Here is a 57,671-nt window from a genome sequence, read left to right as displayed (position 1 = left end):
GGTCCGTTCCGGCAGGACCGGCAACCACGCTTACCTTTACAATTAATATACTTAACCCTGCGGGTGGCTTGAACGTGAACGCCATCGATCCAAGTGGCTCGGCAAATAACGGCTATACACAAATCACCGTTATACCTGCGCTGGCTGAAGGACATAAGCTTTTTTATAAGAACTTTGGCGCTGGTAGCGTAGTCGTACCAAATGTGGGAGATGTCCTGACTGGATACATGCTTGTAGGCAGTGAGGGATTGGTTCCTGCGGCCAATGGGGATACGATTGGGATTGCAGAGGTAGATGCTGACGGCAAAGTGGTGAAATACGGTAGTGCAACAGCAGCTGTGGTGGCTGATCCCGTATCACCGGGTACTGATCCGGTCAGCCCAGGATCCGGAAGCAACTCGAATAGCGGAACAACCCCTGGTAATGCGAACACAGTTGTTACCGATGTGATCGTGCTTGTTAACGGTAAGGAAGAGAATGCGGGCAAAGCAACAACAACGACCATAGGAAACGTGGGAACGACTATTATCGTCGTTGACCCAGCTAAACTCCAAGCGAAGCTGGACGCGGAAGGTAATGGGGCGGTGGTGACCGTTCCTGTGACGCTGGATTCCAACATCATCGTCGCTGAGTTAAACGGTCAAATCATTAAGAACATGGAGAACGCATCGGCTACCCTAGTGTTTCAGACAAGTAAAGGTACTTATACTTTGCCAGCTGACGAAATCAACATCAGTGTGTTAGCTAAGAAACTTGGAAATGGCTTGAAGCTGGAAGATATCACACTGAAGATTACGATCAGTGAGACTTCGCCATCTATGAACCAGGTAGTGGCGGGTGCGGCAAGCAGTGGTGGCTTCACACTCGTTGCACCGTCACTAGATTTCACTGTTACCGCTACTTACGGTACATCGACAGTGGAAGTGAGTCAGTTCAATGCTTACGTAGAGCGGATAGTGGCACTTCCAGGTGGTATTGATCCGAATCGGATTACGACTGGAGTCGTTGTGGAGCCAGATGGCACAGTGCGCCATGTGCCGACCAGATTCATTCTGAAGGACGGCAAATACTACGCAGTTATTAAGAGTGTGACGAACAGCTCGTATTCGGTGATCTGGCATCCGCTGATGTTTGCGGATGTGGAGAATCATTGGGCGAAGGACGCAGTGAACGATATGGGATCTCGTCTAGTAATTAATGGAGTGAATAAAACGACGTTTAACCCGAACGCAGATATTACCCGGGCGGAGTTCGCGGCGATCATTGTACGCGGTCTGGGAATGAAACTTGGTGAAGGAAAGACAGCCTTTGCGGATGTACCAGCGAATAGCTGGTATGCAGGTGCGGTTGAAACGGCATCCGAGTACGGTCTGATCACTGGTTTTGAGGACGGGACATTCCAACCGAATGCTCCAATCACTCGCGAGCAAGCCATGAACATTATCGCTAAAGCGATGAAGTTAACAGGTCTTGCAGACCAGACAGGCACAGTGGATGTGACAAGCGTACTTGCTGCCTTTAAAGATGCAGGCAACATAGGCGTCTGGGCTAAGGACAGTCTGGCACTTGCCGCCAAAGCTGGCTTGATCAGTGGCCGTGGCGACAATAAGCTGGAGGCAAAAGCTAATGTAACCCGCGCGGAAGTGGCAGTTCTGATTCAGCGGTTGCTGCAGAAGTCGGGGCTTATTGATTAGAACATTATGAAAAATGGAAAGGCGGATTCAGCATAGGGCTGAATTCGCTTTTTTGTTGTTTGGCTGGGCCTATTCTCTGGTCTATCCTTGGAGAACGCTGTGTTTGAATAAGGGTAGTGTAAGTATGGGAATTTAGGTTCTTTGATTGAGGAGATAGGTGTATAATATAGGAAGTATAAACGAATAAAGAATGATTATGGAATAGAATGGAGCAAGATGGATGCTAACAGGAGAAGTTCGCAACAAGGTAGATAAAATACGGTCTGATATATGGGCAGGTGGTATTTTTATTGAATCTCAAATATTGTATACGGTCGTTGTAGTATTGTTACAGCCTCCGCTCGGGTCACCTTATCCGTTGGGCGGAACCTATCGACTGAACTAGTCATGATGTCGTTCTGGATCAAAGAGTAAAGATATACAGCCTTCATATTGGCTTCGTCTCCTGCATAACCTAAACCACTCGAATATTTTTCGGTAAGTATTACGGGGGAAATAAACCAGGATATTCAAAGCCGACTGCTGGCCGCAACTTAATATCTTTGAAGGTAACCAGCCTAGCTAAAACTTCGTCAGGCTCCACTATAGATTCCCCGTTTTCATACACTGTAGCATCTATTTCTTCAGTAAGCATTCCTACGAGCATAGCTCCGTCCCATCTTTTAAGCTGCTTATTAGGTATTAAATAAGCCTTTTTACCGCTGCTACTATACTGATAATGAGGTTCAAGGCGGGAGCCTGCAAGAACAACAAGGTATAATTAAAATGATTGATTTTCTCTTAGAGTGTAAAGATTAGAAATGAATAGAGAGCTACACTAATTAGGACGGTACCTAGGTAATAGGCAAGCGTCCTAATTTGTGTTCTATAAAAGTATTGTCTTCTTTGCTGAATTTTCACTAAGGTTCGTTACCTCACTTAAATCGAAAGACTGGTGCAAGGTGCCATAATAGGTGGGGTTAATCATAAAATAATATGAACAAATGGGTATCAATATACAAAAAGAGGCTGGGATATGATCGAATATGAAAAGCCCTCATTATGAAAGTCTTCCAATCCCCTCTGCCTATGAGCCATTGTGCAGGAAATCAATTTCCAGCATTGAATTATTAAATGATGGTACAATAGGCATAAAAGATGACAATTACGAACTTAATGATTACCATGATCTGTCGAATACTAGATCGTAAGAACTACCGATAATCATATACAAAGTAGGTGTTCATGATTGATAAAGCTTGAGGATGTAAAGAAAGATTCAGTCATTAACGGACTTCTTTCGAATGAAGTTGTAAGAATCTTAAGCGTGGAGACCGTTGGAACGGATGCCATAACAATCTACTTCAAATCATCAAGCGGTGTTCTGCAAGAACGGATGCTTTTTCGTAGTGATGAGATGAGCTTGTCGTTAGCCCAAGCAGGCCGTCCGTGGTCGTTTGACGCTGACGGAGACACATTCAAGTTGGCTGCTGAAGCGTACAGGATTAATCTGGCTCATTTATTCGACCCTATGATGGCGGTACATACATCGAACGTAGAGCCACTGCCACATCAAATAACAGCCGTATATGAGTCGATGCTTCCTCGCCAGCCGCTCAGATACGTACTTGCGGACGATCCAGGTGCAGGTAAAACAGTAATGGCAGGTTTACTGATGCGTGAATTGCTCATACGCGCTGACGCGAAGCGTATTCTTATTATCTCGCCAGGGAGTCTTGTAGAGCAGTGGCAGGATGAATTGTATGAGAAGTTCGACATGCAGTTTGAGCTGTTCTCACGTGAGATGGAGAATTCTAGCTTAATGGGCAATCCGTTTGAAGAACGAGACCTACTCCTTATACGTCTGGATCAACTAAGTCGTAGTGAAGAGTTGCAAGACAAGCTGAAAGCAACGAATTGGGATTTAATCGTCGTGGATGAGGCGCATAAGATGTCGGCTAATTGGTACGGTCAGAAGGTAAATGAAACGAGGAGGTTTAAGCTCGGGAAATTAGCAGGCAGTATTACACGACATTTTCTATTAATGACGGCAACTCCCCATAACGGGAAGGAAGAGGACTTCCAACTATTTCTATCTCTTCTTGATTCCGATCGATTCTATGGTAAGTTCAGAGATGGAGCACATCAGGTCGATGTTAGCGATATTATGCGTCGCATGGTTAAGGAAGATCTCTATAAGTTTGATGGCACAAAGTTATTTCCAGAAAGACGTGCCATAACGGTAAATTATCAGTTATCTGACTTGGAAGCAGCGTTGTATGCCCAAGTTACTACTTATGTTAAAGAAGAAATGGATAAGGCAGACCAACTGGAGGACAAGAAGCGTAAGGGAACAGTTGGTTTTGCTTTGACGTCTTTACAGCGGCGGCTGGCATCAAGCCCTGAGGCAATCTATCAGTCGCTCAAAAACCGCAAAGAGCGTCTACAGCGGCGTATTGAAGAGATGAAGTTACAGCAGCGCGGTCGAGTCGTTTGGAATAATGTGTATGACGTACCTGAAGACGTTTATGAGTCTGAAGATGAAATGAACAACGATCAATATGAAGACTTTGAAGAGGAAGTAGTGTCCCAAGCAACCGCCGCTCAGACGATTCAGGAACTAGAATACGAAATTGTAGCTTTGCAGCGTCTTGAGGAACTGGCAAGAGAAGTCGTTCAATCTAATCAAGATACTAAATGGGCAGAATTATCTACATTGTTGCTCGATGAGCCCAATATGCACGATTCTGCAGGTAACCGGCGCAAACTAATCATTTTTACAGAGCATCGAGACACACTGAATTACCTTCTAGTTAAAATCAATGGATTGTTGGGACGGTCAAATGCGGTAGTAACCATTCATGGTGGAGTTAAGCGCGAGGATCGCCGCAAAGTCCAAGAACTGTTCCGTCATGATCCCGACACGCTAATTCTGGTTGCTACTGATGCAGCGGGTGAAGGGGTCAACTTACAAAATGCCAATTTGATGGTCAACTACGACCTTCCATGGAATCCAAACCGCTTGGAGCAGCGCTTTGGTCGTATTCATCGGATTGGGCAGACGGAAGTTTGTCATTTGTGGAATCTCGTTGCATCTGAGACACGGGAGGGTGACGTGTATCAAAAACTCCTTAACAAGCTGGAAATCGAACGAGAAGCGCTTGGTGGACGTGTATTTGATATACTGGGCGAAGTTTTTGAACATAAATCTTTACGTGAGCTTCTTATCGAGGCCATTCGTTACGGCGACAATCCTGAGGTACGTGCACGATTGGAAATACAAGTCGAAGGGGCTTTGGATTCGGAGCACTTAAGGGGAATTATGGAACGCAACGCACTATGTGAAGAAGTCATGAACCCAGAACGGATTTTCAAGGTGAAGGAAGAAATGGAGAAGGCTCAAGCACGGAGACTACAGCCATACTTTATTCGAGCGTTTTTTCGGGAAGCTTTTGCACGCTTGGGGGGCGAGCTAAAGGAAAGAGAGCATGAACGATATGAAATATCCCACGTTCCAGCTGCGATTCGTGAGCGAGATCGCCAAATCAGTGGACGAGATCGAGGGAATCGTAAACCCGTGCTAACCAAGTATGAGCGCATTTGCTTTGAGAAACAACTCATCCGCGTTTCGAATAAGCCGATGGCCGGTTTGGTTCATACGGGTCATCCGCTTATGCAATCGGTAACGGATATGATCTTAGAACGTGAGCGTGCAAAGTTGAAACAAGGGGCGATCTTCATTGATAATAATGATGAGAGTACAACGCCTTACATGCTCTTCATGGTGGAGCACGCTGTGCGCGAGCAGCAGGTGACGAAAACGGCGCTAGAAGTATCAAAGCGCGTTCAGTTTGTAGCAATTGATGAGCAGGGCCAGACCTCAATGGCTGGGTATGCACCCCATTTGGACTTGCGTAAAGCATCTGCTGAAGAGCTAGTAATCGTTTCAGATATCATGGGCAGTCTATGGCTGGCAGGGGACTTAGAATCCTTTGCAACTCGTTATGCCGCTAAGTATATTGGAGCACCACATTACGAAGAAGTGCGTAATCGCCGCGAACATGAGGTGGAGAGAATACTTCAAGCGGTGCATGAACGGTTGGTCAAAGAAATTAATTTCTGGCAAGACCGCTATCTTAAGCTCCAGGAAGACATTGCAGCAGGGAAACAACCGCGTGTTCAACTCGAAAACGTTCGCCGTACCATTGACGATCTGACTGCCCGATTAGAACAACGACGCAATGAGCTGGAAGCTAAACGTCACGTCGTATCTGCGACACCAATTATTGTAGGAGGCTCTCTCGTTATTCCAGCAGGCTTATTGGCTCAAAGGCGAGGACAACAGCCATCTGTTGATGCCGCTAGTCGTAAACGTATTGAACTAATAGCGATGAAAGCTGTCATGGATATGGAGAGGCAACTGGGTCATGAAGTCATAGACGTTTCTGCTGATAAATGTGGATGGGATGTTACCGCTCGTGTACCTCTTGGTGGTGGGAAATATGGACTGGATCGTCACATTGAGGTTAAAGGCCGAGCCAAAGGTCAAGATACCCTAACCGTGACGCGAAATGAGATGTTATATGGATTGAACCAAGGAGATAAGTTCATTCTTGCTATCGTAATTGTCGATGGCGACACCGTTGACGGACCGTATTACATACGTAACCCATTTCAAGAGAAACCTGATTGGGCGGAGGTCAGCAAGAACTTGGATATTAAGCTACTGTTAGAGCGAGCAGAACGATAAACCAATACAACTGAAGTGAGTGAATAATAAACGTGGCTAACATTAAAACACCGAAAAAACTGATTGAAGTGGCACTGCCACTTGATGATATAAATGTAGCAGCTGCACGAGAGAAATCCATTCGCCACGGACATCCATCTACACTACATTTATGGTGGGCAAGACGGCCGTTAGCGGCAGCTCGTGCAGTCCTATTTGCTCAACTGGTTAATGATCCTGGTTATGAGCGGCACCTGGGACGAGGAGTAAACAAGGAAGCTGCGCAAAAAGAGCGAGAGCGTCTGTTCGGTATTATTCAACGTCTCGTTAAGTGGGAAAACATAAACAATGAAGAAGTATTAAATGAAGCACGGGAAGAAATCTGGAAGAGTTGGCGCGAGACTTGCGAACTGAATAAAGGTATTTCTGGTTTCGATCCAGAAAAGCTACCTGCATTCCATGATCCTTTCGCTGGAGGGGGGGCAATTCCGCTTGAGGCTCAGCGTCTTGGACTTGAGTCCTACGCCTCAGACCTCAATCCCGTAGCGGTAATGATTAATAAAGCAATGATCGAGATTCCTTCTAAATTTAATGGCTTGGTACCTGTTAACCCAATGGTTAAAGCTAATCTGGTTCAGACAGTTGATGATTGGAAAGGTGCTCGTGGTTTAGCGAATGATGTCCGATACTATGGTCAATGGGTTAAAGATGAAGCTTATAAGCGCATTGGTCAGTTGTATCCTGAAGTAGAATTGCCCGATGAACGTGGGGGGGGGAAAGGCACTGTTATTGCATGGATTTGGGCAAGAACTGTAAAAAGTCCGAATCCTGCTTATAGCCATGTTGAAGTACCATTGATATCATCATATTTATTGTCTACAAAAGTCGGTAGCGAAGCTTATATTGAGCCAGCTATTAAAGGCGATTCATATGACTTTATTGTAAAGTATGGTAAGCCAAAGAATTTAGAGATCGTAAAGGCAGGAACAAAAGTAGGTAGAGGTGGCCATTTTAAGTGTCTCGTTTCTGATGCCCCAATTAATGTGAATTACATCCGTGATGAAGGTAAAGCTGGTCGGATGGGTGCAAGACTAATGGCTATTGTTGTAGAAAGTAAAAATGGATTGTTTTTCGTCTCTCCGAGTGGGGAAGATGTAGATTTAAGTCATGTTGCTGATTCTTATTGGAAGCCAGATATTAAAATAAATCATAATCCTCGCGATATCAGAACCCAATTGTATGGTCTACTTACTTATACGGATCTTTTTACTCCCAGACAATTGGTCACACTAAATACTTTTGCAGATGTAGTTTTAGAAGCCCGAGAAAAGGTTTTGGAAGACACTCTTGCTGCAAATAGAGATCGTGATTTCACTTTGTACGATAATGGCGGAACTGGTGCACAAGCGTACGCTGATGCAATTACAGTTTACTTAGCATTCGCAATCAACAAAATGGCAGACAGGGGCTCCACGATCTGCTCCTGGGATTCTTCAAGAAACAGCTTGCGAAATACATTCGGCCGCCAAGCCATTCCAATGACTTGGGACTATGCCGAAGCAAATCCTTTTTCAAGTTCGACAGGAAACTTCCTCAGTGGAATTGATTGGGCCGAGCGAGTATTGGAGGGGCTTCCGATAAATAAAACCTCTGGAAGCGTGCTTCAAAGGAATGCTTCTAATCAAAACGTTAGTTTAGGGAAAGTAGTGTCAACTGATCCGCCTTACTATGATAACATTGGATATGCTGACTTATCGGACTACTTTTACATTTGGCTTCGTCGATCATTAAAAGATATATTTCCATCACTATTCGGAACAATGGTAGTTCCGAAGGCTGAAGAATTAGTTGCGACTCCATATCGTCATGGCAGCAAAGAGAGTGCTGATGAGTTTTTTATGGACGGTATGACAAGTGCTTTACGTAATTTATCTCAACAAGTTCAGCCTGCGTTCCCTGTAACTATTTACTATGCATTTAAACAATCTAAAACTGCTGATGATGGAACATCTTCGACTGGGTGGGTAACCTTCTTAGAGGCTGTTCTAAAGGCTGGATTTGCAATAACAGGTACATGGCCAATGAGAACTGAATTAGCAAATCGCATGGTTGGTTCTGGTGCAAATGCTCTAGCTTCGAGCATAGTTCTTGTATGTCGGCAACGTTCTTCAGAAGCTAAGACTATATCTCGTCGTGTTTTTATTAGAGAACTTAATGAAGCCGTGCCAGAAGCACTGGAGACAATGGTTGGTGGCAAAAGAGAATCTTCACCAGTGGCAGCTGTAGACTTGCAACAAGCTTCAATTGGTCCAGGAATGTCGGTGTATTCAAAGTATGCTGCTGTATTAGAGGCTGATGGTTCACAAATGACAGTTCGAACGGCATTACAACTTATCAATCGGGTAGTAGATTCTTATTTAAATGCATCAGATGGTGAGCTGGATGCAGATACGTTGTATTGTTTGAACTGGTTTGAACAGTATGGTTGGAGTCAAGGGAGTTTTGGTCAAGCGGAAGTCTTGGCTACAGCTAAGGGAACTACTGTAGAGGGGTTGAAGTCAGCTGGAGTCTTAGAATCTGGACAAGGTAAAGTGCGTTTGTTAAAGTGGCAGGAATATCCTAACCATTGGCAGCCAGAGCAAGATAACAGCACTCCAGTGTGGGAAGCATTACATCAAATGATTAGTGCTCTACAACAACTAGGTGAGCAGGCGGCAGGAAAGTTACTTGCAGGAATGCCAGCGCGCGCAGAAGTCGTTCGTAACCTTGCTTATCGTCTTTACACCTTGTGTGAACGTAAAGGGTGGTCGGAGGATGCCAGAGCTTACAACGAGCTAATAGCGAGCTGGGATGCAATTGACGCAGTTGCTCATGAAATTGGACACCACGGATCACAAATTGAATTATTTTAACTGAAGCACAGTTAATAAGGAGATAGACAGTTATGAGTATAAAACCTTGGCGTGAGATAGCTATACCGCATCAAGATGTGTTACAAGGAACATTTCAACAATCGGAGTTCGCTGCCGATTTAAGCCGTGTACATCAGGGGACGGCTTCAATGGAGTATGGCGATCCAAAGCTATTTTATTCGCGCACTTTCATTACAGAAGGTATGCGCTTGTTACTGGATTCTGTTATTAAGCGGCTAAGTGGACGTGGGGGAGATCCTGTAATCCAACTACAAACAGCATTTGGTGGCGGTAAAACGCATACTATGCTTGCTGTTTACCACTTGGCATCCGGTAAAGCTCCTGTAAGTGAACTGCAAGGGTTAGCGTCCATCGTTGACGCTGCTGGGATTATTGATGTACCAAAAGCTAGAGTGGTCGTTCTTGACGGAAATGAACTGTCACCGAATCAGATACGTAACAGAAACGGGACGTTAGTTCATACCATGTGGGGTGAACTCGCATGGCAACTTGGACAAGTTGAAGCATATAACATAGTTAGAGAAGCGGACATAAGCGGCACTTCGCCTGGTAAGGCTGTTTTGGCAGAATTATTAGACAGATACTCCCCTTGTGTTATTCTTATCGACGAGTTAGTAGCGTATCTACGTCAGTTTGAAGAGGGTAAATCATATGCTGGGGGCACATTCGATTCCAATTTGTCCTTTATTCAAGCTCTGACGGAAGCACTAAAGGCTGTGCCTCAAGCTATGATGCTTGCATCCCTTCCTGAATCATATGCTGAACTCGGCGGCATACGTGGACAGCAAGCTCTGGATGCACTGGAGAAGTATTTCGGACGTGTGCAGGCGCTTTGGAAGCCTGTAGCGACCGAGGAAGCATTCGAGATCGTTAGACGCAGGTTATTCACAAACATAACTGATGTGCACATGGTTGAAGAGGTTTGTCGTGCGTATGCTGAGCTTTATGTGCAAAATAGTACGGAATTCCCTACCGAGACGCAGGAGAGTCGTTATCTGGATCGACTAAAGCAATCATACCCTATTCATCCTGAAGTATTTGACCGACTATATGAGGATTGGTCGTCCCTTGATAAGTTTCAGCGAACACGTGGAGTGTTAAAACTTATGGCGAAGGTCATTCATCAGCTATGGACTGAAGGCAATGCCTCACCAATGATTCAGTGCAGTGACCTCCCCCTGAACGATCAGGATGTTCGGAATGAGATGGTGTATTACTTACCTCAAGGATGGGATCCAGTACTTGAACGTGATGTTGATGGACATCGCGCTGAAACAATTACAATTGATCGCGATTCTCGATTTGGTGCTTATCAAGCGGCGCGACGGGTAGCACGAACAATTTTCCTAGGTAGTGCGCCTAGTGTAACCCAACAATCACAGCGTGGAGTGGATCAAACTCGAATTCTCCTAGGATGCGTTCAGCCAGGACAAACTATCAGCGTTTATAAAGATGTATTACGCCGAATGAGCGACGTTTTGCACTATTTGAATAACGTCAACAACCGATTTTATTATGATACTAGGCCTAATTTGCGTCGCGAGATGGAAGATCGTAAGTCGCGCTTTAAAGAAACAGATCCAGAGATTCGTACTCGTCTTAGCAAGCTATTGGAATCAAGACGAGAGTTCACAGGTGTACACATTTTCACTCCATCTGGAGACGTTCCCGATGATGAAGAACTGCGTCTTGTTGTTCTGCCAACGAACGGTGCCTTCAGCCGTTCTGAACACAATCAAGCTGAAGTGTTTGCTAACGAGATCTTAACTAAGCGTGGTAGTCAGCCGCGTATCTATCAGAATCGTTTAATTTTCTTGGCGGCCGATTATGAGGCCATGCAACGGTTGCGTGAGAGTGTCCGCACGTATTTATCGTGGCAATCCATTGTCGTAGACATTAAAGATGCCAGGCTCAATCTAGATCGCGTTCAACAGAAGCAGGCGGAAGAGCAGCTTGCGCGTTCCCAAGAGGTTGTTATGCGGATCTTGCGAGAAGCATACAAATGGCTCTTGGTACCTTATCAAGAAGCGCGGCAAGGTCAAGGAGTTTTAGAAGTGGCGTGGGAGGCAATTTCTATTCAGCCCAATGCCGGTGATGCCATGTTAGAAATTGCAAAAAGGCTTAAAGAAAATGAGATGCTCATTACAATGTGGTCTCCTGTTCATCTTCACTCCATGTTGGATACATGGTTTTGGAAAGATGATTTGAAGGACGTATCTGCACTTGATGTCTGGAAAAAGACTTGCCAATACTTATATCTACCACGATTACACAATCAGGCTGTTTATCGGCAAGCTGTTGATACGGGTATACGTAGCCGCGACTTCTTCGGAGTGGCTTATGGTCGAGAAGGCGAGAAGTATCAAGGATTTGTACTGGAGCAAAGCGGAAGTGTCATTTTAGATGGATCAACACTACTAATTCATCCAACTATTGCTCAAGCCTATGATGCCGTACAAAAACAATTGAAAGCACTAAGAGAAGCAGAATTGCAAGGAGTGACTCCTGTGGTAACTCCTACGAACGGTAATCCACCTCTTAGTCTAGGGGGAGGTACGTATCATCCTATCGGTTCCATTAATCTTGTACCACCTGTTGTAACACCTCCAGTACAAATTGTTAAGCGTAGATTCTATGGTAAGGTAAACTTGCAATCAACTACTGCGAAGATGGACTTCGCGAAGATATACGATGAAGTGCTGAATCATTTTGCACTTAAACACGATGGGTCGGTTACCATCTCTATCGAGATCGAAGCAACGTCTTCGAGTGGTTTTGATGAGGTATTCCAACGGATCATCCGAGAGAACGGTGGGCAACTAAAATTTAGCACGACGGAGTTTGAAGAAGAATAATACGAGGGCCCGAGCAGCTTCTATGTCTCGGGCCCTTTATGGTTTTTTAGGAAATTACAATTGCTTTGTTGTATGAGTAAAAGAAATAAGGTGATGGCGCTAACGAGAGAAATAAAAATAAAAATCCTGAGAGCCTCAAAAATTCGGTAGTCAGGATTTTATTGTAGGTGCACATCGTATAGATTTTGTTTACACTGTATACACGACACACGTAGAATCGGTAGCTTTGAGGGATGGTACAGTGAAATGAAATCCTTTTATTTACTGGGGTTTTCCAGATTAAAAATGTTGGTGGTACAGTCGGCGTAGAACAGACTTGATGTAAATTTGATGTATAATCCACCGAATTTCAACCTAAATGACAGTAGGACACCAGGAAACTCCTGTGGGTCTTCTTTTTTTGTGTTTGTGCATATCGATTTAAGTGTAACTGTTCAAAGAAAATAAAGTATTAAGACTGGCTCCAATATAAAATTCGGTGGGAGTTTTGAACTGGAAAATAAATCCCTAGACAGGCATTGATTTATTAAACCTACGTTCTCCGTTAGTTGAATAAGCTACCTACTTTTGGTATGGTCAAATCAAAAGTAAATTTACCGAATTTTCATTTAAATGAAAAATGATCAATATGTTGGTTGTACAAGAGATGATTTAGAACTTTTTTTCCCTAACTGCAATTGGGAAAATATTATTGTTATAACGAAATAAAGGGTAACCTTTGTGTCGAAGTATGAAAGCGAGGGAATTATGTATTCTTTAAAAAAACAAATATTAGTAAAACACAATATAATAAATGACGTTTTTGATTATCGAGATTTGGATATTGACGAGGCTACATTACAGACTTATTCGTATTTTGAAAGTTCATTTATAAATTTATATGAAAGCTATGCAAATATTTTTAACATCAGGGATCACTGTTTCTACATTAATAATGAAATTAAATGCAATGCTTTTGCTACAAAACGCAAAGGTTATAACATTATGGGAATAACTAACGGTTATCCAATTCTTATTAGTAAGAAGATGGACAAAGAATACTTTAGGAGCATTGTTCTTGCTGGTCTTCCTAATGACAAAAATTATGCGAGAAGCATACAACGATTTATATGCTGATAAGTACTTTGACTTTAGTAAGTTCTTTATAGATTGTTCAATACACTTTACTTTTAGACATGAATTTCAACATATTATTCAGTTTAATTATTTCAAATCTTTGAATAATAGTCTTTTTATGCATGAGAATTTGGAAGATATAGATTTTAACTTAAGAAGACATGTCTGGGAATATGATGCTGATCGAATGGCAAGTTTTAATGTGTTAAAGTATGTATTTAGGATATACTCTAATTTTGAAGTGAAATCTGATGAAAAGTTAAAATGTTTAATGTATGTTGGCTGCTCAAGTATACTAATCACCAAATGTTTACATTATTTCGGAATAATGGATCAATTTGATTCCCCTTTATTAGCTGGAAGGTTGGAATTTTATAAAAAGAAATACTCCCACCCCCATCCTTTAGTTAGGTGTATAAATATCATTGGCTACTTTTTCGAAAATATTACCAATGATTTTCCGAGAATGAAAATAGATTACCAGGAGTTTTTTAACAATATTTTGATAGTTGCTAACTTATATTTTAAATCACTGATTCCCACACATGATATTATTAAAGATTTGTTTGAGGATTTGAGTAATCATATAGATACTATAAATGATTACAATATAGAGTTACATGATTGTGCAATTCAAGATGAAGCAGTTAGAGATCATTTGGTGGCACAGAATATTGAATTTGAAGATTTTTAATCCTAACAACTCATATATTAGGAACGGTATTTTTGGTGTTGTCTGTATATATTGATATAAAATCATTTTATTCAAATCTCATGGTTTACGTTATTCTGCTCGTTTAATGCCCTCGACAGTGTAGTACTTTATTTTTCAGCCTAAAACATTATTTTTCTCTGACAATGGAAGATGCAACTCTTGATTAAAGTGGTGTATTTTTGTTTTCGAGAAACAAATAAAAAACTCTCTCAGAATTAGTATATTCTAGGGCTAGCAATAATTCGCATTTATAAATAGATAGTTTCTTGCACTGCTTTGATTTGTATAGTTTATTTGACAATTTGTACAGAGTTATTCAAAGACTAATACTCCGTCTAAAGCCAGATTATAAGCAAGAATGGAACACAAAGCAGAAGGAAGTTTCTGAAGAACTCCCCTTTAGATTATTTTGTAATCTGTTAAATGGGGCAGAAGTCTTCCAGTCCATCTATCCTAGCAGTACAGGTAGGTCAGGAAAGAAGGAATGGTACGAAAACCAAATCCCCTCTACATAAAAAATTCGCAGATCAATGTAGTACCTATTTAAATGAAAATAACGATCTCTTCCAGAAACAGAGATATCCCCCACCATCACTTCACTAACCCTCCCCCAGCAACTCCCCAACAGAAACATCCAACGCTTTCGCTATTGCAACCACCTCATAATCCTGCACGAGTCTATATTGACCTTCCAATCGCGATAAACTGGTTGGGCTGATATCTAAGCCGAAGGTTTGTAACTTGGCGAGGAATTCTTTTTGCTTCATTCGCTTAGCTTTTCGAATGGTTACTACTCGGGTTCCTATGATATTTTTGTCACCTGGTGGCTCTTTACGATGCTTCATTTCGGTGTCACCTCACAATTTAACCAAATTGTATGCGAGGTAACGGTTGTTTTAATGCGAATATCGAATTAAAATAAAATAAACCGATAAACGCATTAAAATTTCTATACATCGTCTACAGACATAGCTTTTCCAGGAAGGTGGGGATGCAATGCAACATCTGATGCGCAAATATGAGGAGGAAAAGCGTAAGCTGAATGAAATCGGACAGAAATCACTGGAGCAGGGAATTCCGTTAAGCAGCAATGAAGCAGTTCAGGCTCAGAGTCGTAAGGTTGACGAACTCATTAATCGGATGTACCAAGAAAAAAACGGACATGCAGCATCATTTCGTTTGAGTTTTTATCTTGGAGGGGATATGTTGAGCTTTCCTGCATGGTTTTTACAGACGATTCAAGGTCGATTGGATGAGGTGACCGCACAGATTGAACATCAATCCGAGCCTAGATATGTTTTTGAAGAAGAGCGCAAAGCTTTTCAAGCGTTGTTTGACTCCATGGACATTGCACGTATGCCAGAGTTAGAGCACTGGGAGGATAAGCTTCAATCGAAGCAAGCCGTTCTTTATGAACGTCTATATCTTCAAGGACTAAAGGATTGGCATGCAGCTTGCAAATGCCCTTACTGCCCCTTCAGTTCTCTCGGACTAAGACATGCCCTGTGGGTAGCGGAAAAGCACATAGGTATCGGAACCAAAGGGGATATACGCATACTTTATTTTCGGACTGTCCATGCGACAGTCTTTTTTTCTTTATATATATTTGGAACTTTTGTTTTTTTAGATGCTGTTCATCCAAAAAGAGGGCAGAGCTCCATTCATGATTTGAATAAAGGGATATCTTCCCATATTGTCGAATAACCATACATATTGTAAATCTAGATCAGATGAGGTTTTGCTATGTTTAAAGCGCTATTGTCTATCTTTAAAAAATCCGACACTAAGCCACCACAGGCAGTGCGTAAGGCACAAACTCCCAAGTCGAAACCGAAGGTTGCTTCCACACGAATTGGAGAGTTAGGTGAGCATAAAATCAATATTCAACTCGACCAGCTACCTAAGGAGTGTAAATCGTTAAGCGATCTAATGCTCCCGAATCCTAAGTCTCGAACAGGTTACACCCAGATTGATCATGTTGTTATTTCCCAGTATTGCTTATTTGTCATTGAGACGAAAAACTATAATGGAGAAATTAAAGGTGGACGAACTGACCCACAATGGACAGTTAGCAACCGTTACAAGATGTATAATCCGCTAAAGCAAAACTATGGACATATAAAGGCTATCGAAAGTCTGATAAAAGGTGTAACTGCAGTGAAATTTATCTCTATGGTTTCATTCACGATGAGATGTCGGTTTAGTATTGACCCGGAGCTTCGGAAAATCCACTCGGACGAACTGGTTGTCTATGATGTGGAACTAAGGGAGTTTATCTCTAGGAAGCTGATTAGTTTAAAAACGGGAACCCCTGAACCTCCAATTTCTGCGGCGCAGGCCCAAACCATATACGATCATTTGGTTCAGGCTAATATAACCGATGCGGAGATTCGCAAGCTTCATGTACAGAGAATAAAGGGGAAGATCTAGAAATACCTGTGAGTTACCTATCATTGTACTAAGGGAGTTAACATAAATGATTAAACAACTACGAAGCTGGTGGAAGGATACAGAGATCCCTAACTTAATCGGTCGAAAAAAGGTGGACTTTTCCATTTTTCGTGACGGTACTCATATTCCTGTTGAGTTTCATCCGGATTTTTTGGAAGCTAACCAAGGTCAACAGCCTAGTTTAGGTGAAGGGCGAAAAGTTAAGCTGATCCATGAAGATCGGAACTATGAAGCCACATTATTTAAAATTGATCAAGTATCTGCTGGTCGGGAAGCTCTCCAACTCCGCTATAATGGAAATCAAACGTTGAAGAATTTGTTAATTGAAACCTTCTCGCATTCCTATTCCTACATTATGCAAGAGAGAACGAACCAACAAGCAGATGATGCGAAGAGACCTCAGGTTGTTGTTCCTGAAGATCAAGCTGAATACATAGATTTCTTTGCCACAGGAGTTCCTTTCGAATACCGTTTAGAGTTTATAACGTTTAAGTCGAAGCCTAATGTTTGGTGGGTGAATCAAGGAACGACTATTCAAGCGGAGAAGGAAGAGGGGATTCTATGGGCGCCCTTACTGAATTCGCAAGGCCGAAAGCTATATCATTGGGAGACGATGAAGGAAGTTAAACAAGGAGATATCATCCTCCATTATTCAAATAAAGCTATTCGTTATGTAAGCCAGGTAACAGATGCGGCGGTGGAAGCACCCAAACCAGGCTCTATGGCCAATACGAACTGGCAAGAGGAAGGTCGTTTGGTTCGAACAGAGTATGTGGAGCTCACCCCACCCATTATGCTACAACAGTTTAATCAGCAAATTATGCAAGTGAACTTAACCCAAGGTCCGCTTCATTCTGGAGGCGGAGTTAATCAAGGATATTTGTTTCGCTTTTCAAGTCAAGGACTTCAAGTGCTTCAATCGCTAACTGCAGAGGTCACTTGGCCTGATTTTAGCATTCTAGATCAAGATGAGGCCTCCAATACGGAGAGCCCGCATGAGGTGATTCCTATTCTACCGCCATCAGATTCTAGTATTACAACATTCCTCCACCAAATCCAATCCCATATCCGCCGCAAAGGCTTCTTCTTCCCCGAGCATCTCATTGAGAACTTTTACCTCTCTCTGAAGACTAAGCCTTTTGTCATTCTGGCGGGGATATCGGGCACGGGGAAGACTCGGTTGGTAAAGCTGTTTGCAGAAGCTCTTGGTGCAACGGGGAATAACGGCCAGTTTACCTTGATCCCAGTGCGGCCGGATTGGAGTGATCCTGCGGATCTGTTGGGGTACAAGGATCTTTCGGGCAGGTTCAAAACGGGTCCGCTCACGGAAGTATTAGTAGAGGCGCGGAAACCGGAGAATCAGCATAAGCCTTATTTTATCTGCATGGATGAGATGAATCTGGCGCGGGTAGAGCATTATTTCAGTGACCTGTTAAGTGTGCTGGAAACACAGGACTGGCAGGAGGGGAGGATCCACACACAGGATCTCATATCTTCTACTATGCTGGAAGCGCCTGAGGATCAAGTGAAGTTTGGTAGCCTGGGTATCCCGGAGAATGTGTTCTTAATCGGGACTGTGAACATGGACGAAACGACGCATCCTTTTAGCAAAAAGGTACTGGATCGAGCCAATACACTAGAATTCAATTATATTAATCTGCAGCAGTATCCAGATTTCAATGTGCAGGTAGAGACCAGTGATAGCTCTGACGTTGCCGAACTGAATCATCTTTTTCTGCGCTCCGATTATTTGCAGCTAGTGGATGCCTATGATACCAACAAAGAGCTTGTTGTACGGACGACAGAGAGATTGGTTAAGATCAATGCTTTGCTTGAGGATATCCACGCTCATGTAGGTTTTCGGGTGCGGGATGCGATTTGCTTCTATATGATCTATAACGAACGGTACAAGCTGATGAGTGAGGAAGAAGCTTTTGACTGGCAACTGCTGCAAAAGATACTGCCGCGTATTCAAGGGAGCCATTCTTCGGTTCGCCGGGTATTGTTGAACTTGATGAAAGGGGCTCTTGGTACCGGATCTGGTGTGACGGTAAATATTGAAGATCTTATGGACAATGATGCTTCTCCACTCTACCTGAGATGGGCTGCTGGACAAACTCCCCCTACAGCCAAACATCCACAAAGTGCGCGTAAATTGGCTTTTATGCTTAGGAGGCTGGAGGAAGATGGATTCACCTCATACTGGCTCTCTTAATCAGGCGGTAGAATTGCTCCGTGTAGAAACGGAGCTTTTTACGCTTTTTCTGCAAGGACGGCCTTATCATCCTACTGTGGAGACCTTGCAGCTTCATCGTTCTTCTAGTCAGGAGTGGGTGAATGCGCAGCTTGGGCTTGTTTGCTCCGAACGGCTTGGTAATGTTCAGATTAAAGTGTTTTCTCCTGAAGCTCACGGGATGGTGGACTGGCAGCCGGGGGAGTCTGTTTTTCCTTGTTTTTATGAGACACAGTCGTATGAGCTGGTGATCCAGAGGAAGACCGCTGCTAACCTCTCTTTTTATCATGACAATGTGCTGCTTCGGCAGGCAATTAAGCCCCTAGGTGAGTCTATTCTTGCGGGTGTGCTGAACTTTGGGAATGAGGTCGGTTTGACGGAATGGGAGATCCGCAGTTCGGGACAGGCTTTGCTGCGGGTAGAGATGGAGATCTTCCCCTCTAAAATGGATTACAAGCTGGATTACCAGAATATTTTAAATGAAGTGAATGAGCAGATTTATAACTTGGCTTTTGATTTTTTGCGCAAAACCTACCAACTAACAGGCTTGCGGGAGACGCAGCATCAGAGCCTGACGGAGTTTTTCACCATACTTCAGCATGTGTTTAGACAGCTCTTGGATGCCGTTGAGCGGATTAACAAGAATCCCAATTACGCTCTGCTTCAGGACCGCCGACTAGTGGATGCCAATCGGGTCAAAAAGGCAGGAAGAGAGAACATCCGCGAGCTCGCGAAGCATCCCGAACGATTAAGAGAAGACATGAACCATGGATTCTTGACCATCGGCAGCCGAAATTACACAGCCACACATTTAATGGAGACACGAAGACGCCTCGCCTATGATACTAATGAGAACCGGTTCATCCGCTGGATGCTGGAACGCATTCATGGAAAGCTGAAAGAGCTCAAGGGTCGCTGGAAGATTAAAAACCGAACCCCAGATCCATTACTTATAAAAAGGTTAGACAACATGCTCACTCAACTAGAGCGGGTGCTCAAGATGGATTTTTTGCGTGAGGTTGGAGTACTGAGGCAGATGTCCGTTACACTGGTGCTGCAGATGGCCCCTGGATACCGCGAGGTCTATCGCTGTTATCTAATGCTGCTCAAAGGCTTGTCGATCCAAGGTAATCTGCTGCGCCTGTCTATGAAGGATGTCGCGCAGCTCTATGAATACTGGTGCTTCCTCAAGTTGAATCAGCTTCTGGGTCAGAAGTATAAGCTGGTGAAGCAGGATATTATTAAGGTGAATCGGAATGGTATTTTTGTTACACTTGACCGCTCGCAGAGCGCTAAGATGGTGTACGAGAATCCAGTTAACGGAGAGCAGTTCATCCTGTATTATAATGCGATTCCTAGCTCGGATAAGGCACCGACGCTCAATCAGCGTCCGGATAATGTGCTGACACTGAAGAAGAAGGATGCTGGAAAAACCAAAGAGTATAAGTATGTTTTTGATGCGAAATACCGATTAAATCCGGCTTATGAAGGGACTTCCTATCACCGCACTTATAGGCAGCCTGGTCCTGAAGAGGATGACATCAACACCATGCACCGTTATCGGGATGCCATAGTGTATCAGGAGAAAGGCTCGAGGGAATACGAACGAAGCATGTTCGGCGCCTATGTGTTATTTCCCTATCCGGATGAGGAGCGGTATAAGACCCACCAATTCTACAAAAGCATCGAGCTATTGAATATTGGCGCTTTGCCGTTCCTACCGAATTCTAAAAGCCTGGTGGAGCAATTCTTGGAAGAGATTATTCAAGATAGTCCGGAAAAGGCTTATGAACGATCTACTCGTCCACGCGGTACGAAAGAATACTATGCCAACCAACTCGCGGGTAAAAATGTTCTTGTCGGCTCTGTTCGTGGCCCCAAACAAGTGGAGGTGGCCAGGCAGCATTCTTTTTACCATGTACCTGTGGAGAACCTTGCAAGCCAGAAGATAATAACCCAGATCGAATATGTAGCTATGTGTCAATCCAGAAGGAAATTCTTCGATCCTGCAAAGACAGGGATTCATTGGGTGGGTAAAGTGGTAGATTGGGAAGTGGTGAAACGAAAGGAAATAAAGGAGATTGTCCCTGAGCCTCATAAGGAAGAGAAAGATTATGTTAGATTCACTGTCGAGGAATGGATACCTTTAAAGCCTCACATTGCTTTAGGGGGACAGGGAATAAGTACAGTCCTTTACACAAGCAAATATGTCCTAGACCGAGCGCTGGAAATCGCGGAGCTTCGCTTAGAAACGGAGGAAGATCTTCGTGAATGGCGTGAGAAGCGTAGAAAGGGCAGAGTAAAAGTGAAGGTGGATCATGACCAGTATGTGGACTTAGGGAAGGTTGTTGAAGTTCGGAATATTTAAAGCTAGTGAAAATGAAGTAAGGTTATTGTCCTGCCATTTATCAAGCATCCCGCTGGATAATGGCAGGATTTTTAAATTGGGCAAATACAAAACATCCTGTTAATAAACGGTACTTGGAATGAACATGTTATGATAACAGTTATATAGAAAGAGATCACATGGAAAAGCTTATAGATGCACTGGATGTACAAGTGTTTTGTATAGATTCTGAAAATCTTGAAGTACATAATTATGAAATCATTGAATTGTAGCGCTGAGATTCTCCCCTTCTCTCCCACACATATATTCACCCCGCAACGCAAGTATCGCCGCTTTCGCAGATTGTAATCTTTCAGCCGTCTCTCACCATCCCACAATTATCAAAACATTTGTTAATGGTTTGGGCTTTTCTACGTATTAACTTATGTAAGTTTCTTCACAACAAATTGCGCAATTTGTTTAGCTTTTCGATGAAGGTGAGGTGGAAGGAGGGTGAAGATGGAAGTTATCCAGGGTACTGCGGACCGTTACAAGAATATCGAAAGATCACGTGGTGCCATGATGTCAAAAGAGGAATTTACCCGGATGTACGATACGTACTACAAACGTGTTTACAAATATATTAGTTATCGTATTAATAACCACCACGTGTCAGAGGACATCTGCAGTCAGGTGTTTGAGACGGTGATGTGTAAGTATTACAGCTTTTCAGAAGAAAAATCGAATTTTGAGGTTTGGCTGTTTGCCATTGTAAGGAACGCTGTGACGGATTACTTCCGAGGGCAGAAGAAAAGAAGCTACACCTCACTAGATTCTTTGCTGGAGCTCATATTTCCCAAGCCGTCTCCGGAGGAATTGGCGATTCGTGAGGATAATAATCAAGCACTGTTTAAGGCGCTCTCCAAGCTGCGTGAGAAGGAACGTAATATCATTGCAATGAAATATGGGGCTGGGCTGAAAAATTCCGAAGTCGCACAGATCATGGGCGTCAGTGAGTCCAATATTGGTGTCGTATTGCATAGAAGTCTGAAGAAACTGCATATTTCCTTAAAAGCAGGAGGATTCAACCATGAATAAGAAAAATGATGATCTCACAAAATTCAGCAAAACCATAGAGCTGCTTGAGAATGTTGAACAGGATAACACAGCCGCCAAAGAAAGAATTTATAACCGTTTAGTATACAAGCTGGACCATGGAGCTCTTGAACTCAAATCAGAGAAAAAGGACGGGATAACGATGAAAAAAAGTAGCTGGAGAAATGCAATAGTGATTGGTAGTGCAGTAATTTGTCTAGGTGGAGCATTCTCTGCAACCTCCTATGCACAGGATATGTTCCAATCAATCATGGCAAAGTTTGAAGTAGGAAATCTCGAAATCACGCAATACGATAAGGAAATCCCTTCGGCTGCACAGTCAATGACTCCATCTGAAGAGGGGAAAGGCGGGGAGAATGTTGCCATTGAATTGCCGGTTGCACCCAAGTTGACCCTGGATGAAGCACGTGCGGAGCTTGGAATGAACTTCCCGGCACCAACCTGGATGGCAGACTATGAGTTTGTGAATGTTGTTCTTCAGGGGACCAGCATGGTTGAAGTGCAGTATAACTCCGGGGATAAAGCTGTTAATTTCCTAATCTCCAAGGGCGGTGACAATGGGATCAGCACTACAGAAGAAGTGAAAACAGAAGTAATTAACGGGACTAAGGTTTATTTTGCAAATGGAATTGTGATTTGGGAAAAAGATGGCTTTACCATTGAACTTTACGCTCAAGAAGACTTTGACAAAGCTACACTTGGGAAGATCATCGGTAGTTTTAGCATCGGTGCTCCTGTACAGTCCTTAGGGACTGAAGAAGTGAAAGAGAATTTACAGAAGAATGAAGGAGTAGTTGCAGCTCCAGCTTCCGTTCCGGTTGTTGATTCAAAATAAGATGGTCTACTTAGGGTAGAAATGCCCATAGATACACACAAAGAAGACGCGAGGGGATTCCCCTGAGCGTCTTTTTTTTTACGAGGCTATATACTTCCAACCATTGCTAGCTTCCCAAAACAAAAGTATAATTGAGAATAATTATCAATCAGCGATTTTAATAAAATTCATCCAAGCAGTAAAGAGGTGACAGAATGCAAAAACAATCTCAAAAGACAGATTTAAGTGAGGTTAGAAAATACATAGAAAAGAATTTCACGAAGCCCTTATCTTTGGCTCATTTAGCTGATCTTACTGGTCTTAGTTCCAGTTATTTTTCCTCAGCGTTTAAACAGGAATATATACAAAGTCCAATGGAGTTCGTTACCCAGCTGCGGATTCAAAAGGCTAAACAGTTATTGCAAAAGGAAGACGTTCGCTTGAAGTTTATAGCAGAGGCTGTTGGATATAGTGATGAGTTTTATTTTAGCCGAGTGTTCAAAAAGGTCGAAGGGATATCCCCAACGATGTATTCCAGCCAGCAAAAATCAAATATCGGTGTTGTAACTGGGAACATGATGGGGTATTTACATGCGGCAGGAGTAGTTCCGTTTGCTGCACCCTTAAGTGCAAAATGGACACCGTACTACTATAATTTATGGTCGCAAGAAATCGAGCATAAGGTAACCTTGACCCAAAACAAAAATTATTGCAGCCCCAATGAGCTATTGCATTTGCCAATCGATCTGCTTATTTCTCCCAAAGATTTGTCGTCAGAGCTGGTAAAACAGATAGAGGATCATTTTCCAATCTATTGGTTGGATGATAAACAAGATTGCTTAATAGCGTTAACTGAACTTGCTGCCCGATTAAATAAACAAGAAGAAGCGAAACAATGGATCACGCAGTATAGGGCAAGATTGGAAGACGTTCGTCGCAAGTTAGGGTGGACCTCTACACCGCCTAAAGTTCTAGTTATACGTATTTATCAGCAGCAAATCTTTGCTTATTGCAATACAGGCATCGAGCATCTTTTGTTTCAGGATTTGGGAGCGGTATCTAGTTATGAGCAGCCTGGTCTATATAATACCGAGATTACTCTTGATGAGCTAGGTAAGTTGGAGGTAGATAAGCTGTTTACGATTATATGCCCCGATGATGAGTCACGCGCAACATGGCATCATTTGCAGAGAGACGCTGGATTCAAACAGTTAGAGGCTATTAAACAGCAACAAATCTATGTCATTCATTCAGATCCTTGGTTCGAATATTCGCCTGTAGCTTTAAAGCGGATGCTAGAAGAAGTTGCTGTGATGATGATACCTTGAAAATGTACATGAGGAATCATAAGATGTTACATGGTCAATGAGCCCTATCTCTTATACACTCAATACTGAGAATGATTATTATTGAGAAAATAGGAAAGAGGGAAGGTCAATCATGAAGGGGTTTAATACAAAGATAATAAGTTATGTTGTAATGGTTGGTTTATTATCCATTCTACTAACAGCTTGCGGCAGTAATAATGCAGCGAATCAGCAAGCAAAAGATACTCCAGCAACAACTAGCGAAGCGAGCGCAACGGAGGAACCAGCTGTAAAAGAAACGGAAGTAGCGGCTAGAGAAGCGTTTGTAGTAACTGACCAAGTAGGCAATACAGTAAACATTCCCGGAACTGTACAAAAAGTGTATGCGCCTGGTCTAGAGGACTACTTAGTAACGCTTGGTGTAACCCCGGTAGCGCAATGGTCCACGGGTGAAAGACCGCAGCAATATCTACAGGATACGTTAAGTGGTGTAGAAGAAATCAGCTTCGCTAATGGTATTCCCTCTCCAGAATCTGTAGTGGATTTGGAGCCGGAATTAATTATATTCCCAACTGCTTTTTATGCACAAAATGGTGTTTATGAAAACTACTCGCAAATTGCTCCAACTTACGTGTTTAAGAATGCACTTGGTAACGTAGTGGAAGCAACAGAAACGATTGCGAAATTGCTAGGATTAGAGGATAAAGCAACAGAAGCTATTGCTGCTTATAATACAAAGCTAGAAGAGACTAAAGCACAGCTAGCTAGCGTTTCTGCCGGTAAAAAAGCGATTTATATTAACGCGAATGCCCGTAAGATCTTTTTAGTGGGTAACTTCCATTACGGGGGATATGTGCTGAGTGAGCTAGGTTTTGCTCAAAGTACTCTTGTAGAAGGTGAGATGTCTGCGGATATTTCGCTGGAGATGCTGTCTGATTTAGACGCTGATTACATCTTTATTAACGATAATGATGGTCTCGGGGATGCCTTCCTGGCAGACATTAAAGCTAGTCCTTTATGGAAAGCGCTGCCTGCAGTCCAAGCGGGTAAAGTGTTCGAGGTGGATGGCGATCACTGGAGATCCAGCGGATTAATTGCTTATCAAAAGACGATGGACGATATCGTGAAGTTCCTAAAGCCATGATCATCAAACCGTATGTAAAGCCCAACTATGAAACGATGCTGATTACGAGTAAAGCTAATCATAAGGACTATGAAATCTTTATTGCCAAACCTTTAGATGAGCCTGCAAAAGATGGCTACGGCGTCATTTATGTGCTAGATGGTAATGGACTTTTTGAAACCGCTGCTGAAATCACCCGATTGCTGACGCGTAAGCCCAAAGGATATCCACCCGCGATTGTTGTCGGCATCGGCTATCCTGGGGGTGAAGCGTTTGATACAGTGCGTCGAACCTATGATTTAACCATGCCAGCCGAGCTTGCGAATTTACCGAAACGTCCTAACGGGGAGCCTTGGCCTGAATTTGGCGGGGCAGATGAGCTGCTTGCTTTTTTTGAAAAAGAGTTAATGCCAGCCATTGCCCAGCGGTTCGTTATAAATGAGCAGAAGCAAGCATTGTTTGGTCATTCCTTTGGCGGATTATTTGTTCTGCATGCCTTGTTTACACAACCTACCTTGTTTTCGCATTATATTGCAAGTAGTGCTTCCATCTGGTGGAATGATTATTCACTATTAAATGAGTATGAGAATTTTAAAGCTGATTTACACAGCAATACGTTAAGTCATTTACTTAAAACGCTTATGATTGCCGGTGGAGAAGAGCTGGATTATATGGTCAAGGATAGCTTGGATTTATGTAACAGTATGATGGCCTTACACATTCCAAGCTTTGAAGTAAGCTGGGCATTGCTTGAGCAAGAGGAGCATGTGAGCGTAATCTCGGGTGCGATTAGTCGGGCCGTCAAATTTATGCTTACCACATCCTCTGACTTGCGTTAGAAATCATATTCGTTTGCATCTGAGCTGGCCCTTGGCTGGCTCTTTTTGTAAAGTGAAGGGAAAGGGTTGGAAACATTGGCCGCGAATGTTCAGAAATCATCTCTAACAGGAGAAAAAAAGTTCTCCTTTTTATTATTGCTAATCTTCATGCTCCTCCTATTAATAGGCGTATTAGTGCTTGCTATGGCCCTTGGCGCGAAAAAAATACCCTTTGCAGATGTATTCATGTCGATCATTGCTTTTGATGATAAGGCGTCTACTCATCAGGTGATCCAGTCGATTCGTTTACCCCGAGTACTTGCCGCTATGGCAACGGGCGCTGGATTTGCCGTAAGTGGAGCGATTATTCAAGGAATTAGTCGCAATCCTTTAGCGGATTCGGGGATTCTTGGATTAAATGCTGGAGCAGGTGTCACGCTAGTTATTGCTATGGTTTTCCTGCCGACGCTTACATTTACAGGCACACTTTGGCTCTGTATTCTAGGGGCAGGATTGGGAGCAGGTTTAGTCTTTAGTGTTGGCTTATTAAGTAAACGAGGAATGACACCTATTCGCCTTGTACTGGCGGGTGCTGCCATATCTGCTATGCTAACTGCCCTAAGTGAAGGAATAAGTATCTTTTTTTCAGTGGCACAGCAGGTGGCTTTTTGGTATGGAGGAGGTTTAAGTGGCATTAGCATAGCCCATTTACAGCAAATGTTGCCTTGGATGCTCCTTGCGCTATTACTTGCCATCGTAATTTCAAAGTCGATTACCATATTATCTGTAGGGGATGAGACAGCGGAAGGGCTAGGCGTTAATATTAAGCTTATCAAGAACCTCGCGCTTTTATCCGCCTTTATGTTAGCTGGGATTTCATGTGCTTTGGCCGGCTCTGTAAGCTTTGTTGGCTTAATTGCTCCGCACTTGGTACGTTACATAGTGGGTGTAGATTATCGTTATATTATTCCATTATCCGCAGTTCTGGGGGCCATCCTTGTTGTGCTTGCTGATTTAGTGGCACGGATCGTAAATGCCCCTTATGAAATACCTGTAGGTGCTGTAATTGCAGTTATTGGAGTTCCGTTCTTTCTGTATTTGGCACGTAAAGAAAGGCGGGAACTATAGTGAAGCTAAAATGGAAAACTATAATCATAGCAATCATTTTACTGCTAGGCTTTATATATAGTGTATCTACTGGTCAAAGCAGCTTAAGCTTACAAGAGTTATGGCAGACCCTATTAGGAAATGGAACACCGAGGCAGGAGCTTGTACTTTTTCAGTTTCGTATTCCTCGTATGATCTTGGGTTTTCTAGTAGGTGGCGCGTTGGCAATAGCAGGAATGCTGCTACAAGCCATAAGCCGAAATGCTTTGGCCGACCCGGGCATCCTGGGGATAAATGCTGGTGCTGGATTATCCATGATGTTATTTTTACTCTTACAAAATAGCTCAACCGGCTTACATACTTATGTTCAGCCACTGTATGCTTTATTGGGCGGATTTATCGTTGTCGCTCTATTATTTATGCTTTCTTATGATCGCAATCAAGGCATTATTCCCATTCGATTAATTTATACTGGTATTGCTGTTGCGGCTGCGATTAGTGCATTTATGATTGTGTTAACCTTCGTACTAGATCCTTCGCAATATCAGATGATTAAGGTGTGGCTGGCAGGGAACATAGGGAATAGTAATTGGAGCCACGTGTATGCTATGCTGCCTTGGTTACTTCTTATTGTGCCTTTATTAATTCGGAATCATCTTATATTGGATGTACTAAGGCTTAACGATCCTGTAGTCATTAGTTTAGGGGTATCTCTAAATAAGTATCGCGTTTGGTTTTTAGTGTGTAGTGTATTATTGGCGGCACCAGCGGTTGCCGTTAGTGGGAGTATTGGATTTGTAGGTTTAGTGGTTCCACATTTAGTTAGACGACTCTTTCGTGGTCATAAAATAATGATTCCCGCATGCCTATTAATAGGTGGAGGATTAGTTGTTATTGCAGATGCGCTTGGTAAAATGGTAGTAGCCAATACTGAAATACCAGCAGGAGTGATCGTGGCTTTAATCGGTGCCCCATACTTTTTATATTTATTGATTAAAAGTGAATAATTGAAAAAAGCTTTGCGATTGGTGCTGGATATAAAAAAGAATGCCTTGATTATGCTATAATCCAAGGCATTCTTTTTTATATCGTTTTCGTTTTCAGCTTTTCTAAAAGAACTTTCCACCAGTGTATAGATTGCTCAAGTTGAGAAACGTAGTAGCTTTCCATGAAATCTACGACTTCACGAGAGGAGCTTTTCACATCTATTTGATGGTAAATTTGATTTAAATGATCTTTTTTTATCAGTGACTGTTCAATTTTCTTCTCGATAATCGGGATCACTTTATCAGTCTCTACAAAACGAAGATTCACAAGAGCGACAATCATATCTGAAATAGATTCTGCATTTTCTATTACCTGATAAATTTTGAGCGGGAGTTGCTTGCGCCCTTTATCAGTAATGGAAAACACCTGTTTGTCTGGGCGATGTTCTTCTTTTATAATCTCTACCTGTTCAACTAAGCCCTGTTTCGAAAGAGATTCAAAGTGATAATATAGTTTGCTTTCAGATAGATTGAGCAATTTATCAAATGGAATAGGGGTGGATAGTTCTTTTTTTAATTTATAAGGATAATTATTTTCATCCATTAACTTACTTAAGATATAAATTTGAATTGACATCACAGAACCCACTCCTAATTGTTGGCTAAACTCTATCTTACCAAACCTAGGCGGTTATTTCAGCTGTATTTTTAACTTCAACGGGCAGTATAGTTTCTTTAGTCAGAGGTACAGGTTTATGAACAAACCGGACGATTACAATGTTAATCATCATAGCCCCGGCAAATACGCCTGCTAATCCCCATAAGAAGGGTGCTGGACTGATGGAACCAAACATTTGTGCCAAATAAGCTTGTACAGAATAATACATCGGTGTAATGCGGCCGAACCAATCGTATGGTGTATACATCATATCACGAGGCATGGTAGCACCATTGGCGATGGTTTGCATGAGCAGGATTGGAATATTTAAGACCATACCGCCTTCGCCAACTAGGAAGACCATAATCGCACATACGTTAAATGCAGCCATATACATTAGAATTTGCTGAGCAGCAACTGGTAACAGTAAGGATAGGTCTACATCTGCAATAGAGAATGCAATGGCTAAAGCAACGACTGTTGATAATATAGCGATTAATAAAGCTGTTAATTGAACGAACATAAACAGTTTTGTCTTGCTTGCTTTCCCGCGGTTCGCTTTAAAAGAAGCAACTAATTGCATGGAGGCAATCATTGCCCCAACATAACCAGCCATAGTTAAGAACATAGGTAGCATGTTGTTATGCATGCCGTCTGGAACATCATTGATAACAACATAATTCCCGACATAACTATTTTCAATTTGTGTAGCCATTGCGGTAGCTTGTTCTTCTGGTACGTTAAAGTTCATTAACACACCTTTTGCGGTTTGCTCTGAGAAGTTCGCGCTTAATTGTTTGTTAATCTCTCCTACAACGGAAGACATGGCTGAAGATACCATGGTGGCAGAGGCTTCGTTGACTGTGAAATCAATACTTGCGGATACCTTACCGCTTTGAACGTTGGCGGAAAATTCTTCTGGAATATGGACAACTAGAGCTAACTTATTATGCTCTAATTCATCCATCGCCTTTTTATTCGACACATCGGTTTTTATCGTTTTGAATGGTAAGCTCTCCGAAAACTGACTCGAAATCTGAGCCCCATATTGACCTGCATCATCATTGACGATAGCAATTTTTAAATCATCCATGTTCCCTGGAAGTGCTGTATACCCTGGTAAGAAAATACCAAGCATCGCAATGGCATAGAACACACCCATAAAAATAGAACCAATGGCCCCTTTGGACTTCAAAAACTGTGAAAACTTCAACTGTATACCTTCTTTCTTCTGAACAACACTTTTATTTTAGTACTCTAATTAAAGTACTTTTAACTGAGTGAGATTTATAGTACGATAATTCATTATAAATGTCAAATTTAAGATATAACTGGTAAGTTGTGAATGAATCATCATTCGGGTTGTTACATTGAAATATAGTGGATGTGTTAATGTATTAATTAAAAGTGAATAACTGAAAGGACTTAGGACATGAACAAGGTTATTGTAATTGGTGCAGGGATATTAGGGGCTTCAGCAGCTTATCAGTTAAGCAAGTTAGGTGCTGAAGTCATAATAATAGATCGTAAAGATGTTGGACAAGCAACGGATGCAGCAGCAGGAATTATTTGTCCATGGTTGTCTCAACGCAGAAACAAAGCATGGTATCGTCTTGCTAAAGCGGGAGCAAGCTTTTATCCAGCACTTATTCAAGAGTTGGAAGAGGCAGGAGAAACCGAGACTGGATACGCAAAAGTTGGAGCGATATGTATCCATGATGATCTGAAAAAGTTACTCGCGATGAAAGAAAGAGCGGAGCTTCGCAGAGAGGACGCCCCTGAAATAGGTGAGCTTACGATGCTGACGGATCTTGAAGCACAAGAGAAGTTTCCATTATTATCAGAAGGTTATCATGCGCTGCATGTATCGGGTGCAGCAAGAGTGGACGGACGTGAATTACGTGATGCTTTGCTAAGAGCGGCACAGCGTAATGGTGCGCAGATGATTGAGGGAGATGCTATTCTTGAGCATGATGATCATGAAATTAAAGGGGTTAGCGTAGGAGAACAGACATTCACAGCGGATGAAGTGATTGTGTGTGCAGGGGCCTGGTCTAACGCTTTGCTTCATCCGCTTGGGATCATGCTCCAGGTGCGTTATCAGAAGGCTCAAATTATGCACTTGAAGCTTGCTCAACAAGCGAGTACCGAGCAATGGCCTGTGGTAATGCCGCCTACAGATCAATATATCCTTGCATTTGCGGATCAAAATATCGTGGTAGGTGCTACTCACGAAAATGATGTCGTAGGTTATGATACCTCTGTAACCGCAGGTGGAATGCAAGAAATTTTAAATAAAGGACTTCAAACGGCTTCCGGTCTTGCAGATTGTAGCCTAAATGAAATAAGAGTAGGGTTCCGTCCATTTACAGCAGATTTTCTTCCCGTGTTGGGTAGGGTTCAAGGATGGAATAAACTAATTGTTGCTAATGGACTAGGTTCATCGGGATTAACGATGGGACCCTTTCTTGGTGAGCAGCTAGCCAAGCTAGCCATGAATCAACAGGTTGATATTCCGCTTGAAGATTATGCATTAGAGCATGCGATTAATGAGTAGTAAAAAAGGAAGGTCAGCGATTCGATCCGCTAAAGTGCCACCATACGTATTCCTCAAAACGACAGAGATGTCGTTTTTTTCTAACTAAACATATATTCCTGCTTATTGTAAGACGCTCTTAATAAAGCTACTTCTCTGTAAACTCGGTGCTCTTCTGCTTGGCATTAGTCAACTTTAGATGCCTCTTCGAGAGAATGAATGAGAAATCTATGATCTATCGGTGAAGACATAACAATCAGGATCGTATAGGTTCCATACTTATCACATTGATTGCCAAACTCTTCAAGAGCATGTGTAGATTCGGTCACTACTTTTAATAAATAGCTGTGTTCTCCACTTATACGGTGGCACTCGGCAACTTGGGGAGATGCATGGACAAAATCAAGAAATGCCAGGCAGTCTCTAGTCCGAAACAACATATAGGCTGCCGCATTTTTTCCGATTTTTTCAGGGGAGATGATGGTGCGATATTCCTCAATGATTCCTTTCTCTTCCATTCTTCTAACTCGTTCCGTTACAGCAGGTTGGGACAGACCTACGCATTTCCCCAGTTCTGTCATTGAAATCCTCGCTTGATTTTGAAGATAGAAGAGAATTTGTTTGTCTACATGATCCACTTTGGATGCCCTCCTTTAGATTTAAGGTAATTCATTAAAACTCCTTTAATTACTTTGTTAGATCATCATAATTGATTGATTTTAATATGTAAAATGAATAATTTACATTATATAATATGACTCTCACCAAAATGATGATCTACACTTGAAAAGTTAGAGAGGATGGCTACCATTGAGAAAATTTGATTTAAATAAGGTAGGTACAGAAGATTTACAGGCATGTATTGATGAGTCTGGAGGAAACCCCCAATGAGCCTCTCCCACTCCCGCAAAAATATAATCACATTAGCTGCTATATGTTTGTCCGCATTGATGTTTGGCCTCGAAATTTCCAGTGTGCCTGTGATACTGCCTACCCTGGAAAAGGTATTGCACGGCAACCTCAAGGATATGCAATGGATTATGAACGCCTACACCATTGCCTGTGCGACAGTTCTGATGGCTGTTGGAACGCTGGCTGACCGGTATGGAAGGAGGCGTATTTTTATTATCAGCCTCATCTTGTTCGGTATTACATCTTTGATTTGTGGCTTGGCGCAAAGCACATCGGTTCTGATCGTCAGCCGGTTTCTTCAAGGCGTGGGTGCTGGCGCGATGCAGATTTGCCAGATAGCCATTCTTTCACATCGGTTTCAAGAAGGAGAAGTACGCAGTAAAGCCTTTAGCACATGGGGGATCGTGTTCGGTATCGGTCTCGGTTTTGGACCTATCATTGGCGGTATGATAGTGGCTGTATTGAACTGGCATTGGGTTTTTCTGGTCCATGTCCCACTGACCATTTTTACTTTGATCCTTGTCTTCAGCGGCGTGGAGGAGTCCAGCGATCCACAGGCGAAAAAGCTGGACATTATCGGCATCGTCACGCTTTCGTTGACGGTTTTTGGCCTGGTCTATTTTATCACACAAGGGTCGGAACTTGGCTTTACCAGTACAGCATCCATCAGCACCCTTGTTGCAGTGGCGATAAGTTTCATTGTATTTCTATTTGCGGAGAAGCACAGTGCCCATCCAATGTTCGACTTTTCCGTATTCAAGATACGTAATTTTTCTGGTGCTCTCCTTGGCTCCATCGGGATGAATTTCAGTTTTTGGCCATTCATGATCTATCTTCCGATTTATTTCCAGAGCGGGCTTGGTTACGGCATCGTAATCGCCGGGTTGTCTGTTCTGGCTTATGCACTGCCCACCCTGGTAATTCCGCCTCTGGCAGAGCGATTTTCGCTCCGCTATCAACCGCGCATAGTTATCCCATTGGGTCTATTCGTTATCGGCTTGGGCTTCATTTTGATGAAGTATGGCAGCGGCGGCGATCACGCCAGCTGGTTGACTATGCTCCCCGGCTCTCTGTTGGCTGGTATTGGGCTGGGATTAACCAACACGCCTGTGACCAACACGACTACCGGCTCGGTACCTAGTACCCGTGCAGGCATGGCTTCCGGCATAGACATGAGTGCCAGATTAATCAGCCTAGCCATCAACATCGCCGTAATGGGCTTCATTTTACAGGAAGGCATCTTTTCTTATTTGAAGAGGGCTCTCCCTGAGACTGTCGATGCATTACAATTGCGATCTTTGGCCGAAAAAACAGCTGCCGGAAACACTTCGTCTCTCCATCAGGGTTTTCCAGAACTATCCTCACTGGATGCATCCGGAGCTATCATCCATGCATCACTTGTACACGGCTTTGGTTTGGTGATGCTCTATGGCGGTATTGGTGTCTGGGTTTTGGCCGCGATCAGTTTTATTATTTTTGGATCCAAGAGAGCATTGTTGCATAAGTAGAGGGTCAAAACTATCGCGCCCACAGGCGATTCGTGAGTCTGAACTGATTAAACCGCCTAGTATTATGACGTAAAGTGCGTTGCATTGTTGCTTTGGAACGGTACTGAAAAGAAGTAACCTATAAAAACCCCTTCTAGCGAAGGTTTTTTTTATCCTTTATACTGAAAAGACCAATTTATCTTCCTAGGAGTTGTCTAACGAATCATGATAAAGAAAGAAGTCGCGCATATACGCAAGCAATTTAAGCTAGATCACGATTTAATGAGTATTTACGATATTCTCAACGTGTATATTATGAAGGAAAGCAATGAGATCTATCATTGGGAGCGCCTGCCGTTTGGAATGGTGGACAGAGAGAAGCAGGAGCTGTATATGGGCAATTTCAAAAAACTCTTGACCGGCGAACTGGATCAGAAATTGTTCGAGTTGAAGTTTCAGGCGGAAGCGGAGGAGCCAGCGCAGGTGATGCTTCACCAAGCTTTGGTGACAGGGGATCCAGATGAATGGCAGGACCTGATGCTGCTGTTGGTGGACAGAATGATGGCGGATACTCATTATGAACGTGATACGGTGATCACTTTTGTTCGCGGACAGTATTACCGCCCGACCAAAGATAGAAACGATGAAGCCGAGGAAAGTGAGAAAAACGAAATGTTCGCGCATCCGTTTATTCTATGCAGCGTGAATTCCACGGAGAAGCAACGGAAAGCTCTCTTATTTGATTATGTGGAAAGGGAATTTAAGTACAATGTCATTGTAGATCCGATCGTCAAGTTAAGTACGCCGGAGCAGGGCTTCTTTTACCCAAGCGTGACGGACAATTATTCCGATGTGAACCGCATTCTGTATTGTACGGGAAAATCGAATTTTCCAGATCCGCATTTCATCGAGCAGGTCTTGAACGCCGAAAGATCCGTGACGGCACTGGAAGAGAGAGCTATTTTCGAAGACATCGTGAAGGAAGTGGCGGGCGAACAACTTGACGCGACCACCATTGCTCAGCTGTACGAGGAAATCCACCAGGTCATTGAAACCAACCAAGATGAAGAAGAACCTCCTAAACTCGACTATAGAGATGTAGAACGTGTGCTGAAGGTAAGCGGTGTTGAAGACGTGACGATGGAAAAAGTGGAACGTGCGTTTGAAACCATCGTAGACAACAAGCACTATGAGATGAAGGCAAGTAGCGTGATGCCAAAATTCACTACAAAATCGATAAAGATCGAAACAAAGGTAGCTACGATTTCGGTCAGCCCACAGGATTTGAAATATGTGAAGCAAGTGAATTATCAAGGTAGACGCTGCATTTTGATTGAGGTTGACGAAGATGCTGTGATCGAAGGATTTACACTCACTACAGAAACGCTTTAGATTTTTTAATAGCGGGCTATCCTTAAAGTCTTTGATCAAGACTTGGGATAGCCCTTTTTGTATCAAATATGGTACTTAAAGATATAGTGGATATATTCTTTTGCACTAGTATTAATTTCTTCATCGCTGGCTTGAAAAGAAGCTCCAAAAACAGCAAAGTACGGTAATGCTTCTGCACCTACATGTTTGGCACTGGCTTTAAAGGGTGCAATTACTTCGTCTACGGTAAAAGAAACAGAGCCATCAGGTTGATAATTTTCTTTTTTATCGCCGATGGATATAGCAAGCCCTAACTTTTTCCCGTTAAGCTTGTCACCGTATGATCCATAAGCCCATCCGTAAGCGAGCACATCGTCAAACCATTTTTTCAGTAGAGGCGGATAACTATACCAATACAAAGGGAATTGAAAGATCACATGGTCATAGGCTTCCATTAGATTTTGCTCTCTAGGAATATCAATGTTCCAGTCAGGATACTCTTTATAAATCTCATGAAGGGTAATATCGTTTGGATATTGCAGTAGCTCTTCTTTCCAGCGTTGATTGACCCTCGAATTCTCAAGGTTGGGATGTGCCACAATCACCAGTGTTTTCATAATGAATCTCCATTCCAGGCCTATATTAAGCGTATTTCTTCAAAATGCTGTGCCTTATTTTTATGAATATCATCATTATCCTGCAGGTTTTAATAAAAGAAAATACAAACAATAAAGTAAGATGGTTACTTCGAAGTGCGTACTAGACTCACAAAAAAATATATGCAAAAATGAAGTTTTGGGTAAGTTTAATTAGATCTGTATGAACGAGGTGTTATTCTATGAAACAATATAATCTAGGGATAGAGGCAACACTAGAAGTCATCGGCGGAAAGTGGAAAGCTTTGATCATTTGCTTATTGATGTCCGGTGCCAAAAGAACAAGTGAATTACAGCGTAATATACAGGGCATTTCACAAAAGGTTCTGATTCAGCAGCTTCGTGAACTTGAGAGAGATGGACTTGTCAAAAGATTCGTTTACCAGCAGATGCCGCCAAAAGTCGAATATAGCCTCACGGAATATGGCGTTACAGCCAATAAGATCGTTGACGTTATGTGTTCTTGGGGAAAAGAAAATATTAGAATCAGACAAGAACAAGGAGAAGAGGTCGTCTTGTTGGAGGAGTTCCAAGCGTTGTAGCCTTTGAATAGGTTTGCGCGTCGTTTGAATCAAACTGATTTTACAGAATTGTTATCAAACTATTAAAAAAAAGTAGGGTTGTTCAAATCCCATGGTATAGCCAATGAAAGCGTTTCTATTGATTTTTCGACCGTTATCCCCCAAAGAAATTGGCATTATTTAGTGCTTGAAGTTCCTCTGATTTGGATATTTTATTTAGTTATTGTTTTATTTCAATAGGATAATGTTACCTTACCGTCACTCTGTCCTATGTTTCTAGGAATATAATGAGATTGTATTCGACACCAACCTTTATAAACCATCGGAGGAAACACAATGAAAATTAAGAGAACATTATCCGTTGCATTATGTGTAGCAGCAGTCGCATCTTTCTCATCTCAAGCAATGGCCAATCCTGTCGCAACAACAACCAGTTCAACCGTAGCACCATCCACTAATCAAGTAGGACAAAAGTTTACACTAGCTGGTGTTAAGACGAACGCCAATACAGTATTGATAGCAACAAGAACGGTTGATCTTGATTTGGATGGCGTGAAAGACACTTTATATCTCATTGGCGACAAAAATGAATCTCCTGATTTCGACAACATTAATCTCATCGTTGTAAACGGCAAAACAAACAAAGTGTTAAACGCAGGGATTAAAGACTTTGGTGGTTTGAACGCGAAAATCAGCTATGTAAGTGATTTCAATAATGACCATGCACTTGATGTGATGATTACTGCGTACTCCGGTGGCAACCAAGGTTCTACCAATGCTAGAATCGTAACTTTCAAGAATGATACCCCTTCTATTATTCTGGGCGGGGATTTGAAGGTGAAAGGCGAACGGGCATTATTCAGAACATTAGAAGCAGTCGATGTGGAAAATGATGGCGTGAACGAACTGCTTGGAATCAGAATCCTCCATGGTGAAGCTACTTCAGTGGTAACAGGCTATGAAAAAGTATGGTTTGCGTACAAAAACGGCGAATTCCAAGTTAGCAAAACAGAAACTACTAAAGAAGATCCATTTAAACAACCTGCACTTGGAGAACTGACTGTTGGCCAACCTTTCGCATTGCAAGGTGTTAACACAACAGATAAGACTGTTCTTATCAGAAAACAAGTTAACGATGTTAATAAAGACGGTGTCCAAGATAAAATCTATCTGATCGGTGACAAAGCAGATGAACTTGGTTATGTAAGCAATATCAACCTGGTTGTTGTCGATGGCAAAACAAATACATTGAAGGATGCAAAAATCAGCGGTTTCGATGGCTTTAAACCAGAATTTCAATGGATTGGTGATTTCAACGGGGACAAAGCAAATGATGTAATGTTTACAGCATTCTCCGGTGGTAACAATGGTACAACAGATGCTTACATATTGTCTTTCACAGGTGATAAGGTACAACCACTTTTGAGTGTAAAACCTGTTGTGGATGGTAAACCAGCATTTTTCAACACTTTAGAGCAAGTAGATCTTAATAAAGATGGTGTATATGATCTGGTGGGAACTAGAAAAATTCGCGGTGACGCTGAAGCTATAGTTCTAGGTGAGGAAAAAACAACATTCACATTCAAAGACGGTGCTTTCAAGGTTGTGGGTACAGAAACCATTAAATCCGATAGCAAATCAGTGACTACACCAGCTACAACTACAACAAGTGATTACACCGTTGGCAAACGTTTTGAGCTTAAGGGAATTCCAACAACAGCAAAAACAATTCTGCTTGCGAAACAACAAGTGGATGTAACTGGTAATGGTGTTGCGGATAATGTCTTACTGATTGGTAACAAGGATGCCGCTAATGGTGATCTGGTTACAGATATCAATATCGTCGTTCTAGAAGGTAAGACTAAAAAAGTGATCAACAGTAATATCAAAGACTTCTCGGGTTACCAACCAAAGATCAACTTCGTTGGCGATTTCAATGGTGATAAATCTAAAGATGTCATGATTACTGTATACTCTGGCGGTAACAGCGGTAGCACCAATGCTTACGTAGTATCCTTCAAAGACAGTGGTGTTAAAGTTCTTCTAAACGAATACGTGAAAGTGAATGGCAAACGTTCGCTCTACAATACAATGAAGGCTTCTGATGTAGATAAAAACGGAGTCTATGAGATTGTTGCATCAAAAACGATTCGTGGTGAAGCTACTTCCGTAATTAAAGGCGTAGAAACCTCTGTTCTTGCTTACAAAAACGGAGCATTCCAAGTTCGTTCGACAACTATGAAGAATTCGAAATAACCTTATAGCAAAAACCTAATTGTGAGGGAGTCTCCCAGTAGCCATAAAAAAGTGGCTACCGGGGGACTCTCTTTTTTTTGGAGTTGGATTGACTTGTGCTCTTGGTGAGAACGCCTAAAACTAAACTCTCCCTTGCTCAATAAGTCTTGCGGATCCATTATTAAATTACAAAATGACCCGCTATTCTAAAGGAGAGAAAACAATCTAATGGAACTGAAAAAAATAAATGATTTTATTTATTACTTAGAAAATGTTAGGGAAACAGACAGACCTGTTTTGGGATATGTTGTAGGTGAGAACTTTTCAATTATGATTGATTGTGGCAATTCAAAATCGCATTTTGATGCCTTTATAAAGGGTTTGGATGACCACAATCTATCTCGTCCCAAATATGCTTTGATTACGCACTGGCATTGGGATCATACCTTTGGTATGCATGCTTTTGAGGGGGAAACCATAGTATCTTCAGCAACGAATGAGGTACTAAAGCGATTGAAAGCGTGGAAATGGGATGAAGAGTCCGTTGTAAAACGTTTAGAGACAAAAGAAGAAATAGAATTCGCCTATAACTGTATGAACAAAGAATATGATACGTTCGATAAGATTTCGGTCAGCACAGGATCGATTATTTTCGAGGATTCTTTAACATTGGATTTAGGGGGCATCACTTGCCAAATCCTCAAGGTAGGAGGGCCGCATGAAGCCGACTCTTGTGTTGTATATGTTAAAGAAGCGGAGGTTTTATTTGCAGGTGATGCACATAGTGGAGATTATTATCATGGAGAAGGTAAAATTGATCCCATAAAAATGAAGGAATATGTTGAGTTTTTAAAAAATCTTTCATTCACTACGTATATCCCAGGGCACGACGCCCCTATGAGCAAGGATCAAATCATTCATGTGTTAAGTAGATTTTGTGAAGTGAAGTAAACAGGGACTCCCTTTCCTTATACCCACCCCGTAAACTCCAATATAGATGCTTTTGCAGATTGGGCTTCGGAATGTGCGCCTTTACGCCATTGTTTGGGAGATTCGCCCATAAGCTTGGAGAAACATCGGTTGAAGCTGGAAATGGACTGAAAACCGACTTGTTCAGAGATGGAGAGGATGGAAGCATCCGTGCTTTTCAACTGCTTGCAGGCCTCTTCAATACGGGTGCTGTTTAGGAAATCTAGAGGTGCGGTCCCCATGATCTCATGGAATTTTCTACGAAAATGAGTGGTGCTTAGATGGCACAGATCAGCTAGGTCATTGATGGTAATAGGTATCATATAGTTTTTGGTGATGTATTCCAGAACTGGAGAGATGACAAAATCACCTTTCAGGTTATGGTCTGTTTCTTGCTCTACTAAGGGTTTATTCCGGGAATGAATTCTAAGCAGTTCTATATAAAGGGATAACAATAAGCCGTAGGCGCTTTCCTGATAGAAATTATTTTTGTGCTTCAACTCCTCTACGACCGACGTCGCAAGGGTATAAACCTTGGGATGTTCCTCCTTGTTCAAAATACAATTCATTCCCTTGATCGCCCACAAATTTGGCTCGAAGTCACTATAAGCGCTTTTGAATGAATGTTGAAAGAGCTCCTCTGGCGAGAAAAAGATATAAGACCACAGACTGGCTTCATTTGGCGAACTATACGTTGTATGAGGCAGATACCTAGGGATGAAGGTCACATCTCCGGCTTTAAAGGGTACGGATTCACCTTTGATCTCCATGATGCCGCTATCCGAATGACAAATGCCAATCTCTAAATGGTTATGAAAATGGAGATGCTCACTTTTGATATCGGAAATCTTCCAACGTTCACCGCTTAGCAGTAAAATAGGGAAGTTTATCGGCAAGCTGTAGTGGCGGTATTCAATGACGGGCTTCTTTTTTCTGGGCATATTCTCAATACTCCCATTCTTATTACGTAGGTTGAGTAGATTATAGGTTAACGTTATATCAAATTCAACTATATAAAGAGAACTTGATATTATACAATTCAGGAAAAAAGTGGCGGAGGAGAAGTTTGGAACTGTAGGAGCGTTAGCGTCCGCCTTTGTCTGCAGATTTCCACCGCGAAGAGCGGTATAAAATCAAGAAATCTGCAGACAACAGCGGCCGGAAGTCCAAACATTCTCTGTAGTCACGGCCAATCCCGAAATATAAGAACCACTAGTTAATGGTTGAAATTGCACAGTTTAGTTATGATTATGCTTAGAATCAGACCATTTTACTCCTTACAATGGAGTTAGTAAAGCGTTTACATAGGACGGACAGCTCTCAGCGCCAATGGGGGCGTGTGCGAAAGAGAGGAGAATCAAGATGCTTCAATTAACTTATGACAGAGAAGAGATTCTAAGCGTTATCGACAAAGTCGTTAGAAAAACAATGACGATGGATTTAACATGGGACTGGCCTTGTGGTGTGGCTTATTATGGGGTATCCAGAGCTTATAAAACGACAGGCAATAAAGAGTATTTGGATATGCTTGTCCAGTGGGCAGATGAATATATTGAGCTGGGCCTGCCGGACTGGACGGTAAACACCTGTGCCATGGGGCATATGCTGATCACATTATATGAAGAAACAGGCAATCAGAAATATTGGGATATTGTAATGAGCAAGGTGGATTATCTGCAGAACCATGCGCTCAGATTCGGAGATCATGTGCTGCAGCATACCGTATCCGTCTCTAATGATTTTCCAGAGCAGGCATGGGCAGATACATTGTTTATGGCGGCATTTTTTCTGCTCCGTGTTGGAAGTAAATTAAACGATCAGGAAATGATCCAGGATGCCCTGAATCAATATTACTGGCATATCAAATACCTGCAAGACCCTAGCAGCGGCCTCTGGTACCATGGCTACAATAATGTGAAGCAGGATCATATGTCCGGACTATATTGGGGCAGAGCAAATGCTTGGGGCGCATATACCATGTCGCAAGTCAAAAAGCTTTTGAAAGAATGGTATTTGTATCCGGCGTGTATGGACGTGGAGTGTTCGCTGCGCGATCAATTGGCGGCACTCAAGCTTTTGCAAACGGAGAACGGCCTGTGGCGGACAGTGCTTGATGACGAAGAATCTTATGAAGAAGTATCTGCCTCTTGCGGGATAGCGGCTGCAATGATCAATAACGGCAATCCGCTGCATACCAAGTATGTGCAAAAGGCCCTGAAGGGTGTTCTAAGCAATATCAGCGAGGATGGACGAGTACTGGGTGTATCGGGTGGAACAGCGGTTATGAAAGACCGGGAAGGCTATCGCAATATTCCAAAAGACTGGATTCAAGGCTGGGGCCAAGGCTTAGCACTCTCTTTTCTGTCCGATATGCTCAAATAGGAGGGATCCAAGTTGTCCAAGCAAACAACGGGGGCCTTTACACTACCGGGCGAATCCGGTTATGAGGCACTGACCTTAGAGTTAGCTGAACGGTGGGGTGCCGATGTCATCCGTGACAGTGACGGTACACAGTTGTCCGATGAGATTATCAACGCAGGATACGGCATTTATTCTACAATCTGTATCATCAGAGATCATAACGAATGGGCATCTCAAAACCCTGATAAGCTACAGCAAAGCTTTTTAATTACTAATCCGAAGGTAGCGGTCGAAGATTATTTATCCATCTATTTGATGGAGGACTTTTTCGCTGAGCAATTCCGAGTAAATGATTCCAAAGAGGCGTTTAAGTACTGGCAGGTTTTTGACCGAACTACTGGTGAAGAGGTTCCAAAAGAACAGTGGAATTATGAACGGGAATCAGGAAATGTAGTCATTACTGGAATTGCGCCTTGGCACAAATATACGGTCAGCTTCATGGTCTACCGGATTTGGGAAGAGATCTCCATGTACAATCACACCACGAATCACTGGGAAAAAGAACATTTAATGCAGATTGATCCCATCTATGTTGAAACGCAAAAGTATTTGCTCCACTTCCTTGAAGATTGGTGCCGTAAGCATAAGGAAACAACGGTGGTTCGGTTTACGTCCCTATTTTATAATTTCGCCTGGATCTGGGGCAGCAATGAGCGCAATCGCCATTTGTTCTCAGACTGGGGTTCATATGATTTTACGGTAAGCTCAAGAGCGCTTGATCTGTTTGCTCAAAAATATGGGTATTCGCTCACGGCCGAGGATTTTGTGAATGGTGGAAAATATCGTGTGAGTCATATCCCGGCGCAGCAGCGCAAACTGGACTGGATGGCATTTATCAATGATTTTGTCATCGAATTTAGTAAGAAATTAATTGATATTGTGCATGGGCACGACAAGCTGGCATATGTCTTCTATGATGACAGTTGGGTTGGCATGGAGCCTTACAATGATCGTTTCGAGGAGTTTGGCTTTGACGGGATGATTAAATGTGTGTTCTCAGGGTTCGAGGCAAGAATGTGTTCAGGTGTAAAAGTAGATACCCATGAGATTCGGCTGCATCCCTACTTGTTTCCGGTTGGTTTAGGTGGTCTGCCTACCTTTATGGAGGGAGGGAACCCTACACTAGATGCCAAAAAATATTGGATCAATATTCGGCGTGCTCTACTCAGAGAGCCTATAGATCGAATTGGATTGGGTGGATATTTGCATCTTGTAGAGCCTTATCCGGATTTTTGTGATTATATCGAAAAGATTGCGGATGAGTTCAGAGTAATTAAAGAGCTGCATCATAAAGGCAAACCGTATCATATTAAGACGAAGGTAGCCATTCTGCACGCTTGGGGCAAATGGAGATCGTGGACCTTGTCCGGGCATTTCCATGAAACGTATATGCATGATTTGATTCATATCAACGAGGCTTTATCCGGATTGCCGATTGAAATACAGTTCATTGATTTTGAGGATATCCGTCAGGGAATTTTAAAAGATTGTGATGTAGTGATCAATGCCGGATCTGCTGGCTCAGCATGGAGTGGTGGAGAACGCTGGAGGGACAACAAGTGTGTGGACTTACTGACAAAGTGGGTCTATGAAGGTGGTACTTTTATAGGTGTGAATCAGCCTTCGGCGCTTGAAGGGTATGACAGCTTTTTCAGAATGGCACATGTGCTCGGTGTAGATGAGGATACAGGCTCCAGAGTAGCGCATGGAAAATGGACATATGAAGTGAAGGATGAGTTTGGTTTAGTGCCTATTGGGGCTAGCATAACACCCGAAAATAACATTTATCTTACCGATGGAGCAGCAGCGGTTGTGACTGAAACGGATGGTCTAATAACACTGTCCACCCATGCTTTCGGTAAAGGAAAGGGGATCTACCTTCCATCTTTCCAATTCAGCTTTGAGAATACAAGATTGCTGCTGAATTTGATTCGTTTTGCGGGTAATGAATTCAGGGAAACAAAATACATTACGGACAACTTATATACAGAGTGCGCTTATTATCCAGAAAGCAAAATACTCGTGGTCATTAACAATAGCGATCAGCTTCAAAGCACTACGATTCATACGGAATATGGACAGCAAACCCTGGAATTAGATCCTTTTGATACGATGATTAGAACTATTGGTGACTAATATTTGACTTGAGTAGGGAGATTCCTAAGTATCCTTTACCAGAAGGGGTTCTGGTGAGGCAAACTGCACTGAACAATAGTGGAGCTCAGGAACAATATCGTCAAGCTGAACTCGCTTCCTTTGACGGTGTGGCGTGGAGTCTAAACCATTTGGGATGGATGCAGGGATCTCCCGAAATCGTTAATTTCTGTGCGTTTCATGACGATCAATTGATCGGTAACACCTCAACCTGGAGAACTACAGAGGAGAGAAGTGCAACGGAGAATGTATTCGTTATTCCTGAATGGCAGAAAAAAAGTGTCGCCCGTAACATCATCTGCACTATCTAAAGCAGCAGGGTAAAACAATCGCCACCTTAGGCACGCATGGAGATAATAAGAAAGCTATTCGATTATATACTCAGATTGGTTATGAATTATACGGTTCAAGATTTACAGTTGGCTATGAAATAGTTTAACAAGCATTTACTAGACGACTTTGGTCGTCTTTTTTTTATTGTGCAAGGACTTCTGACCTACTTTGTTGAATTAATACTAATAAGGTAATATTTACATAACTATAGGCATATATTGAAATTTCAAATTCTTTATTTTGTTCAACAGAGGGAGTTTAGAGGAATGATACGAATCTGTATTTGTGATGACGAGCAATTACATAGTTCCAAATTAGAGAAGATTATTATGGATAGTGCAGGCTTGTATCAAAACATAGAGTTCGATATTGACATTTATGAGTCCGGAAAATCATTATTGAAAGCTTTAAATGCCAGAAACGAAGAGTACCAAATATTATTCTTAGATATTGAAATGGGGATTTTAAATGGAATCGAGGTCGCTAGGGAAATTAGAAAAATAGATAAAAATATGATTATCATTTACGTTACCAGCTATGACAATTACACCATGGAAAGCTTTGAAGTTTCTCCTTTTCGATACATACTAAAACCAATACAAGAAGAGCAAATAAGTAAAGTATTACTCCACGCAATTGATGAGGTTAGAAGGAATAATCAGTATTTATTCTTCAAAACTCAAAATCTTAACTATCAAATCAAAAGTGAGACGATTCTATCCATTTCATCTGAGAAAGGTAGGATTATACACGTTGTAACCGTTGATGATGAATTTTCATTCTATGGCACAATAAAAGAGATTGAAGAAATGCTTGATCCATTATCCTTTATAAAAGTAAATCAAGGCACCATTTTAAATTTAAATTACATACATATTGTTTCGGGAACCGATATTATTCTCACCAATAAAGAAAATTTCGCAATTAGTAGAGGGCAGAGGAAAATAGTTAAAGATGCCTATAACCATTTCATAAAAAGGAGGATCGGCTTTTGAGAAATATTGAGGTTATTAGCATTGCGGTTCTAGCGATTCTCTATACACTTGTGCAGGTAACATCGATTTCTATTTATTTCAATGGATTTCTTAACCTCAGAATTTCAAAGTATAAATTTTATTCCATAACCTTTGTCTCTATGGGAATCATAAAATTATTGTCTAGTGATACAAACTCTATGGTTAAGTTGTTTTTATTTGTTGTTCTTTTGAGTATCTGTATACTGTATTCGTTCTACGGATCAATGGCTCAAAGGATCTACCACATTATCTTTTTTACGCTGATCACTACACTTGCAGACTTGGCGTTGTCTATTATTACATATAATTATGATCAAAAATTTGAAGGCCAGTTATTCATTATGCTAGTCGTATATTTTAGTGCAAACTTTTTATCGTTGTTAATTGTGATGTTGTCGGCAAAGCTGTTACTCTATTTTAGATCTGATAATGAGATCGGATTAAGTAATAAGGAATGTTTGTTATTAAGTATTGTGCCTTGTCTATCTTTAATGAGTATATATTGGATTTTTCAGTATAAAGATATCAATCAATTCGTTCCATGTGTTTTTTTGTTAATTGTGAATGTGTGCATTATGCTGATTTACAATAGTTTAGAAGGGAAAAATTTTCTTATACATAAGTACTCCATAATGGAGACACAAAATAAATATTACGAAGAGAGCTTAGAGAATCAAAGGGAAATGTCTAAGCTAAAACATGATCTGAAAAATATTTTATTAAATATAGCCTATGGATTGGAGAGGAAAAAAACAGACGAGGTAAAAGAGGAGCTACAGGAGTTATTGAAAACCAATGTATTCTCATATAGATTATTAACCGGGTGTATACCCATCGATGCCATTCTTAATAGTAAGCTAGAACAAACCAAAAAGTATAATATAGAATGCACTTTAGACCTCCAAGTTCCTCATGACTTATTTATAGAACATACCATTGACCTAGCGGCCATTTTAGGGAATCTTTTAGATAATGCCGTTGAAGCAGTACTTAGATTAACAGAAGAAATAAAAAAGGAAATTGAAATCAAAATAAAGTTTAGTGAGGGTAAATTATTCATAATCATTGTAAATTCGTCGAATCATGTGAATGTGGATTTCTCCTATGGGCGATTAATCTCTGAAAAAGGGAAAAATAGGTACGGCATTGGAATCAGCAGTATCAATGAACGAGTCAAAAAGTTAAAAGGATACTCAGACTTTTCGTACGATGAGGGCTATTTTAATTCAATCGTGGTCTTACCAATTCCATAAAATAAAAAAAGGCGACTTTCCATTCAAAAGAATGAGAAATCGCTTTTTTATTTTGCAGATTACAACGAGTATTTTGCGGATTACAACGAGCATCAAAAAACAAAAAAATATTGGTTTATGATTTCAATATAAGTAATGAAAAGTGAAATAGGAGGATGGAAAAATTGTATTTCACGGATAGAGTAATGGATTTCCAGCTTGATGATGAGAGTATCTTATTAATAAATACAATCTCTAGTGCATTTGACATTATTGATTCCGAAACTTATGGACGGATTGAGGAAATAAAGAAGGGATATTCCAATTTTGATGATAAAGATGAGCTGATGCAAACTTTAATTAAAAGGGGTTACGTGTTTGAACAAAAAGAGAAAGAACAAGAATTCATAAGAAAGTATGCTGATATACATCAAAAGTATATTGAGAAAAATTTAGTTCGCAGCTTTACAATTTGTCCCACGATGGGTTGCAATTTAAGATGTACCTACTGCTTTGAGGGAGACGAGAATCTAAGTAATAAAAAAGTAATGACTGAAGAACAATTAACTATAATCCTTAATTATATTGATACTTGCATTAATACACAAACAGAGACTGACACGCCAAAAACATCGATTTCCTTGTTTGGAGGAGAGCCCTTGTTACCTCAAAACATGCCAATTGTACAAAAGACACTTGATTTTGCAAAGGCAAGGGATATCGAAGTAAGAATTGTAACGAATGGAACAACAATAAAATACTACAGTAAACTCTTGAAAATGTATGATAACGTCATCATTCAGATTACTTTGGATGGTTCAAAGCCTATTCATGATGTCAGACGAATTGGAGTGAGTGGGAGAGGAACCTTTGATCTCATCGAATCAAGTGTTGATTTACTGACTGAAATGAAAATAAAAACGCATTTGCGAACAAATATAAATCAAGATAATATCGATTCTTTAAGCGAATTAATTCATTTTATAAAGAAAAAGAAATGGGTGGAATCGGGTTATGTTTATCCTTATGTAGCGCCCGTATTAGATTATTGCGATGGTTCGAATAATTCTATGAAAGAAAGTGAGTTGTACGCTAGAGTTCTTGAAATTGAACCATCTCTAGGATCTGAGGATTCAATTATTAAAATGGTCGTTTCTCCATGTGTGAATTACTTACAGTCTTTCTTTGATTCAAATAATCAAATGAAACCTTGGAAACTAAATTATTGTGAGGCTACTTCTGGTGGTAACTTAGTATTCTCTCCCGATGGGAATATTTCTACTTGCTTAATGTTAGCAGGTAAGGGGCATCATCAAATTGGTTCCTATGACGAGGAAAGTGTAAAGCTTGATCCAAAACTTGAGGGAATGTGGAAAGATCGAACCATACTACGAATTCCACAATGCAAAGAATGCAAATACGGTCTGATTTGTGGTGGTGGTTGCCCTATAGCAGCCATAGACATAAATCAGGATATTGATTGTCCTGTATGCAGTGATATAGAAAATACAATGAAAGCCTTTGTGAATACCAGAAAGCGTGAAATTCTGCAAAAGGTGTGATGAGCATGGAGGGGTTGTTACAAGTAAAGCAATATGAAACTAGACAAGAACTTGATGTAGACGGTAATAGCTTTTATATATTATCGTTTGATCAATCTAGCCATATCAAAGTATCACCTAGAGCAAAGGAAATCATTGATAAGTTAGATGGAACGAACACCAATGATGAGATTATTAATGATCTCAATGCAAAAGGCATTAGCATTACAGATAAGGAATTTGATTATTTTATTAAAAAATTTCTTGTTCCTAAAAATATGATGGCCAATTCCTCTAGTAAATCTGGTGAGAAAAAAAAAAGCTACCTTTGGTTACACCTTCCGATCATTGAGTCTTCGAAGTTTCGTGGACTATATTCAATACTGAAATATCTACTCTATAGTCGATGGGTTGTACTCCCATTGCTAATCATTGTGAGTATTTGTGGAGTATTTTCGGTGATACATCTTTCAAAATATCCAACGGACATTTTCAATACCCTGAACACTATTCTTGTAATTTTTTTAGTGTATCTCTCCATGTTTATTCATGAGCTGGGGCATGCAACAGCAGCTTATAAGTACGATGTTAGCGTTGGGAAAATAGGTATCGGAATTTATTTAACCTATTTTGTGTTCTTCATTGATATGACAAATACTTGGCGGTTAGATAAACACAAAAGAATTATCAATGATGTCAGTGGGATGTACTTTCAAGTCCTCACTACGATTCCAATATTTGTGTGTTATATGATATCACATAATATTTCTTTACTTATCGCCATTGTTCTTATTCTAATGACGTCGGCGATGAACCTTATACCATTTCTAAGAATGGACGGATACTGGTTGTTGTCGGATTATCTAAATGTTCAAAATATTCAGGTTAAGGCATTTAAATCAATCAAAGAGATGGCTGTAGAAATAATAAATGCAAAGAGAGCAAGAAAAATGGATGAACACTATTCGATCAGTAAATCTGTATATGTGTATGGTATTTACAGTAGTGTATATGTACTTACTACATGTTTGATTATCCTGTCACTTCTGTATTCTGTCATAGGGTTAATTCATAATCATGATTTGTTAATTAACAAATTTATATCCTTGCAGCAAAATATAATACATGGAAATATATCTAATGTTTTAGTTGATCTAAATAACCTATTTATTCTGTTTATACCGGTGATTTTTGTTGTTAGCCTGTTAGCATCCTTCTTTAAAAGACTGTACCTCACTTTGAAAATTAAAGGAGGCTTGAAGGCATAATGATTGAGTGTGTAAATGTTAAAAAAGATTTTAGCACTGATAAAAATGTGCAGCACGTTCTAAAGGGAATAGATTTAACCATTGAGCAAGGCGACTTCATCACCATAATGGGGAAATCGGGAAGTGGAAAAACGAGTTTTTTAAATTGTATTTCATTGTTAACGGAGGTAACAGAGGGTCAAATAATCGTTGAGGGTAGACCTATTGATACCAAGAATAGAAACGAGATTGAACAGATCAGACAAGATTACATTGGACTTGTATTTCAAAATTCAAATCTAATTCCCTGTTTGTCACCATTAGAAAATTTGATTATTGCTATTCATGAAAATTTATCATATGCAAACAAAAAGAGTCGTGCAATGGAAATGCTAGAAAGAGTGGGATTAACAAGCAAACATAGTCATAAGACACCAACACTTTCTGGTGGGGAAATGCAAAGAGTCGCCATTGCGAGGGCCTTAATTAATAATCCCAAGATGATTCTATGTGATGAACCAACAGGAGCTTTAGACGCTACCACTGGTAAGAGCATAATGGACTTCCTTCTAGAAATGAATGCTTCTTATAACAGTGCATTAGTGATAGTTACTCATGATCATTCCATTGGAAGTCTGGGTAAACGACAATATTTAATGAATGAGGGGTTGTTAAATGAAATATAGAGAATTATTTAAACTCTATAATCTTAAAAACCTAAACCAAAATAAATGGTCAATGTTTTTTATAGCCCTTTCAATCGTAATTACAATGACCGTTTCACTTATTTTGCCTCAAATAAGAATGAGTAAGCAGGAATACATTAATCAGGCTATGCAAGAATCTAATCCTGCTGATCTTGTAGTCACACAATCTTTTCCTTCTAAGAGTTTTGATAAAGCTATTAGCGCATATAAACAGGAAGGTATTCAAACCTCCGTTGTTCATTCAGCACCTGTCTATCTTGAAAATGAAAATAACAAAATGATGCTTTATCTTCTATCAGGTTACGAAAATTTATCCGAGGATGAGGTTGTAATCTCTGAAGGATTGGCCAACAAGCAGCATTTAAATTTAGGAGATACAATCCAACTAATAGGAATTAAGGAACAAGACAAAGCTTTAAAGATCACAAGAATAGAATATCTTCCTATTGATGTTGTGGATGATGCCCAGGTTTCTGGTTATATAAAGACTAAAAATTTAGAGTCCTCCTATCATTCTGACGCTGGATTAGTATTTATTTCCGGTAAATCCGGAGAGTTATTGAAAAAAGAACTGCAAACCATGGAGTCTGGTTATAAATACAAAACAATTGAAGATAGAAGAAATGAATTATTCTCAGACTTAGATAAACAGATTATGGCTTTGAATTTGATTAGTACAGTGGGGTACTTATTAGCAATCGCCGTGTTGATTAGTGGGATTACGATGTTGATTGTGAGAAGCCAAAAAGATATTGCTACGTTAATGCTAATTCCTATCAAGATGAAGGACATTATTAAGGCAATGAAATTAGAGATCAATATTTTGATCTTTACCCCATTAATTTTGTCCGTTATTTTCAGTATTCCACTCGCTAAAATGATTTTAGCTGCGGAAGATATTAGTGTTAATTACACAGCCGCTTATATGATAAATATTCTTAAATTTGTAGTCTTTAATATTTTTGTATTCCTTTTGTACAGAAATGTTGCTCTAAAGTATATGGTCAATCTAGATCCTGTTCTTATTGTCAAAGGAGATCATGGTCTCCCTAAAAGGAATAGGCTAAGAAATTTTGGGATTATTCTATCTCTCCCAGTTGTCTTTTCCGTATATGCAGTTTTATTGGGTAGTGGTACATCCATGGCGAGTAACTTTATTTTATTAATTACGTTATGCGCTATTTTTATAGGGATATTACTGCTCATTGAGCTGATTACAAGACTTCCAGTATGGAAATATCATCGCAGTACCTTATATACATTTAAAGAAATCAAAAAAAATAAGCTCGTTTTTGTAATAGGGATTTTAAATTTAACCATGATGCTTTGGTTTATTTTAATAGGCTTTGGACTAGCAAATACCTTAAAGGAATCTGTTGATGTAGGATATGAACAATCCTTACCCTATAACTATTTAATGAAGACAAGTGATGAAGAGGCTCTAAATAAGGTGTTGGTCAACTCCAGTGATATAAAGACATTCACGATAATGCACTATATGGATGCAAAGATAGAAAATGATAAGGTCTCCAACAAACAAGTTCGTATCAATGAAATTGATCAAAAGAATTATACATCAAAGTTTAAAATTACCGAGGGGCAAGATGTCTTTGAAGGAAATCCAAGAGAAATACTCATTTCAAAAGCATATGCAGACGCCTATAAAATCAATATTGGAAATACCCTAGAAATTACGAACGAAGAGAAAACTGAGAATTATAGAGTAAAGGGAACATACGATTCTGCTGGTATCAATAATAATTGGATCTTGAAAGCTTCCGAAAATCAATATAGCGATACAATTTATTTGGTAAGAGCAATAGATGATGGATTCCTTAATGAAGTGAAGGATAGCTATATTGCTAACATGAATGTAGTAGGAGATTACCTGTTATCTAAAATGGATTCATTCTTAACTAGTTTTAAATATATCTGTTTTCTTTTCATCATGGCAGCAGTCATATTTAACGTTAATTTACTTAGTTTAATGAATGATCTCAATAGAAAAGAGTATGCAATCATCCGGTCTTTAGGCATAGGTAAGAAAATTCTTGTGAAGCAATATGTGATCAAAGCCATAATTAGCATAATATGTTCGCTTACGATGTCGTTGGTTCTATTTTCTGTAGTTATATCCGTTGCTGTTTCAGCCATGTCCAATGGGAATGTAGTTATTGATGGAAGTATGTATGTATTTATTATATTAATATCTGTTTTCTTTGTCCTTATAGGAAATATATGCCTTAACAGTAGGAAAAATAATGATTTAGAAGTGATTAGAGAATGAAATTAATTATTCATACGACAAATGCGACAACTATTGTTACTTTTCTATAGTAACCAAAATAAATATGAATGTTGTATGTGAAATCATTTATGCAAATGTTTCAATTGTTTCAGTTAATTCAAATTGAAAGGAGTGGAAGGTAAATGCAATCTTTAAACGCTACAGAATCCCTCTGGACTGATGAATCCGTAGAAAATTTAGAAACGAGAGAAGAGTATGGCTGTTTCTGCTTCTCCATTTGTTTCTCACTGTGTTTCTGTTTCTGTTTCTAATCTAAACTAAATATTTCTAACTGGTTAGGTTTTCTTGGTAACAATAGTTGTGATATTCGTTCAAAGTAGTTAACCAGTTAGAAATATAAAAAAACAGTATGTTAGTACTTTTAAGCAGGAGCAAGGGGAGTAAACTTGAACCTGCTTAATTATCTTTTTGGTGAAAAGCAAGGAGGGAGAACGTTATGATTCCATTAGTTGTATTAGTTGTTGTATTTGCTTTATTGACTATAACGCTATCATGTCTATGGCTCTACAACGATTGTTTGTATCGAGGGATAAATCCTTGGATTTGGGTATTCTTAATGATTGCGACCACTCCCATATTGGGATTCATTTTATATTCTCTTATTGGAAAAAGAGGAATATCAATTACGGGTAAGTCTAGAAAGAATAAGTATATAGGATCTGCGGTTTTTATTACTATACTGTTGCTTATCTTTTCAAGTATCGGATTAGCATTTTATTCAGTGACATAGGTAGAGAAGCTTAGAGCGCTCTGTAGAGTTTCTACAGAGCTTTTTATTATTATAGTTCGTTTCATTCTTTTACCAGCTATGTTACTATGTCTACGATCAGAAAAGGAAAAATTAGAAGAGTAGATGGATTTCATGGAAATCGGTGTTATAGAATGGGATGGTGGCATTGAGATCGTAGCTGGCATTCCACAAGAATAATTGGATATATACAATCACCCGAAAGGAAGAATTGCTCTTGAGAACCCCTCTAACCAATGTAAACTGGCTTGAACACCATGAAATCATGGATGAGCTACTCTATCATGAAGCCAGCTTAACCACGCATCCGATGGATGATGGCTTTGAAGCTGAGGTTCTAAAGATCAATCTAGATCAGGAAAGCTATGTCTTGAAAACATGGAGTAAGAGCTCCAAACCAGATGTTCAGTTTCAATACCGTTTATTGGAGGTCCTGACCGAACGAGGGGTAGCCGTCTCTAAACCAGTGGGTTGGGGAATCAATCCGGACGGGAATAAGGTGTTGTTAACAAGCTTTGACGGAACGCCAATTCATAAAGTGAATAATAAGACAATGAAGGAGCTCGCGAGCATTTTAGCCAGAATTCATCAAATAGATATCGCTGAGCTGGAACATATACAACTACCTAAGTACGATTTCATCGACTACTTTTTTCCTGAAGTGAGAGAGCATACAGACCTTAATCAAGCTGTGATTTCTCTAGTGGAGCAAACGCCTATGAGACAAGATCGTATCATTCATGGAGATTTTCATTTAGGAAATATAGTAGAGGAACAACAGCGATTTACCGTCATCGATTGGACGAACGGCCAGTTGGGAGACCCTAGATATGATTTTGCATGGTCACTTATTCTGCTGAAAGTCCACATCTCCGAGCGTTACGCTGATATGTTCCTTTCTGCTTATCTATTGGAGAATTTTATGGAACAGGAAGAGCTTGAGGTGTTCGAAGCATGGGCTTGTCTAAGATGGATCTTACTGAATAGACGAGGCAGTACACCTAAAGGACCTAATGTAACGAAGAGGGTAAAGAGCATACTGGGAAGTAATCGCTTCCTGAAAGATTTGGATTTCCAAGGGTTTAAATGAACTTCATCTTAAAAAAATTACAATACAGACCGCAACCCTTTGCGAGGGAGGCGGTCTATTTACGTTTGTTCGCTGCTTTCATTCAATATTCAGTTTGGGTGTTTATAATGCTTTTTATGAATCGGGGGATGTGCTTGTATAGACTTCGACTGTGAAAAGGAGGTTTTCCATGGTAAGGGCAATTCAAAAAACATTGTATCTCATACTGGCATGCTTCATAGGACTGTTTATCGCTTCCTCCTTTTTTATCCGGGCGAAATATAATTATTTCGTATATGGGGACACGCCAGTTTTGGAGAAGCAACAGCTCGGCCTTTTTATTCTAGGGATTGTGGTGGTGCTGGCGTTAAGCGTTATTTTGTATAAAATATGCCTGAAGCTTAATCAGTACAGTTGGAAAATCGTCATTCCAGCCATATTGCTATGTTCTTTTGCCATTCAGATCGTGATCATTTTTCTATTTCCTCGCTTGCCGACGGATGATTCGCAGACGGTGCTTTCACTGGCACTCGATATGCTGTACAGAAATGATTATTCATCTTTTGACACGACAGGTTATCTGCATATGTTCCCGTTTAACTTCTCGATTGTTGTGTACTTAAAGACGTTGCTACAGTTATTTCCGGATAATTATCTGGTAATCAAAATATTCAATATTCTATTTACACTCTTAACCTCGTTAATGATTTACCTGCTGTATAAAGAGCTCAAGGGTAAGTCTGAGGATCATGATTATGGCATTCTCGTGTTTGCCGCTACCTATATCCCTTCTTTGTTTATGAGTAATTTAATTTATAACGATGTGATCGCGACTGCCTTTTTGACAAGTGCTTTATATTTTGCTGTGAAATTTATAAAAAGAAAGTCCATAAAGGATATTGTTTTCGCAGCCATCTTCCTGGCAGTCGGCAACTATTTCCGAAGTATTGGTGTTATTTTTCTGATTGCTGTGGTAGTCAGTCTATTGTTCAACATGCGTGCGATCGGGGTGAAAAAGGCTCTAAGCGCGTTGTTTATTACGGCTTTATTGTTTAATGTTCCAGGTTGGGCGCAAAATGCTGTGCTGCAGGCGACGAATGTCGTAGGTGAACCGATTAACGAAAATTCCGCACCGGTCTATATGTGGCTGAATATGGGGATCAATCTGGAGACGTTTGGATTCTGGGATAACTGGCAGAGCTATACGATCTACCAGCAGGATGCCAATTATAATAAGGAAGAAAGTACGCAGCTATTTAAAGAGGAAATCAGCCATAAACTCTCCGAGGCGAGCCTAAGCGACGTAGTGAAAATGTATTATAAAAAAATCGTTTGGACCTGGACAGAAGGAACATACCAGATGGAACGATATGGACTTGGGAATGATGGATCATCCAGTAATGGTGGAAGAATGGGCTTTGTCATGGACCGTTATAGCTACACTAATGCTGCTACGGATCTATTTAAGGGGGATTCGAGCTACCGCAGCGGGCTACTGTGGTTGCTGTATGTCCTGAATTTTCTGATGTATGTTTTTATACTCGTTCGCTTAATCGGTGGAATAAGAGCCAAAAGATTTGAAGAGACCTCTTTGATTCTTGTGGTGCTGGGCTTTATCGGATTTTATCTACTATGGGAGATTAAGTCTCGATATATTTACCCGGTATATCCGCTGCTGATCGTGTTATCCTACATGGGTTTTAACGATGTATATGATTATATGTTAAAAAGATATTTTCCACGTTGACAATGTTTGCTCGGAAAGAGGGGGTTCAAAGATGCGGATCAAGCGATATCTCACTTTGCTCATAGTAGTGCTTAGTTGTTCCATGGTGCTCATCTCCTGTGACGCCATCACCGCTCAGAAGATATCAAGTACAGATTCTGGTTCAAGGGCGAACGGGGGACAGGGCTTTAACGGTGGTCGGGGTAAAGATGGAGGTAGCTCTCCCGGCATGAATGGTGGGACAAGAAGAAACGGCAGCCAAGGTACAGATGGAGGAGTTAGCGGGCAAAGTGGGCGACAGTGAACAAATTTCATGAACTTGCCCCGAGCCTACGAAGATTAAGTGTGATAGGATAAGATTACATTTAAATTCCCCGCGGGGGTAAGAAAAGAGAAAAGGGAGCAACATGAGAATCATTATATCGCCTGCCAAGAAGATGAAGATGGATACGGATTTTATGGATTGCCGCCAGATGCCGCAATTCATAAGCGAGTCGCAGACTCTTCTGGCCTTATTACAAAAGTTGAATTATGAAGAAGCCAAATCGCTATGGAAATGCAATGATGCCATCGCCACGCTGAATGTGGAGCGAATTCGGGATATGGATGTAACACGGAATCTTACACCCGCTATCTTTTCTTATGAGGGTATCCAGTACCAGTACATGGCACCAGGGGTACTTCAAATGGAGGAGCTGGAATATCTTCAGCAGCATTTACGGATATTGTCCGGATTCTATGGAATCGTCCGGCCATTTGACGGCGTTGTTCCGTACAGGCTGGAGATGCAGGCTAAGCTAAGCGGACCAAGTTTCAAGTCTATCTATGAGTTCTGGAACAGGAAGCTGGCAGATCAGCTATTTTCGGAGACTGATATCATTCTGAATCTGGCCTCTAAGGAATATAGCAAGTGCATCTCCCCGTATGTTGGCGGAAACGTTCGAATGATTAGCTGTGTATTCGGGCAAGAAATCGGCGGTAAGATCGTTGAGAGAGCGACCCTGGTCAAGATGGCCAGAGGTGAAATGGTACGCTTCATGGCTGAGCGGCAAATCACCTGTGTGGAGGATATCAAAGGCTTCGACGGGTTTGATTTCAGCTTTGCTGAGGAGCTGTCGGATGAGAGTACGTATGTGTTTATTCAGAAAAAGAATGACTAGAGTAAGTAGTACTACGGGTAATCTTGGAGGTGGTTGAACAACCAGCTTCAGGGTTACCTTTATTTTTGGTCAACGAAACCAGATGGGAAATTCTAGTTTTTTAAAGGGGATAGATTGCAGTATAGAGAATAAAGTTCGGATGGAATAAGAACAGATTACCGAGGAGGGCTTATGATTTTTAAAAGAGATCCATTGGACAAACAGAGCTTACTTAAAGAATTGGATTCACTAGGCTATTCCGACAGAGTCAAAAAAGTAGCGATATTAGGCCGTGATCATCTTGGATCTGTCCAGTACTCCCAATTACTAGCCTCCTTGCTGGAGGATGGCGTTTATGAAGCACGTCTTGCCTTAATTGGTGC

General features: G+C 41.0%; 44 protein-coding genes (2 of these 44 only partly in view). 37 read left to right on the top strand and 7 right to left on the bottom strand.

Annotation, left to right across the window (positions count from 1 at the left end; genetic code table 11):
- Positions 1 to 1,694, top strand: the 3' end of a protein-coding gene (locus NSQ29_RS23965; protein ID WP_341126271.1) for an S-layer homology domain-containing protein. The gene continues 4,309 nt to the left of window position 1, outside the view; the window shows 1,694 of its 6,003 coding nt (coding positions 4,310-6,003); the start codon falls outside the window, past its left edge; the stop codon is at positions 1,692 to 1,694.
- Between the two features lie 220 nt (positions 1,695 to 1,914).
- On the top strand, positions 1,915 to 2,079 hold the full coding sequence (locus NSQ29_RS23960; RefSeq protein ID WP_341126270.1) for a hypothetical protein: 165 nt from the start codon (positions 1,915 to 1,917) through the stop codon (positions 2,077 to 2,079).
- 99 nt (positions 2,080 to 2,178) lie between these two features.
- Here the strand turns inward: NSQ29_RS23960 and NSQ29_RS23955 are convergent, their stop codons facing one another.
- Entirely contained in the window at positions 2,179 to 2,340 is a 162-nt protein-coding gene (locus NSQ29_RS23955; RefSeq protein WP_341126269.1) for a hypothetical protein, read from the bottom strand.
- 582 nt (positions 2,341 to 2,922) lie between these two features.
- Here NSQ29_RS23955 and NSQ29_RS23950 point away from each other — a divergent pair.
- The 4 genes from NSQ29_RS23950 to NSQ29_RS23935 all read left to right on the top strand — a co-directional run bounded on the left by NSQ29_RS23950 (position 2,923) and on the right by NSQ29_RS23935 (position 14,000).
- Positions 2,923 to 6,423, top strand: coding sequence for a helicase-related protein (locus NSQ29_RS23950; protein ID WP_341126268.1), 3,501 nt, complete (start codon positions 2,923 to 2,925; stop codon positions 6,421 to 6,423).
- A gap of 32 nt (positions 6,424 to 6,455) precedes the next feature.
- Positions 6,456 to 9,314, top strand: a complete 2,859-nt coding sequence (locus tag NSQ29_RS23945; RefSeq protein WP_341126267.1) for a DUF1156 domain-containing protein — start codon at positions 6,456 to 6,458, stop codon at positions 9,312 to 9,314.
- Positions 9,315 to 9,346: 32 nt separating this feature from the next.
- On the top strand, positions 9,347 to 12,190 hold the full coding sequence (locus tag NSQ29_RS23940) for an ATP-binding protein (RefSeq protein ID WP_341126266.1): 2,844 nt from the start codon (positions 9,347 to 9,349) through the stop codon (positions 12,188 to 12,190).
- Positions 12,191 to 13,262: 1,072 nt separating this feature from the next.
- On the top strand, positions 13,263 to 14,000 hold the full coding sequence (locus NSQ29_RS23935) for a hypothetical protein (RefSeq protein WP_341126265.1): 738 nt from the start codon (positions 13,263 to 13,265) through the stop codon (positions 13,998 to 14,000).
- A 620-nt stretch (positions 14,001 to 14,620) separates the two neighbouring features.
- Here the strand turns inward: NSQ29_RS23935 and NSQ29_RS23930 are convergent.
- The gene (locus NSQ29_RS23930; RefSeq protein WP_341126264.1) at positions 14,621 to 14,866 is read right to left on the bottom strand and encodes a helix-turn-helix domain-containing protein; all 246 of its coding nucleotides are present in this window, start codon (positions 14,864 to 14,866) and stop codon (positions 14,621 to 14,623) included.
- A 151-nt stretch (positions 14,867 to 15,017) separates the two neighbouring features.
- Between NSQ29_RS23930 and NSQ29_RS23925 the strand changes: the two genes are divergently transcribed.
- The 11 genes from NSQ29_RS23925 (at position 15,018) to NSQ29_RS23875 (ending at position 28,323) form a co-directional block, all read left to right on the top strand.
- Complete coding sequence (locus tag NSQ29_RS23925; protein WP_341126263.1) at positions 15,018 to 15,725, top strand: hypothetical protein; 708 nt, start codon at positions 15,018 to 15,020, stop codon at positions 15,723 to 15,725.
- A gap of 39 nt (positions 15,726 to 15,764) precedes the next feature.
- Positions 15,765 to 16,451 (top strand): nuclease-related domain-containing protein, encoded by a 687-nt coding sequence (locus NSQ29_RS23920; RefSeq protein ID WP_341126262.1) that lies wholly within the window; start codon positions 15,765 to 15,767, stop codon positions 16,449 to 16,451.
- Between the two features lie 46 nt (positions 16,452 to 16,497).
- Positions 16,498 to 18,687: an McrB family protein gene (locus tag NSQ29_RS23915; RefSeq protein WP_341126261.1), complete on the top strand. Its 2,190-nt coding sequence runs from the start codon at positions 16,498 to 16,500 to the stop codon at positions 18,685 to 18,687.
- Complete coding sequence (locus NSQ29_RS23910) at positions 18,659 to 21,073, top strand: restriction endonuclease-like protein (protein WP_341126260.1); 2,415 nt, start codon at positions 18,659 to 18,661, stop codon at positions 21,071 to 21,073. The genes NSQ29_RS23915 and NSQ29_RS23910 overlap by 29 nt, the downstream gene beginning before the upstream one ends.
- Before the next feature lie 477 nt (positions 21,074 to 21,550).
- Positions 21,551 to 22,129 (top strand): sigma-70 family RNA polymerase sigma factor, encoded by a 579-nt coding sequence (locus tag NSQ29_RS23905; protein ID WP_052404147.1) that lies wholly within the window; start codon positions 21,551 to 21,553, stop codon positions 22,127 to 22,129.
- Positions 22,122 to 22,982 (top strand): hypothetical protein, encoded by an 861-nt coding sequence (locus tag NSQ29_RS23900; protein WP_339268697.1) that lies wholly within the window; start codon positions 22,122 to 22,124, stop codon positions 22,980 to 22,982. The genes NSQ29_RS23905 and NSQ29_RS23900 overlap by 8 nt, the downstream gene beginning before the upstream one ends.
- Before the next feature lie 194 nt (positions 22,983 to 23,176).
- Positions 23,177 to 24,289 carry a helix-turn-helix domain-containing protein gene (locus NSQ29_RS23895; protein ID WP_341126259.1) on the top strand — a complete coding sequence of 371 codons (1,113 nt, stop codon included), beginning with the start codon at positions 23,177 to 23,179 and terminating at the stop codon, positions 24,287 to 24,289.
- A 112-nt stretch (positions 24,290 to 24,401) separates the two neighbouring features.
- A complete protein-coding gene (locus tag NSQ29_RS23890; RefSeq protein WP_042184843.1) occupies positions 24,402 to 25,412 on the top strand; it encodes an ABC transporter substrate-binding protein in 1,011 nt (336 codons plus the stop codon).
- Complete coding sequence (locus NSQ29_RS23885; RefSeq protein WP_341126258.1) at positions 25,409 to 26,230, top strand: alpha/beta hydrolase; 822 nt, start codon at positions 25,409 to 25,411, stop codon at positions 26,228 to 26,230. The genes NSQ29_RS23890 and NSQ29_RS23885 overlap by 4 nt, the downstream gene beginning before the upstream one ends.
- A gap of 66 nt (positions 26,231 to 26,296) precedes the next feature.
- The gene (locus tag NSQ29_RS23880) at positions 26,297 to 27,337 is read left to right on the top strand and encodes a FecCD family ABC transporter permease (protein WP_341126257.1); all 1,041 of its coding nucleotides are present in this window, start codon (positions 26,297 to 26,299) and stop codon (positions 27,335 to 27,337) included.
- Positions 27,337 to 28,323, top strand: a complete 987-nt coding sequence (locus tag NSQ29_RS23875; RefSeq protein ID WP_341126256.1) for a FecCD family ABC transporter permease — start codon at positions 27,337 to 27,339, stop codon at positions 28,321 to 28,323. Before NSQ29_RS23880 ends, NSQ29_RS23875 begins: the two co-directional genes overlap by 1 nt.
- Before the next feature lie 76 nt (positions 28,324 to 28,399).
- Here the strand turns inward: NSQ29_RS23875 and NSQ29_RS23870 are convergent, their stop codons facing one another.
- Together NSQ29_RS23870 and NSQ29_RS23865 are read right to left on the bottom strand one after the other, a co-directional pair.
- The gene (locus NSQ29_RS23870; protein WP_341126255.1) at positions 28,400 to 28,939 is read right to left on the bottom strand and encodes a PadR family transcriptional regulator; all 540 of its coding nucleotides are present in this window, start codon (positions 28,937 to 28,939) and stop codon (positions 28,400 to 28,402) included.
- 46 nt (positions 28,940 to 28,985) lie between these two features.
- Positions 28,986 to 30,173: a YhgE/Pip domain-containing protein gene (locus tag NSQ29_RS23865; RefSeq protein WP_341126254.1), complete on the bottom strand. Its 1,188-nt coding sequence runs from the start codon at positions 30,171 to 30,173 to the stop codon at positions 28,986 to 28,988.
- Positions 30,174 to 30,392: 219 nt separating this feature from the next.
- Here NSQ29_RS23865 and NSQ29_RS23860 point away from each other — a divergent pair, with 219 nt between their 5' ends.
- Positions 30,393 to 31,517, top strand: a complete 1,125-nt coding sequence (locus NSQ29_RS23860) for an NAD(P)/FAD-dependent oxidoreductase (RefSeq protein ID WP_341126253.1) — start codon at positions 30,393 to 30,395, stop codon at positions 31,515 to 31,517.
- A 164-nt stretch (positions 31,518 to 31,681) separates the two neighbouring features.
- Here NSQ29_RS23860 and NSQ29_RS23855 read toward each other — a convergent pair whose 3' ends face one another.
- Positions 31,682 to 32,134, bottom strand: coding sequence for an Lrp/AsnC family transcriptional regulator (locus NSQ29_RS23855; RefSeq protein WP_341126252.1), 453 nt, complete (start codon positions 32,132 to 32,134; stop codon positions 31,682 to 31,684).
- 249 nt (positions 32,135 to 32,383) lie between these two features.
- Between NSQ29_RS23855 and NSQ29_RS23850 the strand changes: the two genes are divergently transcribed.
- Positions 32,384 to 33,916, top strand: coding sequence for an MFS transporter (locus NSQ29_RS23850; protein WP_341126251.1), 1,533 nt, complete (start codon positions 32,384 to 32,386; stop codon positions 33,914 to 33,916).
- A 204-nt stretch (positions 33,917 to 34,120) separates the two neighbouring features.
- Positions 34,121 to 35,287 carry a DUF4317 domain-containing protein gene (locus tag NSQ29_RS23845; RefSeq protein WP_341126250.1) on the top strand — a complete coding sequence of 389 codons (1,167 nt, stop codon included), beginning with the start codon at positions 34,121 to 34,123 and terminating at the stop codon, positions 35,285 to 35,287.
- Between the two features lie 62 nt (positions 35,288 to 35,349).
- On the opposite strand, the gene NSQ29_RS23840 is transcribed toward NSQ29_RS23845, so the two are convergent.
- Positions 35,350 to 35,883: an NAD(P)H-dependent oxidoreductase gene (locus NSQ29_RS23840; protein ID WP_341126249.1), complete on the bottom strand. Its 534-nt coding sequence runs from the start codon at positions 35,881 to 35,883 to the stop codon at positions 35,350 to 35,352.
- A gap of 221 nt (positions 35,884 to 36,104) precedes the next feature.
- On the opposite strand from NSQ29_RS23840, the gene NSQ29_RS23835 reads away from it, so the two are divergent.
- The 3 genes from NSQ29_RS23835 (at position 36,105) to NSQ29_RS23825 (ending at position 39,629) form a co-directional block, all read left to right on the top strand.
- Entirely contained in the window at positions 36,105 to 36,464 is a 360-nt protein-coding gene (locus NSQ29_RS23835) for a winged helix-turn-helix transcriptional regulator (protein ID WP_341126248.1), read from the top strand.
- 315 nt (positions 36,465 to 36,779) lie between these two features.
- Entirely contained in the window at positions 36,780 to 38,699 is a 1,920-nt protein-coding gene (locus NSQ29_RS23830; RefSeq protein WP_341126247.1) for a hypothetical protein, read from the top strand.
- A 207-nt stretch (positions 38,700 to 38,906) separates the two neighbouring features.
- The gene (locus tag NSQ29_RS23825; protein WP_341126246.1) at positions 38,907 to 39,629 is read left to right on the top strand and encodes an MBL fold metallo-hydrolase; all 723 of its coding nucleotides are present in this window, start codon (positions 38,907 to 38,909) and stop codon (positions 39,627 to 39,629) included.
- Between the two features lie 17 nt (positions 39,630 to 39,646).
- Here the strand turns inward: NSQ29_RS23825 and NSQ29_RS23820 are convergent, their stop codons facing one another.
- Positions 39,647 to 40,588, bottom strand: coding sequence for an AraC family transcriptional regulator (locus tag NSQ29_RS23820; protein WP_341126245.1), 942 nt, complete (start codon positions 40,586 to 40,588; stop codon positions 39,647 to 39,649).
- Between the two features lie 421 nt (positions 40,589 to 41,009).
- On the opposite strand from NSQ29_RS23820, the gene NSQ29_RS23815 reads away from it, so the two are divergent.
- The 14 genes from NSQ29_RS23815 to NSQ29_RS23750 form a co-directional block, all read left to right on the top strand.
- On the top strand, positions 41,010 to 42,029 hold the full coding sequence (locus NSQ29_RS23815; protein WP_341126244.1) for a glycoside hydrolase family 88/105 protein: 1,020 nt from the start codon (positions 41,010 to 41,012) through the stop codon (positions 42,027 to 42,029).
- Between the two features lie 12 nt (positions 42,030 to 42,041).
- Positions 42,042 to 44,204, top strand: a complete 2,163-nt coding sequence (gene gnpA, locus NSQ29_RS23810) for a 1,3-beta-galactosyl-N-acetylhexosamine phosphorylase (RefSeq protein ID WP_341126243.1) — start codon at positions 42,042 to 42,044, stop codon at positions 44,202 to 44,204.
- A 53-nt stretch (positions 44,205 to 44,257) separates the two neighbouring features.
- The gene (locus NSQ29_RS23805; RefSeq protein ID WP_341126242.1) at positions 44,258 to 44,533 is read left to right on the top strand and encodes a hypothetical protein; all 276 of its coding nucleotides are present in this window, start codon (positions 44,258 to 44,260) and stop codon (positions 44,531 to 44,533) included.
- A 288-nt stretch (positions 44,534 to 44,821) separates the two neighbouring features.
- Positions 44,822 to 45,550, top strand: coding sequence for a LytR/AlgR family response regulator transcription factor (locus tag NSQ29_RS23800; protein ID WP_042184870.1), 729 nt, complete (start codon positions 44,822 to 44,824; stop codon positions 45,548 to 45,550).
- On the top strand, positions 45,547 to 46,824 hold the full coding sequence (locus tag NSQ29_RS23795) for a GHKL domain-containing protein (RefSeq protein ID WP_341126241.1): 1,278 nt from the start codon (positions 45,547 to 45,549) through the stop codon (positions 46,822 to 46,824). The genes NSQ29_RS23800 and NSQ29_RS23795 overlap by 4 nt, the downstream gene beginning before the upstream one ends.
- A 155-nt stretch (positions 46,825 to 46,979) precedes the next feature.
- Positions 46,980 to 48,365 (top strand): radical SAM/SPASM domain-containing protein, encoded by a 1,386-nt coding sequence (locus NSQ29_RS23790; RefSeq protein WP_081951029.1) that lies wholly within the window; start codon positions 46,980 to 46,982, stop codon positions 48,363 to 48,365.
- Complete coding sequence (locus tag NSQ29_RS23785) at positions 48,362 to 49,612, top strand: hypothetical protein (RefSeq protein WP_341126240.1); 1,251 nt, start codon at positions 48,362 to 48,364, stop codon at positions 49,610 to 49,612. Before NSQ29_RS23790 ends, NSQ29_RS23785 begins: the two co-directional genes overlap by 4 nt.
- Positions 49,612 to 50,277, top strand: a complete 666-nt coding sequence (locus NSQ29_RS23780) for an ABC transporter ATP-binding protein (RefSeq protein ID WP_341126239.1) — start codon at positions 49,612 to 49,614, stop codon at positions 50,275 to 50,277. The genes NSQ29_RS23785 and NSQ29_RS23780 overlap by 1 nt, the downstream gene beginning before the upstream one ends.
- Positions 50,267 to 52,585: an ABC transporter permease gene (locus NSQ29_RS23775; RefSeq protein WP_341126238.1), complete on the top strand. Its 2,319-nt coding sequence runs from the start codon at positions 50,267 to 50,269 to the stop codon at positions 52,583 to 52,585. Before NSQ29_RS23780 ends, NSQ29_RS23775 begins: the two co-directional genes overlap by 11 nt.
- 986 nt (positions 52,586 to 53,571) lie before the next feature.
- Positions 53,572 to 54,444, top strand: coding sequence for an aminoglycoside phosphotransferase family protein (locus NSQ29_RS23770; RefSeq protein ID WP_341126237.1), 873 nt, complete (start codon positions 53,572 to 53,574; stop codon positions 54,442 to 54,444).
- Positions 54,445 to 54,613: 169 nt separating this feature from the next.
- The gene (locus NSQ29_RS23765) at positions 54,614 to 56,170 is read left to right on the top strand and encodes a glycosyltransferase family 39 protein (RefSeq protein ID WP_341126236.1); all 1,557 of its coding nucleotides are present in this window, start codon (positions 54,614 to 54,616) and stop codon (positions 56,168 to 56,170) included.
- Between the two features lie 31 nt (positions 56,171 to 56,201).
- Positions 56,202 to 56,453, top strand: a complete 252-nt coding sequence (locus NSQ29_RS23760) for a hypothetical protein (RefSeq protein ID WP_076286118.1) — start codon at positions 56,202 to 56,204, stop codon at positions 56,451 to 56,453.
- Between the two features lie 103 nt (positions 56,454 to 56,556).
- Complete coding sequence (gene yaaA / locus NSQ29_RS23755; protein WP_341126235.1) at positions 56,557 to 57,309, top strand: peroxide stress protein YaaA; 753 nt, start codon at positions 56,557 to 56,559, stop codon at positions 57,307 to 57,309.
- A 171-nt stretch (positions 57,310 to 57,480) separates the two neighbouring features.
- Positions 57,481 to 57,671, top strand: partial view of a HEAT repeat domain-containing protein gene (locus NSQ29_RS23750; RefSeq protein WP_341126234.1) — the 5' portion only. The gene runs 3,175 nt beyond the window's last position; the window shows 191 of its 3,366 coding nt (coding positions 1-191); the start codon lies at positions 57,481 to 57,483; its stop codon lies off the right edge, out of view.

The sequence above is a fragment of the Paenibacillus sp. FSL F4-0236 genome (genome assembly GCF_038000135.1).
Classification (GTDB): Bacteria; Bacillota; Bacilli; order Paenibacillales; family Paenibacillaceae; genus Paenibacillus_AQ.
Note: the sequence above shows the minus strand (reverse complement) of the source record. Positions and strands in the feature narration are given on the sequence as shown.

Excerpts from the sequence above, each read along its gene's own strand:
- NSQ29_RS23925 (WP_341126263.1), top strand. The coding sequence starts at position 15,018 with ATGCAACATCTGATGCGCAAATATGAGGAGGAAAAGCGTAAGCTGAAT.
- NSQ29_RS23780 (WP_341126239.1), top strand. The coding sequence starts at position 49,612 with ATGATTGAGTGTGTAAATGTTAAAAAAGATTTTAGCACTGATAAAAAT.
- yaaA (WP_341126235.1), top strand. The coding sequence starts at position 56,557 with ATGAGAATCATTATATCGCCTGCCAAGAAGATGAAGATGGATACGGAT.
- NSQ29_RS23870 (WP_341126255.1), bottom strand. The coding sequence starts at position 28,939 with ATGTCAATTCAAATTTATATCTTAAGTAAGTTAATGGATGAAAATAAT.
- NSQ29_RS23955 (WP_341126269.1), bottom strand. The coding sequence starts at position 2,340 with ATGCTCGTAGGAATGCTTACTGAAGAAATAGATGCTACAGTGTATGAA.
- NSQ29_RS23890 (WP_042184843.1), top strand. The coding sequence starts at position 24,402 with ATGAAGGGGTTTAATACAAAGATAATAAGTTATGTTGTAATGGTTGGT.
- NSQ29_RS23835 (WP_341126248.1), top strand. The coding sequence starts at position 36,105 with ATGAAACAATATAATCTAGGGATAGAGGCAACACTAGAAGTCATCGGC.
- NSQ29_RS23765 (WP_341126236.1), top strand. The coding sequence starts at position 54,614 with ATGGTAAGGGCAATTCAAAAAACATTGTATCTCATACTGGCATGCTTC.
- NSQ29_RS23940 (WP_341126266.1), top strand. The coding sequence starts at position 9,347 with ATGAGTATAAAACCTTGGCGTGAGATAGCTATACCGCATCAAGATGTG.
- NSQ29_RS23920 (WP_341126262.1), top strand. The coding sequence starts at position 15,765 with ATGTTTAAAGCGCTATTGTCTATCTTTAAAAAATCCGACACTAAGCCA.
- NSQ29_RS23885 (WP_341126258.1), top strand. The coding sequence starts at position 25,409 with ATGATCATCAAACCGTATGTAAAGCCCAACTATGAAACGATGCTGATT.
- NSQ29_RS23905 (WP_052404147.1), top strand. The coding sequence starts at position 21,551 with ATGGAAGTTATCCAGGGTACTGCGGACCGTTACAAGAATATCGAAAGA.
- NSQ29_RS23775 (WP_341126238.1), top strand. The coding sequence starts at position 50,267 with ATGAAATATAGAGAATTATTTAAACTCTATAATCTTAAAAACCTAAAC.
- NSQ29_RS23935 (WP_341126265.1), top strand. The coding sequence starts at position 13,263 with ATGACAAAAATTATGCGAGAAGCATACAACGATTTATATGCTGATAAG.
- NSQ29_RS23900 (WP_339268697.1), top strand. The coding sequence starts at position 22,122 with ATGAATAAGAAAAATGATGATCTCACAAAATTCAGCAAAACCATAGAG.
- NSQ29_RS23895 (WP_341126259.1), top strand. The coding sequence starts at position 23,177 with ATGCAAAAACAATCTCAAAAGACAGATTTAAGTGAGGTTAGAAAATAC.
- NSQ29_RS23825 (WP_341126246.1), top strand. The coding sequence starts at position 38,907 with ATGGAACTGAAAAAAATAAATGATTTTATTTATTACTTAGAAAATGTT.
- NSQ29_RS23800 (WP_042184870.1), top strand. The coding sequence starts at position 44,822 with ATGATACGAATCTGTATTTGTGATGACGAGCAATTACATAGTTCCAAA.
- NSQ29_RS23930 (WP_341126264.1), bottom strand. The coding sequence starts at position 14,866 with ATGAAGCATCGTAAAGAGCCACCAGGTGACAAAAATATCATAGGAACC.
- NSQ29_RS23830 (WP_341126247.1), top strand. The coding sequence starts at position 36,780 with ATGAAAATTAAGAGAACATTATCCGTTGCATTATGTGTAGCAGCAGTC.
- NSQ29_RS23860 (WP_341126253.1), top strand. The coding sequence starts at position 30,393 with ATGAACAAGGTTATTGTAATTGGTGCAGGGATATTAGGGGCTTCAGCA.
- NSQ29_RS23845 (WP_341126250.1), top strand. The coding sequence starts at position 34,121 with ATGATAAAGAAAGAAGTCGCGCATATACGCAAGCAATTTAAGCTAGAT.
- NSQ29_RS23915 (WP_341126261.1), top strand. The coding sequence starts at position 16,498 with ATGATTAAACAACTACGAAGCTGGTGGAAGGATACAGAGATCCCTAAC.
- NSQ29_RS23790 (WP_081951029.1), top strand. The coding sequence starts at position 46,980 with ATGGAAAAATTGTATTTCACGGATAGAGTAATGGATTTCCAGCTTGAT.
- NSQ29_RS23820 (WP_341126245.1), bottom strand. The coding sequence starts at position 40,588 with ATGCCCAGAAAAAAGAAGCCCGTCATTGAATACCGCCACTACAGCTTG.
- NSQ29_RS23850 (WP_341126251.1), top strand. The coding sequence starts at position 32,384 with ATGAGCCTCTCCCACTCCCGCAAAAATATAATCACATTAGCTGCTATA.
- NSQ29_RS23910 (WP_341126260.1), top strand. The coding sequence starts at position 18,659 with ATGGATTCACCTCATACTGGCTCTCTTAATCAGGCGGTAGAATTGCTC.
- NSQ29_RS23760 (WP_076286118.1), top strand. The coding sequence starts at position 56,202 with ATGCGGATCAAGCGATATCTCACTTTGCTCATAGTAGTGCTTAGTTGT.
- NSQ29_RS23960 (WP_341126270.1), top strand. The coding sequence starts at position 1,915 with ATGCTAACAGGAGAAGTTCGCAACAAGGTAGATAAAATACGGTCTGAT.
- NSQ29_RS23815 (WP_341126244.1), top strand. The coding sequence starts at position 41,010 with ATGCTTCAATTAACTTATGACAGAGAAGAGATTCTAAGCGTTATCGAC.
- NSQ29_RS23840 (WP_341126249.1), bottom strand. The coding sequence starts at position 35,883 with ATGAAAACACTGGTGATTGTGGCACATCCCAACCTTGAGAATTCGAGG.